This is a genomic window from Oligoflexia bacterium, from assembly GCA_035326705.1.
Classification (GTDB): domain Bacteria; phylum Bdellovibrionota_G; class JALEGL01; order JALEGL01; family JALEGL01; genus JALEGL01.
On the sequence record DAOLES010000005.1, the window covers coordinates 57,672 to 115,342 of the forward strand.

The 57,671-nt window shown below is 35.6% G+C and carries 60 protein-coding genes and 1 tRNA gene (2 of these 61 cut by a window edge); 30 read left to right on the forward strand and 31 right to left on the reverse strand.

The window, feature by feature from the left end:
- The 5 genes from PKC21_08175 to PKC21_08195 all read right to left on the reverse strand — a co-directional run.
- Positions 1-323, reverse strand: partial view of a mechanosensitive ion channel gene (locus PKC21_08175; protein HMR25315.1) — the 5' portion only. Its footprint begins 517 nt before the window's first position; only the first 323 of its 840 coding nucleotides appear in the window; its start codon is at positions 321-323; its stop codon lies off the left edge, out of view.
- Positions 324-374: 51 nt separating this feature from the next.
- Entirely contained in the window at positions 375-1,556 is a 1,182-nt protein-coding gene (locus PKC21_08180) for a hypothetical protein (GenBank protein HMR25316.1), read from the reverse strand.
- A 13-nt stretch (positions 1,557-1,569) separates the two neighbouring features.
- Complete coding sequence (gene ispG / locus PKC21_08185) at positions 1,570-3,546, reverse strand: (E)-4-hydroxy-3-methylbut-2-enyl-diphosphate synthase (GenBank protein ID HMR25317.1); 1,977 nt, start codon at positions 3,544-3,546, stop codon at positions 1,570-1,572.
- A gap of 147 nt (positions 3,547-3,693) precedes the next feature.
- Positions 3,694-4,344 carry a hypothetical protein gene (locus PKC21_08190; GenBank protein ID HMR25318.1) on the reverse strand — a complete coding sequence of 217 codons (651 nt, stop codon included), beginning with the start codon at positions 4,342-4,344 and terminating at the stop codon, positions 3,694-3,696.
- Positions 4,345-4,389: 45 nt separating this feature from the next.
- Entirely contained in the window at positions 4,390-5,937 is a 1,548-nt protein-coding gene (locus tag PKC21_08195; protein HMR25319.1) for a YifB family Mg chelatase-like AAA ATPase, read from the reverse strand.
- 161 nt (positions 5,938-6,098) lie between these two features.
- Here PKC21_08195 and PKC21_08200 point away from each other — a divergent pair, with 161 nt between their 5' ends.
- On the forward strand, positions 6,099-6,542 hold the full coding sequence (locus PKC21_08200; GenBank protein ID HMR25320.1) for a LapA family protein: 444 nt from the start codon (positions 6,099-6,101) through the stop codon (positions 6,540-6,542).
- Positions 6,542-7,474 (forward strand): hypothetical protein, encoded by a 933-nt coding sequence (locus tag PKC21_08205; protein HMR25321.1) that lies wholly within the window; start codon positions 6,542-6,544, stop codon positions 7,472-7,474. The genes PKC21_08200 and PKC21_08205 overlap by 1 nt, the downstream gene beginning before the upstream one ends.
- Before the next feature lie 22 nt (positions 7,475-7,496).
- Here PKC21_08205 and PKC21_08210 read toward each other — a convergent pair whose 3' ends face one another.
- The 3 genes from PKC21_08210 to tatA are packed head-to-tail and all read right to left on the reverse strand — an operon-like array spanning position 7,497 to position 9,283.
- On the reverse strand, positions 7,497-8,051 hold the full coding sequence (locus tag PKC21_08210) for a type II CAAX endopeptidase family protein (GenBank protein ID HMR25322.1): 555 nt from the start codon (positions 8,049-8,051) through the stop codon (positions 7,497-7,499).
- A gap of 47 nt (positions 8,052-8,098) precedes the next feature.
- Complete coding sequence (locus tag PKC21_08215; protein ID HMR25323.1) at positions 8,099-9,079, reverse strand: lysylphosphatidylglycerol synthase transmembrane domain-containing protein; 981 nt, start codon at positions 9,077-9,079, stop codon at positions 8,099-8,101.
- Between the two features lie 21 nt (positions 9,080-9,100).
- Entirely contained in the window at positions 9,101-9,283 is a 183-nt protein-coding gene (gene tatA, locus PKC21_08220; GenBank protein HMR25324.1) for a twin-arginine translocase TatA/TatE family subunit, read from the reverse strand.
- Positions 9,284-9,462: 179 nt separating this feature from the next.
- Here tatA and PKC21_08225 point away from each other — a divergent pair, with 179 nt between their 5' ends.
- Positions 9,463-10,575: an AMIN domain-containing protein gene (locus tag PKC21_08225; protein ID HMR25325.1), complete on the forward strand. Its 1,113-nt coding sequence runs from the start codon at positions 9,463-9,465 to the stop codon at positions 10,573-10,575.
- Positions 10,576-10,593: 18 nt separating this feature from the next.
- On the opposite strand, the gene PKC21_08230 is transcribed toward PKC21_08225, so the two are convergent.
- Both PKC21_08230 and PKC21_08235 read right to left on the reverse strand, forming a co-directional pair.
- Positions 10,594-11,562, reverse strand: a complete 969-nt coding sequence (locus tag PKC21_08230) for an NAD-dependent epimerase/dehydratase family protein (GenBank protein ID HMR25326.1) — start codon at positions 11,560-11,562, stop codon at positions 10,594-10,596.
- Positions 11,559-12,008 carry a MaoC/PaaZ C-terminal domain-containing protein gene (locus PKC21_08235; protein HMR25327.1) on the reverse strand — a complete coding sequence of 150 codons (450 nt, stop codon included), beginning with the start codon at positions 12,006-12,008 and terminating at the stop codon, positions 11,559-11,561. The genes PKC21_08230 and PKC21_08235 overlap by 4 nt, the downstream gene beginning before the upstream one ends.
- Positions 12,009-12,118: 110 nt before the next feature.
- Between PKC21_08235 and PKC21_08240 the strand changes: the two genes are divergently transcribed.
- Positions 12,119-12,715, forward strand: a complete 597-nt coding sequence (locus PKC21_08240; protein ID HMR25328.1) for a hypothetical protein — start codon at positions 12,119-12,121, stop codon at positions 12,713-12,715.
- Between the two features lie 3 nt (positions 12,716-12,718).
- Complete coding sequence (asnS, locus tag PKC21_08245; protein ID HMR25329.1) at positions 12,719-14,020, forward strand: asparagine--tRNA ligase; 1,302 nt, start codon at positions 12,719-12,721, stop codon at positions 14,018-14,020.
- Here asnS and PKC21_08250 read toward each other — a convergent pair.
- Entirely contained in the window at positions 14,017-15,267 is a 1,251-nt protein-coding gene (locus tag PKC21_08250; protein ID HMR25330.1) for a PLP-dependent aspartate aminotransferase family protein, read from the reverse strand. The genes asnS and PKC21_08250 overlap by 4 nt on opposite strands.
- 257 nt (positions 15,268-15,524) lie before the next feature.
- Between PKC21_08250 and PKC21_08255 the strand changes: the two genes are divergently transcribed.
- Complete coding sequence (locus tag PKC21_08255; GenBank protein ID HMR25331.1) at positions 15,525-15,899, forward strand: VOC family protein; 375 nt, start codon at positions 15,525-15,527, stop codon at positions 15,897-15,899.
- A gap of 54 nt (positions 15,900-15,953) precedes the next feature.
- On the opposite strand, the gene PKC21_08260 is transcribed toward PKC21_08255, so the two are convergent.
- Complete coding sequence (locus PKC21_08260; GenBank protein ID HMR25332.1) at positions 15,954-16,649, reverse strand: vWA domain-containing protein; 696 nt, start codon at positions 16,647-16,649, stop codon at positions 15,954-15,956.
- A 107-nt stretch (positions 16,650-16,756) separates the two neighbouring features.
- On the opposite strand from PKC21_08260, the gene PKC21_08265 reads away from it, so the two are divergent.
- Both PKC21_08265 and PKC21_08270 read left to right on the forward strand, forming a co-directional pair.
- Entirely contained in the window at positions 16,757-17,170 is a 414-nt protein-coding gene (locus PKC21_08265) for a rhodanese-like domain-containing protein (protein HMR25333.1), read from the forward strand.
- Positions 17,171-17,173: 3 nt separating this feature from the next.
- Positions 17,174-17,983: a sterol desaturase family protein gene (locus tag PKC21_08270; protein HMR25334.1), complete on the forward strand. Its 810-nt coding sequence runs from the start codon at positions 17,174-17,176 to the stop codon at positions 17,981-17,983.
- Between the two features lie 11 nt (positions 17,984-17,994).
- Here PKC21_08270 and PKC21_08275 read toward each other — a convergent pair whose 3' ends face one another.
- Both PKC21_08275 and PKC21_08280 read right to left on the reverse strand, forming a co-directional pair.
- Positions 17,995-18,999 carry a cation diffusion facilitator family transporter gene (locus tag PKC21_08275; GenBank protein HMR25335.1) on the reverse strand — a complete coding sequence of 335 codons (1,005 nt, stop codon included), beginning with the start codon at positions 18,997-18,999 and terminating at the stop codon, positions 17,995-17,997.
- A gap of 233 nt (positions 19,000-19,232) precedes the next feature.
- Positions 19,233-20,192: a hypothetical protein gene (locus PKC21_08280; protein HMR25336.1), complete on the reverse strand. Its 960-nt coding sequence runs from the start codon at positions 20,190-20,192 to the stop codon at positions 19,233-19,235.
- A gap of 251 nt (positions 20,193-20,443) precedes the next feature.
- On the opposite strand from PKC21_08280, the gene PKC21_08285 reads away from it, so the two are divergent.
- A complete protein-coding gene (locus PKC21_08285) occupies positions 20,444-20,866 on the forward strand; it encodes an OsmC family protein (protein ID HMR25337.1) in 423 nt (140 codons plus the stop codon).
- 57 nt (positions 20,867-20,923) lie between these two features.
- Here PKC21_08285 and PKC21_08290 read toward each other — a convergent pair whose 3' ends face one another.
- Positions 20,924-21,682: a DUF4412 domain-containing protein gene (locus PKC21_08290; GenBank protein HMR25338.1), complete on the reverse strand. Its 759-nt coding sequence runs from the start codon at positions 21,680-21,682 to the stop codon at positions 20,924-20,926.
- Between the two features lie 282 nt (positions 21,683-21,964).
- On the opposite strand from PKC21_08290, the gene PKC21_08295 reads away from it, so the two are divergent.
- The 3 genes from PKC21_08295 to PKC21_08305 all read left to right on the forward strand — a co-directional run bounded on the left by PKC21_08295 (position 21,965) and on the right by PKC21_08305 (position 23,830).
- Positions 21,965-22,669: a hypothetical protein gene (locus tag PKC21_08295; protein HMR25339.1), complete on the forward strand. Its 705-nt coding sequence runs from the start codon at positions 21,965-21,967 to the stop codon at positions 22,667-22,669.
- Between the two features lie 72 nt (positions 22,670-22,741).
- Positions 22,742-23,245 carry an isochorismatase family cysteine hydrolase gene (locus tag PKC21_08300; protein ID HMR25340.1) on the forward strand — a complete coding sequence of 168 codons (504 nt, stop codon included), beginning with the start codon at positions 22,742-22,744 and terminating at the stop codon, positions 23,243-23,245.
- A 108-nt stretch (positions 23,246-23,353) separates the two neighbouring features.
- Complete coding sequence (locus PKC21_08305) at positions 23,354-23,830, forward strand: hypothetical protein (protein ID HMR25341.1); 477 nt, start codon at positions 23,354-23,356, stop codon at positions 23,828-23,830.
- A gap of 29 nt (positions 23,831-23,859) precedes the next feature.
- On the opposite strand, the gene PKC21_08310 is transcribed toward PKC21_08305, so the two are convergent.
- Both PKC21_08310 and PKC21_08315 read right to left on the reverse strand, forming a co-directional pair.
- Complete coding sequence (locus tag PKC21_08310; protein HMR25342.1) at positions 23,860-24,543, reverse strand: DUF4412 domain-containing protein; 684 nt, start codon at positions 24,541-24,543, stop codon at positions 23,860-23,862.
- Between the two features lie 55 nt (positions 24,544-24,598).
- A complete protein-coding gene (locus PKC21_08315; protein HMR25343.1) occupies positions 24,599-24,775 on the reverse strand; it encodes a DUF1328 domain-containing protein in 177 nt (58 codons plus the stop codon).
- A gap of 322 nt (positions 24,776-25,097) precedes the next feature.
- Here PKC21_08315 and PKC21_08320 point away from each other — a divergent pair, with 322 nt between their 5' ends.
- The 3 genes from PKC21_08320 (at position 25,098) to PKC21_08330 (ending at position 28,169) form a co-directional block, all read left to right on the forward strand.
- Entirely contained in the window at positions 25,098-27,014 is a 1,917-nt protein-coding gene (locus PKC21_08320) for an oligopeptide transporter, OPT family (protein ID HMR25344.1), read from the forward strand.
- Between the two features lie 191 nt (positions 27,015-27,205).
- The gene (locus PKC21_08325) at positions 27,206-27,817 is read left to right on the forward strand and encodes a hypothetical protein (GenBank protein HMR25345.1); all 612 of its coding nucleotides are present in this window, start codon (positions 27,206-27,208) and stop codon (positions 27,815-27,817) included.
- Positions 27,818-28,034: 217 nt separating this feature from the next.
- Entirely contained in the window at positions 28,035-28,169 is a 135-nt protein-coding gene (locus tag PKC21_08330) for a hypothetical protein (GenBank protein ID HMR25346.1), read from the forward strand.
- 35 nt (positions 28,170-28,204) lie between these two features.
- Here PKC21_08330 and PKC21_08335 read toward each other — a convergent pair whose 3' ends face one another.
- From PKC21_08335 to PKC21_08350, 4 genes are all read right to left on the reverse strand, one after another.
- Positions 28,205-28,846 (reverse strand): hypothetical protein, encoded by a 642-nt coding sequence (locus PKC21_08335; GenBank protein ID HMR25347.1) that lies wholly within the window; start codon positions 28,844-28,846, stop codon positions 28,205-28,207.
- Between the two features lie 332 nt (positions 28,847-29,178).
- Positions 29,179-29,841, reverse strand: a complete 663-nt coding sequence (locus PKC21_08340) for a hypothetical protein (GenBank protein HMR25348.1) — start codon at positions 29,839-29,841, stop codon at positions 29,179-29,181.
- Between the two features lie 82 nt (positions 29,842-29,923).
- Positions 29,924-30,547, reverse strand: coding sequence for a glutathione S-transferase family protein (locus PKC21_08345; GenBank protein ID HMR25349.1), 624 nt, complete (start codon positions 30,545-30,547; stop codon positions 29,924-29,926).
- A 129-nt stretch (positions 30,548-30,676) separates the two neighbouring features.
- On the reverse strand, positions 30,677-31,660 hold the full coding sequence (locus PKC21_08350) for a hypothetical protein (GenBank protein HMR25350.1): 984 nt from the start codon (positions 31,658-31,660) through the stop codon (positions 30,677-30,679).
- Between the two features lie 493 nt (positions 31,661-32,153).
- Here PKC21_08350 and PKC21_08355 point away from each other — a divergent pair, with 493 nt between their 5' ends.
- The 5 genes from PKC21_08355 (at position 32,154) to PKC21_08375 (ending at position 37,194) form a co-directional block, all read left to right on the forward strand.
- On the forward strand, positions 32,154-33,263 hold the full coding sequence (locus PKC21_08355; protein ID HMR25351.1) for a hypothetical protein: 1,110 nt from the start codon (positions 32,154-32,156) through the stop codon (positions 33,261-33,263).
- The gene (locus PKC21_08360) at positions 33,260-34,870 is read left to right on the forward strand and encodes a hypothetical protein (GenBank protein HMR25352.1); all 1,611 of its coding nucleotides are present in this window, start codon (positions 33,260-33,262) and stop codon (positions 34,868-34,870) included. Before PKC21_08355 ends, PKC21_08360 begins: the two co-directional genes overlap by 4 nt.
- Positions 34,871-35,131: 261 nt before the next feature.
- A complete protein-coding gene (locus PKC21_08365; protein ID HMR25353.1) occupies positions 35,132-35,551 on the forward strand; it encodes a VOC family protein in 420 nt (139 codons plus the stop codon).
- Between the two features lie 214 nt (positions 35,552-35,765).
- On the forward strand, positions 35,766-36,434 hold the full coding sequence (locus PKC21_08370) for a type IV toxin-antitoxin system AbiEi family antitoxin (protein HMR25354.1): 669 nt from the start codon (positions 35,766-35,768) through the stop codon (positions 36,432-36,434).
- A complete protein-coding gene (locus PKC21_08375; GenBank protein HMR25355.1) occupies positions 36,427-37,194 on the forward strand; it encodes a GSU2403 family nucleotidyltransferase fold protein in 768 nt (255 codons plus the stop codon). Before PKC21_08370 ends, PKC21_08375 begins: the two co-directional genes overlap by 8 nt.
- A gap of 297 nt (positions 37,195-37,491) precedes the next feature.
- On the opposite strand, the gene PKC21_08380 is transcribed toward PKC21_08375, so the two are convergent.
- The 3 genes from PKC21_08380 to PKC21_08390 form a co-directional block, all read right to left on the reverse strand.
- Positions 37,492-38,631 (reverse strand): hypothetical protein, encoded by a 1,140-nt coding sequence (locus PKC21_08380; protein ID HMR25356.1) that lies wholly within the window; start codon positions 38,629-38,631, stop codon positions 37,492-37,494.
- 167 nt (positions 38,632-38,798) lie between these two features.
- Complete coding sequence (locus tag PKC21_08385; GenBank protein HMR25357.1) at positions 38,799-40,259, reverse strand: AAA family ATPase; 1,461 nt, start codon at positions 40,257-40,259, stop codon at positions 38,799-38,801.
- A 9-nt stretch (positions 40,260-40,268) separates the two neighbouring features.
- Positions 40,269-41,288: a DNA cytosine methyltransferase gene (locus PKC21_08390; GenBank protein ID HMR25358.1), complete on the reverse strand. Its 1,020-nt coding sequence runs from the start codon at positions 41,286-41,288 to the stop codon at positions 40,269-40,271.
- Between the two features lie 728 nt (positions 41,289-42,016).
- On the opposite strand from PKC21_08390, the gene PKC21_08395 reads away from it, so the two are divergent.
- The 4 genes from PKC21_08395 to PKC21_08410 all read left to right on the forward strand — a co-directional run bounded on the left by PKC21_08395 (position 42,017) and on the right by PKC21_08410 (position 47,007).
- Positions 42,017-44,773 carry an N-6 DNA methylase gene (locus PKC21_08395; GenBank protein HMR25359.1) on the forward strand — a complete coding sequence of 919 codons (2,757 nt, stop codon included), beginning with the start codon at positions 42,017-42,019 and terminating at the stop codon, positions 44,771-44,773.
- Positions 44,774-44,954: 181 nt separating this feature from the next.
- On the forward strand, positions 44,955-45,764 hold the full coding sequence (locus PKC21_08400) for a hypothetical protein (GenBank protein ID HMR25360.1): 810 nt from the start codon (positions 44,955-44,957) through the stop codon (positions 45,762-45,764).
- Between the two features lie 45 nt (positions 45,765-45,809).
- The gene (locus PKC21_08405) at positions 45,810-46,028 is read left to right on the forward strand and encodes a helix-turn-helix domain-containing protein (GenBank protein HMR25361.1); all 219 of its coding nucleotides are present in this window, start codon (positions 45,810-45,812) and stop codon (positions 46,026-46,028) included.
- A gap of 553 nt (positions 46,029-46,581) precedes the next feature.
- On the forward strand, positions 46,582-47,007 hold the full coding sequence (locus PKC21_08410) for a helix-turn-helix domain-containing protein (protein ID HMR25362.1): 426 nt from the start codon (positions 46,582-46,584) through the stop codon (positions 47,005-47,007).
- Here the strand turns inward: PKC21_08410 and PKC21_08415 are convergent, their stop codons facing one another.
- Together PKC21_08415 and PKC21_08420 are read right to left on the reverse strand one after the other, a co-directional pair.
- Complete coding sequence (locus PKC21_08415) at positions 47,008-47,964, reverse strand: TIGR02391 family protein (GenBank protein ID HMR25363.1); 957 nt, start codon at positions 47,962-47,964, stop codon at positions 47,008-47,010.
- 20 nt (positions 47,965-47,984) lie between these two features.
- Positions 47,985-48,647 carry a hypothetical protein gene (locus PKC21_08420; protein HMR25364.1) on the reverse strand — a complete coding sequence of 221 codons (663 nt, stop codon included), beginning with the start codon at positions 48,645-48,647 and terminating at the stop codon, positions 47,985-47,987.
- 92 nt (positions 48,648-48,739) lie between these two features.
- On the opposite strand from PKC21_08420, the gene PKC21_08425 reads away from it, so the two are divergent.
- Entirely contained in the window at positions 48,740-48,970 is a 231-nt protein-coding gene (locus PKC21_08425; protein ID HMR25365.1) for a helix-turn-helix transcriptional regulator, read from the forward strand.
- Positions 48,971-48,980: 10 nt separating this feature from the next.
- Here PKC21_08425 and PKC21_08430 read toward each other — a convergent pair whose 3' ends face one another.
- The 4 genes from PKC21_08430 to PKC21_08445 form a co-directional block, all read right to left on the reverse strand.
- Positions 48,981-49,394: a DUF4231 domain-containing protein gene (locus PKC21_08430; GenBank protein ID HMR25366.1), complete on the reverse strand. Its 414-nt coding sequence runs from the start codon at positions 49,392-49,394 to the stop codon at positions 48,981-48,983.
- A gap of 3 nt (positions 49,395-49,397) precedes the next feature.
- Positions 49,398-49,784, reverse strand: a complete 387-nt coding sequence (locus PKC21_08435) for a TIR domain-containing protein (protein ID HMR25367.1) — start codon at positions 49,782-49,784, stop codon at positions 49,398-49,400.
- 52 nt (positions 49,785-49,836) lie between these two features.
- Positions 49,837-50,916: a tyrosine-type recombinase/integrase gene (locus PKC21_08440; protein HMR25368.1), complete on the reverse strand. Its 1,080-nt coding sequence runs from the start codon at positions 50,914-50,916 to the stop codon at positions 49,837-49,839.
- A 183-nt stretch (positions 50,917-51,099) separates the two neighbouring features.
- Positions 51,100-51,176 (reverse strand) — tRNA-Met (locus PKC21_08445).
- A gap of 151 nt (positions 51,177-51,327) precedes the next feature.
- Here PKC21_08445 and murJ point away from each other — a divergent pair.
- Together murJ and PKC21_08455 are read left to right on the forward strand one after the other, a co-directional pair.
- Complete coding sequence (murJ, locus tag PKC21_08450) at positions 51,328-52,884, forward strand: murein biosynthesis integral membrane protein MurJ (GenBank protein HMR25369.1); 1,557 nt, start codon at positions 51,328-51,330, stop codon at positions 52,882-52,884.
- A gap of 45 nt (positions 52,885-52,929) precedes the next feature.
- Complete coding sequence (locus PKC21_08455) at positions 52,930-53,739, forward strand: prepilin-type N-terminal cleavage/methylation domain-containing protein (protein HMR25370.1); 810 nt, start codon at positions 52,930-52,932, stop codon at positions 53,737-53,739.
- 4 nt (positions 53,740-53,743) lie between these two features.
- Here the strand turns inward: PKC21_08455 and PKC21_08460 are convergent, their stop codons facing one another.
- The gene (locus PKC21_08460) at positions 53,744-54,184 is read right to left on the reverse strand and encodes a DUF721 domain-containing protein (protein ID HMR25371.1); all 441 of its coding nucleotides are present in this window, start codon (positions 54,182-54,184) and stop codon (positions 53,744-53,746) included.
- 86 nt (positions 54,185-54,270) lie between these two features.
- Between PKC21_08460 and PKC21_08465 the strand changes: the two genes are divergently transcribed.
- The 3 genes from PKC21_08465 to miaA all read left to right on the forward strand — a co-directional run.
- A complete protein-coding gene (locus tag PKC21_08465) occupies positions 54,271-55,347 on the forward strand; it encodes a GGDEF domain-containing protein (GenBank protein ID HMR25372.1) in 1,077 nt (358 codons plus the stop codon).
- Positions 55,348-55,501: 154 nt separating this feature from the next.
- Positions 55,502-57,322, forward strand: coding sequence for a DNA mismatch repair endonuclease MutL (gene mutL, locus PKC21_08470; protein HMR25373.1), 1,821 nt, complete (start codon positions 55,502-55,504; stop codon positions 57,320-57,322).
- A protein-coding gene (gene miaA, locus PKC21_08475) for a tRNA (adenosine(37)-N6)-dimethylallyltransferase MiaA (GenBank protein HMR25374.1) crosses the window boundary here: on the forward strand, positions 57,319-57,671 show its beginning. The gene runs 550 nt beyond the window's last position; the window shows 353 of its 903 coding nt (coding positions 1-353); the start codon lies at positions 57,319-57,321; its stop codon lies off the right edge, out of view. Before mutL ends, miaA begins: the two co-directional genes overlap by 4 nt.

Consider the following 57,671-nt stretch of genomic DNA (forward strand, 5'->3'; position numbering starts at 1 on the left):
GCCAAACCTATAGCTAAACCAGCCGCCCCCAACATGGCCGCAATACTGGTGGTTTTGATACCAAAAACATTTAAACACGATAATAAGACCAAACCCAAAACCAAGTAACGAAACATGTTAGCAACAAACTTGGTGATGGTTAGATCAACCGCTGTACGCCCAAGAACTTTTTTAATTGCATTTCTAGCCCATAGCGATAGCATCCAGCCAATAAAAAGCAACCCAATGGCTAAAAGTATTTTTACACCATACTTTATGCTTAACTCAAGCATCCATTCTTTATTGGCTTCTACACTGTCTAACGATAGTTTTGAAAAATCCATGTTATACTGACTAACATTTGCTCAATCTGCTGGCAAGTTTATGACCGTCAGTTAATCTTTGACAGCTTTAATAAATTTCTGCATAAAAAAGCCGTCCGTTCCTTCTGTATCTGGTCTGAAATAAATAGGCTCTCCTTGCATAATAAAATGCGAATGTTTTAATAAAAAATCACTGCATACTTTTTCATTTTCATTTTTATTCAACGAGCACGTAATGTAATATAAACTGCCCTTATCTTTTACATATTGACTGTACCTGCTTAAAATTTTTTTTTGTAATTTAGGAAAAGATTCAACCCATGTTGGGGTCATAGTCCATTTGGCCATAGGGTTGCGCCGTAAAGTCCCTAAGCCAGAACATGGTGAGTCTACAAGCACGTGATCAAACATTTTTTGCCCAACAATGGGTCTGGGATCATCTTGCCCAACCCACTGAGTTTGAATGTTCTTAACGCCCAAACGCCTGGCTCTTTGCTTAAGCTTTTCTAAAACACGACTGTCACTATCTGTGGCTAAGATTTCTCCACTATTTTCTAATAATGCCGCCATAGCAAAACTTTTTCCGCCTGTACGGGCACAAGCATCCAATACTTTAGCATGCTCTGGTAAATCCATTTTTAATACACACAACTGACTGGCTTCATCTTGTGGTTCTAACCAACCATTTTTGTAAGCCCTGTGATGTTTGATATTGGTTCTTTGTTCTAGTTCAATTGCCCATGGTGAGTATGCACTGGGCTTAGCGCTAATGTTTTCAGCTTTTAAAAACTCTAAGACTGAATCTCTATCTGTCTTTAAGGTATTCACTCTAAACACTGCTTTGGCTGGCTCATTCATGGCTAAAGCCAAATCTATACTGGGTTCAAAACCAAATTGTGACACCCAAAGCTGCAAAAGCCATGTTGGAAAAGATACTTCAATAGCAACTTTATCTAATGGTTGCTTAGACCAATGCACATAATCAAATGTGCTTTTCATATTATTGATCTCCGTGAGTTTTTTTTGTATCTGTTCCCAGTCCATTTTACTAGGCGCAATATCGCCCCAAAGTTTCCGACGCCAGCGTATACAATTAAAAAATAAATTACTAAGATATCGGCGCTCACCCGAATGAAGCTGGCGTGAGGAGAGAATATTTTTCTTTGCCAAAGAAAAACTGAGCCCAGGATTAGAAAAAGACTGTACCACTGCCTGTTTAAGCAGGCTCCATCCTTGTTCCGAAACCTTTTGCATACCCATACGTCGTCTACGCTCTGGGTTCTATCCATTTATCATGGGCTTTAATCAGCGCAATCAATTCTTCATCGGCTTTTGCACTGGGAATACTTCTTTTTACGCACTCTTTACCCACGTATAAATTGATGTGCCCTGGACCTGAGCCTACGTAACCAAAATCAGCATCCGCCATTTCTCCTGGTCCATTAACAATACAGCCCATAATAGCAATTTTTAAACCTTTGAGATGCCCTGTTTTACTGCGTATTCTTGCCGTGGTTTCTTGCAAATCAAACAAGGTTCTTCCACACGATGGACAGGCAATATAATCGGTTTTGGTCATCCGCAAACGTGAAGCCTGTAAAACCAAATAACATAAGTCCCTATTAAACTGTGCGCCAAAGACGCTTTCTACTTCAACCGAATCTCCTAACCCTTCACACAATAAGGCGCCCAATTCTACAGCTGCTTTAAGCTGGGTTGCTTCCTTGTTGAGTTTTTCTTCTCCAACATAGACCAAGTGTAGGGGTAACTGCACGCTGTGCTTGTCCATCCATACTTTTAATTTTCTAACAATGGCAATTAAACTGTGACCTCTTACTTCAAAACCAACCTTGTGCTTTGCAAAAAACTCAAGATCGATACTGGCCAGTTGATCAACATCACTGAGCCACTCAAATCGCAACCACAATAATTTATTATCCATCATTGGCATTAATTTATCTGCATACTGTTTTTCTGCCCAGACAGGACTAACCATCACACTTAGTTCATCATAGTCTTCTGGCTGGATACCCAGCTTTTGCATTTGTAAACTTTGAATGCGTACACACCTAGAAACCTTTGCCTCCAGACAACTATGCATTATTTTATGCTGATTATTTTTATCGTTGGTGGTCTCCAGTTTAAACACAACTTTTTCAATAGGGTAATCTTCATCTTTCAATAGTTCTACGTCACTTGCTTGCAGTTGACCTACAGCTGTTCGCACCAATTGTTTGTGCCCATAGCTGATCTTATCTAAATCATAATTTTCGCTGGCATGACGATGGTATTGATACATATCCCAGCTGGGAATGATATTATCCATCTTATCTGCTTCTCTTTCTTGCATGGCTGTTGCAACGGGACGCTCATACAATGCCAATAAAGCTTTAGCAACTGGGATTTCATGCTCTGGATCTTCCGTCAATGATACCCTAATGGTATCGCCTAAACCATCAGCCAATAAACTGCCAATACCCATGGCGGACTTGATTCGGCCATCCTCTCCATCTCCAGCTTCAGTCACACCCAAATGTAAAGGATAATGCATGTCATGTTGCTGCATGTGACTAACCAAAAGTCTATACGCCTGAATCATCACCATTGGATTAGACGCTTTCATGGATAGCACAATGTTATGAAAGTTTTCACTCTTGGCAATACGTAAAAATTCCATGGCAGACTCCACCATGCCTAAAGGTGTGTCTCCATAACGACTCATGATTCTATCGGACAAAGAACCATGGTTGGTGCCAATGCGCAAAGCCACACCATTTTCTTTGGCTTTATTCAATAAGGGTAAAAAGGTATCATAAATTCTATCCAACTCTTCTTGATAGGCAGCATCAGTATATTCAACCATATTAAAAGCTTTTTTATCAGCAAAATTACCTGGGTTGATTCTCACTTTTTCATAAAGTTCACAGGCTCTTAAGGCTACTTTGGGTTGAAAATGAACATCCGCCACCAAAGGCACATGCAAATTGCGTTTTTGCATTTCTTTACGAATTTCAACTGTATTTTCTAACTCGGTTAAGTTGGGGGTTGTAATGCGGACAATTTGACAGCCCACATCGATCAGACGAGCAATTTGATCCACCGTGGCTTGCGTATCTTTGGTGGGAGTAGTGGTCATAGATTGAACAACAATTTTATGTTGTCCACCAATTCTAATATCCCCTACGGATACTTCATGGGTTTTACGACGATAAGCATGTAAAAAATTGTTGGTGTATGCTAGCATGCTACACTTATCTATAAATTTATGCCTTTCGTCAAGGCCACAAAATAATAAATCTAAAGGTCATTGGATATACAATAAAGTAAGAAAAATAAAGAAGATGTTTGGGTTCTCCCTGTCGTAAAACAGGGAGCATACCCAAAAATAAGATTAATAATTTAAAACTAAATTGATTGTTTCCACTGAAGAAGGGCCTGATTGTTGTCTAGGTAAATTACCAATCACAGGCTCATCGGTGATCACATCCCAAAAATTTTCTGTTACTTTAATGTCAACGTTAAGTTGATAATAAAGCTCATCCACTGCACCACTTGCTCTACTTAAGGCTCTGTAATCACTGAACAACAAGGTATATTGAATTGTTTGACTGCATTGATCATAGTTACCACAGCTGTCTTGATCCAATCGCTTATAAACTTGTTTAGAGAATTTTCTTTTGGTTACCAATTCTCGTTGTTCTTGTTCAGGAATTACTTCATTGTTCCAACCTGAAACAGGGACAGAAGCAAGTTCACCTGAAATACCTTCACAGTTAGAGAAAACCAAAGAATAATACGGCTTGTTGTTTTTTTCAGCTGTAATTGTACAACCACCATCAACATCAGCAACTGGGCTATAAAAATATGGCATTAACTGGTTATCCACCGTACCAATTTCACTAACAATTGTTTGCTCTTCAGTCAATGCTGGTCCTGGCTTTGGATAAGGGATATCATCTCCATAGATGCCTTGAGCCATAATTTGACTGCTGATTAATAATACTACTACTGTCGTTGTTTTTTTAAGTGTTTCCATCATCATGCATCATGAACTATGCAATAAAATGCATTGTGTCAAATACTTTTTTCACTCTATCTTTGGCCAATGCTGATAGCTGTAAGCCTCATAAACATGCTTAAGCTCTACTGTCTTACTTTGTTCATAATCAGCAATACTCCGGGCTACTCTTAGCATTTTTTCTACCCTTCTAAAGGACAGGAGGTTTTTCTGAGTCCAGTTTTCTATTTGCTGATCTACCACCAAAGAAACCGGATTTTTTTGCCAAAACAGTTTGCTGTTAACTCTGGCGTTGCTTTGTTTTTGACTGCTTAAATAACGTTTTGCTTGTTGTTTTCTGGCTTGAAGTATCTTGTTACACACAGATTGATCGTCTTCAAACTGCTTTTGGTCCTGTTTAACACTACTCCAGGAAATCTTTGGGATATAGATGACCATGTCAATGCGTTCACGTATGGGTTTAGATAGTTTATCCATGTATTTTTGAATCTCTCTATAGCTGCATTGGCAATAGTTTTTGTTTTCTCCTCGTCCACCACAAGGGCATAAATTACTGGTTCCTACCAACATAAACTCTGAAGGTAAGGTAAAGTGCCCTTCACTTCTAACCACAGAAATTTCATGGTTTTCCAAGGCTTCACGCAAACTCTCTAAAATATCTCTGCGAAACTCGGTAATTTCATCCAAACAAAGTATGCCTTTGTGAGCACGCGTAAACTCTCCCATACTAAAAGGCCGCCCTCCACCAACCATACCTGCTAAAGACGAGGTATGATGTGGCATCTGAAAAGGTCTACTGGCATCGTATTGTTGCGCATATTGTTTTGAAAGACTTTTAATTTTAACAATCTCTTTTTGCTCTTGTGTATTGGGAGCTGGATAAATTGCATTGAGTCTTTTGGCCATAAAACTTTTTCCCACTCCAGGCGGCCCCAACAACAAAACATTGTGCTCACCAGCCACAGCAATTTGCAAGGCTCTTTTTACTTTATATTGTCCTTTGATGTCATGCCAAGAATAAGTTTTACTTGTTTTGAGCGCAACGGTTTTTAAGCTTTGTCCTTGTTTATTCCCAGCCATAACTTCTATCAATTCTTGTAAGGACTGGATACCAACTATAGACAAATCATCTTTAAAATAGGATAAAGGTGTTTGATTTTCAGACGCTAAAAACAATTTTTTGTAGCCTTGTTCCGCCGCAAACAAACTCGCAGCCATTGCTCCTTGAACAGGCAAAATCTCCCCCTTCAGTGACAATTCACCCAGAAATAGACTGTTTTCTATCTCTTCTTTATTTATTTTTCCTAAAGCAGATAAAATGGCCACAGCTATAGCCAAGTCTAACAGTGTGCCTTCTTTTTTAATGGCCGCCGGCATTAAGTTTACAATAATACTGTAATCAGAACAGTTGATGCCCAGCTGAGCCAAAGCTGCACTAACCCTACTTTTACCTTCCAAAACAGCATTTTGTGCTAAACCAATGATATTAAACTTAGGCATGCCGCGTTTAACTTCTACTTCTATAGACACCGTAAATGCTTGCAAAGCTTGAAATCCCAGAGAAAAAACACGTTCTTTCGTGTTATCCCCCGTTAAATCTATGGTTTTTTTAGTCATAGAGAAAAGCTAAGCATGTTTTAGGCCAACCTGTACCAATTGGTTTTTATTAGAAGTAACTTGTTTGATTTAATCTTAGAATCATAAATAAAATGACTATTCATGGGTAGAATAAAAAAGATTTTACAATTTTCCTGATAGGACGTACATTATTTGCAGTTATGAAAAGTATTGGGCGTTTATTACAATTATTGTTGGTGTTTGCAGTTGTTACTGTTTTTTTCTTTTTCTTTTGGGAAAATTCGCAAGCCATTCAAATTCAGTTTTTGCATTGGATGTCTCCTGAACACCCCTTGGCAACTTCTTTGCTTTTGGCATTTTGTGCAGGTTTTGCTTTGGCCAGTATTTACTTTATTGTTGAAGTCTTCCGTAGCAAAACCAAACTGAGACAAAAACAAAAAGAAATCCAGCGTTTACAAAAAGAAGTGGATGCTTTACGCAACAACCCTTTGCAAAAAAAATTAAATAACTCTACTGAAATATCCAGATCTTGGGTCAATGACTTAGAACAGTCTTCTGCATCTATTCAAACAGAATCGCCAAAAAAAAATGACTCTCAAGACTTAGAGCAAACCCATATTGACTCTAAGCCAACAACTTTATAATGATGTTAGAAACCTTACGTTCTGTTGCCCAGTCTATATTTTCAAGAAATCCATTAGGCCAAGATCATCACTATTTTTATGATGATATGATAGAATATTTTGATGCAAAAATTAAAGCAAACAGAAATGATATTAAAGCTTATTTAATTTTAGGAAAATTGTTCCGCTTGAAAGGTCAGGCTGAAAGAGCTTTTAAACTACACGCTAATTTACTATCGCACCCTCAGTTAAACAAACGTGATTTACCTCAACTTTATCTTGAAATTGGTTTTGATGCGCTTCATGCTAAACTAGATGACTATGGTGTTGAACATTTTGAAAAAGCCTTACTCAATAGACAAACAGCTCCACTTGCACATTATGGTTTGTTTAAAGCTTACGCTCTACAAGACAATAAAGAAAAAACAAGAAAGCACCTTGAAACTTTAGTCAACCAAAACCACGCCCCAAAAAATATCCTGGTTAACCTTTATCAAAAACATTTAGATGATCTTAAAGACAAGTCCGCAGCCAATAGTTATTTAAACCTAAGTGAAAAAGCTTTAGCTCTTGACCCACAAAATAACGCCATACAATTACATTATGCTCAAGCATTACATAAAAATAAATATGACAATGAAGCTTTAGATTATATTAACACGGTTATTGCAGAATCTTCTTATATCAGTGATTTTCTCAAGCTGACTGAAGATATTTTTTATGCACAAAACAAATACAGTGAGCTTGAATATCAGCTTGCAAATTGGCTTAAAAAGTCTGACCATCCAGAAATTCATATTTTAATGGCAAAGTTACTACAAAAAAAACACAAGTTAGAACAAGCCAAACATCATTTACAAGCTGCATTTAAGCTTAACCCTAAAAATCCAAATATTTTTCTAACTGCTTTAAGCTGTAACTTTAATGCGCAAGATTTTAAAGATCTATCTTAAAAATAAGTCTTAACAGAAGAAATTATTTTTTTTGTATAAAACACAAATTAACAAAATTAATTAAAAAATGAACCCCAATGGGTATAAAAATGTTTTCAAAGCTAATGTACAAGCTACCCAAAACAAAACCCATGACTGTTGCAAAAACAGTCCAAGGCAAAAACCTTTTACTGGGCCCAGAATGTAACAAGCCAAACATCAATGATGCAGGTAACAAGCCAAGATAATATTGAATTAAGCCTCTAAAAAAATACTCCTCACACACCGCAGAAAAAGCCGCTATAAAAAAAATATCCTGCAAAGACAATTTTCCTAAAATTTCTTGAAACAGTTGTTCAAGATTGTAAAACAGTTTAGAAAACTTACTCAAAATTTGTGATGCTACAATAACCATGCTTGCAAGCAAAACACAAAAGACAACATCACTACTCCAATGTAAAATTACGTCTTCATGATAGTTTTGATAAGAAATAATTTTGTATTTTTGATCAACAAACCAAACAATTAAAAAAAGAACAAAATAAATAACCCCCATGGGTAATAACTGTATTCCTTCTTTATGTTCTCTGTCTTCCATATATATTACACCAAACTATTTATGAACATATCCTAATACTAAGTTGTTTAGCTTCTTGTTAAGTTTTTTATTTCTTTGATTTTAATAGACATATACCAACTTCCCCATAAACCTGACAAGATAATATAACAGCCATTGATAAGGTATAAACTACTTGCATAGGCAATGGCATGATTGACATCAATTAAAAAAATAGCCAAACTGATTTGAATAAAAAAGTGAAACGTTCCTATAAAACCTGGTGGGCCCGGAATCATCAAACCTAAACTCAATAAACCCAGAACACTCATGGCAGCAAAAAACCCTAATGGGAATTGATAGGCTTTAAACATTAACCAATACCCTCCTACAGCTGAAACCCAAATTAAAACTGAATAAAAAAATACAATCAAACTTTTTTTTGATGACAAAACAATTGCTAATGCTTTTAAAATATGTTGTCCGTAGCGATTCCAAAAAAAATATTTAGTTAATTTATGTTGTTTTTTTTGTATAACCCAAGTTGCCAACAATAAAAACATACTTAAACCCAAAAATAATAATAAACCATTATTAAGATAAAAAGCTATTTTTGCTGATTGCTCAGAACTTAAGATTAAGCCCTGCTTTAAACTCATTTCAACGCCAAGAAAAAATAGACCACAAACAACAATTCCATCCCATATTCTTTCAATAAAAACATAGGTTACTGTTTTAGAAATGGGTGTTGCGTATTTTTTTTTTAGTAAGCCTGGACGAACCAATTCACCTAAACGAAAGGGGAGAATAAAAATTCCTAAAAATCCTATGCTATGAATTGCATAAACATCTAATACGGGCACATCATTTAAATCTTCTTGCAAGTATTTCCAACGTAATGTTCTCAATATGTGCGTCAGAAAAAAACACAAAAAAACGGCAACTTGCAACCCTAAAGAAGTATTTTGATAGGCTTTTAAGCTTTGCTCATAATCAACATTTTTAAAGGCCAAATAAAACGCAATCAGTCCAATAAAAACTACAAAAAAAGTTTTAAAAAAAATTTTCACTCGTACAAAAGAAAGAAAACATTATGACTTGGGCTCATCTGAGTTTTTAAGCCGTTCTTGATCATCGTTATCTTCTTCCTTCATGCTTTTTTTAAAACTCTGAATCCCCTTACCTAAACCTTCAAAAAGCTCTGGAATTTTGCGCCCACCAAAAAGCAACAAAACTACGCCCAACACTACGAGTAACTCTGTCATTCCAAACATGGGCGCATTCTAGCATGCTTTATCAGAAAGTAAACAAGTATAGAGCAATACCAAGGATAAATTTACCAAGGGAAATTCTGATGTCTTTTGCATAATAATGACTTTGTTTAGCCTTCTTTCTATACGTAACTTGAGTTATCTAGGTATTTTAGATACTATTTCAGTTCATAATTTTTACTATGGCCATTCAATTAAAAATATCACACCCCCTTAAAAACATTAAAGTTCTTAAAATTGCTATTAAAATTAACTCAAAAGGATTGATGGTCGCTGCATCCCCTCAATTTTCTTTAGGTGATGAACTAATTTTAAACTTTGAACAAGGTTTAAAGTTAAGTGGAAAAATTTTTAAATTTAGTCAAAACCCTCAAGGTCAAAAAGGTATGATTATTCAGTTCATTGAACTTTCGGCACAAAATAAAAAAGATATCCAAGAACTTCTTGCTCAAGAAAAAAAGTTGGCATCTTCTGACCACAAATCCATGACGCAAAATTCGGAAGAGCAAGAGACTCAGGCCATGCTTGGCGAAAAAACTATTATTACTGATTTAAATTCATTAGATCATCTTGCTCTACAAAGTCCTGATCAAAATCCTAACTTTGTTGCCTCTACTTTTGATGAAGAAAATTTTAAAAGCTCATCCTCCAATGATTTAGCCCAAAAAACCCGGATAGAAATGCATTTGCCAAAAATAGCTCAGGATAGAAAAAAAACCCGTAGAAAAAAATACTTGGGAATCATTGCTATACTTTTAGCAGCAACAACACTCAAACTCGGAGTTGATAAAAAGTTTAAGCAGTTATGGGAAAAAAGTAAAAGCTTACAAGACAAAATACCAGAAGTTATCAGTGTTCAAGACGTTAAAAAGAAACAAAACACAGCTCCAAAAAAAAATATTCCCAATAAACCTCGTCAAAAAAGAAGAAGCTCTAAAACACAAGCGCCCACTTCATCCAAAAATTCAACTTCGGCAAGACGCTTAACCCAACTTAATTATATTAAAACAGCTGCATTTTATAAAATTTCAATTTCTGCAACTGAAAAACTTAACAATCCCAATGTTGTTCGTTTATCCAACCCAAGTCGTATACGCATTGATTTTGTTAATACCCAAAAAGGTAAAACTCGTTCATTGATTAAAGTTAGCGATAACGTCATCAACACCATTGACACTCAACAGGTTAACACAACCACCCGTATAGTTATTAACCTTAATCAAAGCCGCTATCCACGCTATGATATCAAAACTTATGATCGTTTTGCTGACATTTTTATCTATACTGTCAATTAATGATTAATGATGAGTTTTTTAAGCCAATTTTTTTCTATACCACTCAATGGTCCTATTAAGCCCTGTTTCCAGATCAAACTTTGGCTGGAACTGTAAAAGTTCTTTAGCCTTATTGATATCAGGAATACGCAGTTCAACATCTTGCTGATCCCATGTTTTAAACTTTATATCTGAATCTGATTCAGATAAGCGTATAATTTCTTTGGCTAAACCATAAATGGTTAAAGTATTCTGCGGGTTGCCTATATTAAATGCTTCGCCCACCGCTTTGTCTACTGTTAAACAGAGCAAGATTCCATCAATAATATCATCAATGTAACACCAAGACCTGATCTGATCACCATCATTATGAATTTCTAGATCTTGCTTATGTAAAGCACGCGTTATAAAACGATGAATAGCCCCTTCTCCAACTTGATTGGGTCCAAAAATATTAAACGGCCGGACTGAACAAGTTGGAAGTCCATACTGGCGCCAATAATTGTGCGCTAGGTGTTCCGTAGCCAACTTACTTACAGCATAGGTCCACCGGGCTTCACCAACAGCACCTAAGCTTGTAGCATTGCCTTCTGTTACTTTATAGGCATAAGTTCCAAAAACTTCACTGGTAGAAAAATCTATAACTCTCTCTATTGAGTTTTGCTTTTTGCTGGCTTCCAAAATATTGTAAGTGCCTAATAAGGCAATGGTCATGGTTTCAACTGGTTTTTTTAAAACCGTATCAACACCGGCAATTGAAGCTAAATGAATCACATGCGTTTTATCTTTACATGCAGCTTCAACATCACTTTGCACGCAAACATCACCTTTAATAATACTTACATTTGGGTGTTCAGCTAACTGTGTATTTTTTAGTGCATCACGAGAAAAATTATCTAAGATAGTCACATGATTATTTTCACATAATAATTGAACCAAATGTGAGCCTATGAACCCTGCTCCACCCGTAATTAAAATTTTTTTATTTTCCAAGTGCTTGCTGCTCATTCTGGTTTTTTCCCTACCATTAAGGTCCAAATGCCTTGTTGGGTAACTTTTTCATCTTGATTGACCAGCTTACGCTCTATCTTAACGATTCCAGCACCTCTGCGTCCAAGATCTTTAAGTTTAATAATTTTACTTTCACTATGTACGGTGTCTCCAATAAATATAGGTTTAGCAAATTTCCATTCTAAATTTGCAAAGGCCACTATGGCCCACGGGGCTTCTGTTGTTTGTAAACCAGATGAAATAGACAATCCTAATAAACCATGGGCTATTCTTTGGCCAAATTCTGTTGATTTGGCAAATTCTGCATCTGTATGAATTCTATTAAAATCACCACTCAAACCAGCAAAATTAACAATATCGGCTTCTGTAATTGTTCTATTGGCGGATCGCCACTGATAGCCAAGTTCTAAAGCATCAAAATAAGTGTATTCTTCTCCACGCATTGTACGTCCTTTTTTAATCAAAATTAAATCAGAAACACTAAACTAATAAGATGTTCAAATTTAAGCAAGTTTTTGCACTCTTTATAAGTTCAAGGTATATCAGCTAACGCATGATCAAATTACTGAATATCAGCTGGATAGGTTGTTTGACTTTATGTGTGCTCCTTTTACAAGGCTGCGAACATAAAGTTAATATTTTGGGCCAATATTCTAGTGACTACCACAAAAATTTACGTCACCAAACCCGCAGCAAAGGCGCATATACTATTGAGAAAGTTCGTTTTGAAACACAAGTCGTATTTTTAAATGAAGCCTTACGACGAGCTTATGTCAATGAGTTTGCCAATAAATATCGTCTCAGTGAAGAAGAGAAACAACAACTTTTACAAGAACAGCTGGCTGAAAATGAGGAGAACTATACCTTTTTGGTTTTTCATTTTTCAAACAATCATAAATTATCCAAAATAGAAAAAAATGCTCATAACTGGAAAGTGCGGATGGTCCAATCTGATGGAAGCTTAGCAACACCCAAACGTATTCAGGATTTGCAAGGCGATGCATTGATGCTAAGCTATTTTTATCCACAGATTACACCATGGTCTCGCAACTATCGGGTTCATTTTCCAAAACAAGATGAATCCATGGAACAACTAACACTAAACTTGGATAGTGTTGAAGCCAACCTATCGTTTCACTGGAAAAATTAAATCATGAGTACAATTGCCTCCCCTAGAATAGCTGATATTGGCCAATGTGTTAATCAAACTGTATGTTTAAAAGGTTGGCTGTACAATAGACGCAGCAGTAAAAATGTTCACTTCTTAGAATTGCGTGATGGCAGTGCTATCATCCAATGTGTGATTGGTAAAAATGATGTCTCGCCTGAGTTATTTGAAGCTGCTGCTAACTTAAGCCAAGAAACATCTTTAATGATTACTGGGACAGTCCGTGAAGATTCACGTTCAGATCTAGGTTATGAAATTGGTGTTACTGATTACACGGTTGTTGGTGAAGCCACCGACTACCCCATTACACCTAAAGAACATGGTGTGGCTTTTTTAATGGAAAACCGACATTTATGGCTACGCTCCAAACGACAAAATGCCATTTTAAAAATAAGACATGAGTTGGTTAATGCCATCCGTGATTTTTTCAATCAAGAAGATTTTACTTTAATTGATGCGCCAATTTTTACCCCTTCAGCCTGTGAAGGAACCACCAATCTTTTTGAAACCACTTATTTTGATAGGCAAGCTTATTTGACCCAAAGTGGCCAGCTTTATATGGAAGCTGGTGCCATGGCTTTTGGTAAGGTGTATTGCTTTGGTCCTACCTTTAGAGCAGAAAAATCCAAGACACGTAGACACTTGACTGAGTTTTGGATGGTAGAGCCAGAAGTGGCTTACAATACACTTTACGACAATATGGATTTGGCAGAAAAATTTTTAAAATACATTGTGGGTCGAGTTTTAGAAAACCGTAAACTAGAACTTAAAGTCTTAGAAAGAGACATCAGCGCCTTAGAAAAAATTCAAAAACCCTTTCCACGCATCCACTACAATGACGCCATTAAAAAGCTACAAGAATTAGGCAGTGACATTGTTTGGGGAGATGACTTTGGTGCAGATGATGAAACCATGCTGACCAAAGAATTTGATACACCCATCATGGTTCATCATTACCCGGCAGAGATCAAAGCCTTTTATATGAAAAAAGATCCAGAAAACAGTAAACTATCTTTATCTGTAGATGTCCTTGCGCCTGAAGGTTATGGTGAAATCATTGGCGGTGGTGAACGTGAAGACAATTTAGAGGTTTTAGAAAAAGCCATTGCAGCGCACGATTTACCCAAAGAACATTTTGAATGGTTCTTAGACTTACGTCGTTATGGTACCGTTCCGCATGCTGGTTTTGGCCTAGGTTTAGAACGAGCAGTGGCTTGGGTCTGTGGCTTACACCATGTTAGAGAAACCATCCCATTTCCAAGATTGATGGATCGAATCAAACCTTAAATGGGGTCACTCTTGTCTAAAGCCTGTTGAATATCTTTTTGAATATCTCTCCAATCTTCAATACCTACGGATATTCTAACCAAACCTTGATCAATATCATTTTCTTTTAAAACCTCTTCACTCATTTCACTGTGCGTTGTACTGGCTGGGTGACAAGCCAAAGATTCCATGCCGCCCAAGCTGACAGCATTTTTGATAATCTTTAGATGTCTTAAGAAATTAAAGGCTTGGCTTTTACCGCCTTTTAGAACCAATGAAAACAAGGCACCCGGCTGTCCACACTGATCTTCCCATAAGGTTTCTTGTTTGGAATCCGTAAAATAACCCGGATAATACACCTGCTTTATTGCTGGATGTTGATGAATGGCTTTAACAATGCGCTGTGCATTTTTACTTTGTTTTTCCATTCGCAGTTGCACTGTGGGCAAGCGACTATCCAAAATCCAACACTCATCCGCTTGCATGATATTGCCTAATAAAGCTCTATACCCGCGCAAGGCATTTAAATGTTCAATACTTTTTCCTAAAATAACTCCCCCTAACATGTCACTAAAACCAGCCAAGTATTTGGTGGCTGAGTAAACCACCAAGTCTGCGCCCAATTTAATGGGATGCTGATACGTAGGCCCCATTAGAGTATTATCAACAACCAGCAAAGGTTGCTTTGGATGTTCTTTACAGGCTTGTGCTATTTGCTTTAAATCTAACAAACATAAGTTAGGATTAGATGGGGTTTCTACAAAAACCATAGCAATGGTTTTATTGTTTTTAATTGTGGTCAATACTTGGTTTAGACTTTTTGCCGGAGCCTCTATACCTTGAATATTTAGAGGCTGTAACACTTCTTTAATAAGATGGTAGGTTCCGCCATAAAGTGGCGTGGTATAAACAAATGCTTCTCCGGGTTTATTGAGAGCCAGCAGCAATGTTGAAATGGCTGCCATACCTGAGTTAAAAACCACAGCATCTTTGGATTTCGGTTCTAATGGCGTTAAATGCTGTTCTAAAATTTCTGCATTGGGATGCGACAAACGTGAATAGATAAGCTCTGGTATTTCACCGGCTTCTTTTTCTTTCTTATTCAAGGCTATAGCAAAGGCGTTTTCTGCTGCTTCTGGTGAAGAAAAAACAAAGGTAGAGCTTCTAAATACTGCCGGTCGGGCTGAACCAACTGATAAAGATGGGTCAAAACCTTCTGTAATCACTGAGGTTTTTGGATATAAGGTTGATTTTCTTTTTTTTGCCATAACAATGACACGCTATCACTCTCAAACCCCTCTCATCAACAAAATCATAAAACGCATCAAAAAGAAACCGTATCTTGTTGTTTATAGTTGCTATCCCTTGTGTATGTACTCAAAGTTATTGAATAATTTTGATCTATTCCAAAAGGTAGCCGGTACCTTTTAGCAGTGTTTTGAATGATATAAAATTTGATCTATTTTTTTTTGCACTTTATAGTTTGCAAGTAAACATACAAAACTTTAGCTTAAGGAGGCTACCTATGTCTAAAACTACAAACCCTGTCAACTGGTTTGAAATTCCAGCAACAAATATTGAACGTGCTAAAACGTTTTATGAGAATGTTTTTGGAACAAACTTAGATATCAGTGAAATGGGCCCATATAAAATGGCATTTTTCCCTTGGGATCACCAAGCTGCTGGCTGTCCTGGTGCTTTGGTCATGGGTGAAAATTACACTCCTTCTCATCAAGGCAGTACGGTTTATTTTTCTGTAGATAATATTGATGAATGCTTGGCTAAGGTTAAAACTGCCAATGGTAAAGTTTTACAAGAAAAAACCAGCATTGGTGAACATGGTGCTATTGCTCACTTTGAAGATACAGAGGGCAATCGTGTCTCATTGCACAGCAAATAATTTTAGTTTCCAATAAGTAAAATGTTAAAAAACACTCTTTGCATGCGTCAAACCTTAAGCTTTAAAACAGCGTAATGTTTCTTTAAAGATTAAGGTTTGCAACTCACCCAAACTCTCTTTGTACTTATCAGAAAGATGCAATAAATTTTTTTTGTTTTCAATGGGTAGGTTTATTAATGACGGTTGTTGCTTTTGCATGGACCGATGATCTGGTTCATATTCATTGAAGTACGTCGGTTGGTTAGTTTGTATAGGAACAGGAACTGCCACCACCCCAATACCTGTAGTATTAAGATAAGCTCTTTCTAAAATCATGGCATTTCTATCATCAAACATCCCATCCGATACAACAATAATAATTTTATGACGTCCTTCTGAATTTTCAAGCAAAAGCTCCGCTTCATTTAATGCCGGTGTAATAAATGTTTGACTTTGCTCATCTTCTTCATACAAATCGGTAAACCAAGATGAATTCCAATTTTCTCTGATTTCAGATGAAGAACTAGAAAAATCATATAAGGTATTAACCGTTTGTCCAAAACCTAAAACCGCCACTCTACTTCCATCAGGTTTCTGACTAATGCATGTATCCTGAGCAATGGTTTTTGCAATATTAATAGACTTTTGGATGTAGGCAATGCTACCAGAAACATCCACCAATATGACAATATCTGCTCTTTGCTGGGCTATCGCACCAGAAGCAAGACAAAAGACTAAACCTAAAACTAGTTTTTTAATTTCCCCAAACATGCTTTTTACTAACATGGATAAAATATACAAATCAAGAGCAAAATAAACGACTAAAAGTAACCTATAATCCATGGATTTATAATACAAAACACGTTAAGTAAAAAAACATGTCCCTTCAGCTACCACAAAGCAAAATACTTCTCGTTTTAGTTACATTGTTTAGTGGTGCTTTTTTATTATTGCTTTTATGGTTAAAACAACCCTTTTCACCAAAAATACAAACTGTTTCCAAACAAGAGATAAAAAACCTCTTAGCTCAAGAAAAAACAAACAACAGCCCAATCTTGATTGACTTAAGAACAGACTGGGAAATAAAAAAAACCGGGAAAATTCCCGGTGCAATCCACATCAATTATTTTTCTTTTAACTTTTCTGAAAAACTTAAAGCATTGGATCCAAATAAAAGTTATATTGTTTATTGTTGGGTTGGGGTTCGTTCAAATAAAGCTGCTCAAAAAATGCATTCTATGGGTTTAGATGTCATTGACTATCATGGTGGTATGAAAGACTGGCTAAAATAACTCATGTCTAACATAATTTTTAAACCAGAATATATACGGCTTTTTATTTTTTTACTGGGCTTGATTGTTTTTTCCAGTCTAGAATTTTTCTTTCCTTACCGTTTAAGAAGCTTAAAACGCCGTGAACGTTGGCCAGCTAATATATTGATGGCACTATCCGCTAATTTTCTTATAAAATTACTTCTTCCAACTGGGCTTATCTTTTTTTCTTTGTATGCCGCTGAGCATAAAATAGGGTTTTTTAATAATACAAAAATTAACCCAATCGTTCAGCTGTTTTTTTCATTGCTGATTTTGGATTTTGGAATTTATGTTCAGCATATTGTATTCCATAAAGTTCCTCTATTTTGGCGCTTTCATAAAGTTCACCATGCAGATATAGACTTGGATGCGAGCAGCGCTTTGCGCTTTCACCCTCTAGAAATTATTGTTTCATTACTTTACAAAGGTATAATTGTTATTGCCTTGGGTATTTCTGTTCAAGCCGTTTTAATCTTTGAAATTCTTTTAAATTTTATGGCCATGTTTAATCATGCCAATATTCATATTCCTAAAAAAATAGAGCGTTTGTTACGTTTTTTTATTGTTACTCCACAAATGCATATTGTTCATCACTCTATTGATAGAAAACAATCTGATACCAATTATGGTTTTAATTTATCGATTTGGGATAAACTATTTAAAACGTATCAAGCTCAATTTAAAAATGACACTAGCATCGGACTATCATATTATAGAAAAGCGTCTGAGCACCGATTTATCAAAATTTTATTTCTTCCTTTTAAACACCTTAAACAAGCCTATGATGATTAATATTGCAGCCTCTAATTTACCTCTAAATCAATATACTTTAAATCTGGAACTTCATGTTGAATTTGTTTTTCTATACGATCAATTTCATCGCCTAAAGTTTCTATCACATGATCACCATACTCTAATAAAAACTGCCTTAGGTCACCTTCTGTTGCTAAATTCTGAATCAACTTATCAAAATCATGGTGACTCATGTACTTTTGGGCAATTTTTTCACCATCAAACTCAACTTCTGCTTTAAACAATAAATCTTGCGCACCAATGATGGCTGTTTTAATGTCATAGATCTGATCTATCACAGGTTCTGCTTTTAAAATTTCTAAAATTTTTTTTCTACTCACTTCAGGTATAGCCTGACCAATCAACAAGCCTCTTGTTCGGTAGGTGATAAATGTTGCTACCCCACCAAGCAAAAGCCCAATCAGAATCGTTGCAACGCTGTCCCAAAAAGGATTGTGCGTATAGTAACTAAACCCAAGACCAAGGGCAGCAATTAAAACCCCTAAAACTGCGGCACCATCTTCTAAAATTACTGCAACACCCGTTGGATCAGTACCCCCTTTAAAATAAGAAATAAAACTTTGTTGCTTTTTTTTAGCTTCGTTACTGACTGCTTTAAGCGCTATCAACAAAGTTGCTCCTTCAACAATGAATGCAAAGGCTAAGACAACAAACGCTAAGGTATAATCTTCAATTTCATGCGGATCAAATAGACCATGAACTCCATGGTACACCGTCACTCCACAACCCAAAAAGAAAATACCTACTGCTGATATAAGGGCCCATATGTAACGCTCTCTAACATAACCATAAGGATGCCTCACATCTGCCTTGCGTTGTGATTTCTGTATACCCAATGCCAATAAACATTGATTGCTCACATCCGCAAAAGAGTGAATGCCTTCAGACAACATTGAGCTTGATCCGGTAAAAAAAAAGGCAATAAATTTTGCCACCATTACAATACTATTTCCAATAATTGCGCTGTATACAGCGACTTTTGATCCACTGGCCATAAACAAGGAATATATAGTGATTGATGTATAGGTCAAGCAGTGAGAAATAAATACACGACTAATATGTTTTAAGATGATCTTAAACAATTGTCAGGTCAAGACTTTAACAAGGTTTTTACTCCTATTTATTCTATTAAGAACTAGGATACTCTCCATTCAAACAGATATGAAAAAGTCTGTTCCCATCAAGAATATTTGGCAGAATAATACTATTTAATTGTATAGCTAATCTCTTAGATTAATTTTTTTCTCAATCTCATACCTTGCTTGTATTGAAAAAGAAACAAGATCAATAATACAAGTAAAAAATGGCTATTGCTGGATTGACAACGATTATTTTTAGAACTTTGAGGCATACTACATTCACTGGAGCCCGGCATTGCAACTGTACCATCAGGGCAATGCTGACAATCCGTAGATCCCAGCATATCGGTAAAAGTATTTTCTGGGCAAAGTTGACATGAATTGGATTGAGTAAACTCTGTAAATGTTCCTACTGGGCAATCTTCACAGCCAGGAGAGCCCGTATTCTCGGTAAAGGTTCCCACCTGACAGATTGTGCAATCTGTTCTGCCAATGACAAAACTTGAAGATGTTCCTTCTTGACATTCTGTGCAAGCATTAGCAGCAAAAGCATCAGAAAAGGTCCCGGCAGCACACACTCTACAAAAACCATCTCCTGCTTGAGCATAAGTCCCAGGACCACAATTGTCACACCCCATACCAGACTCATATTGTCCATCAAGACAGCTTGAAGAGTTTAATGCATCCACACAAACATTGGCTCCGGCCAAACTTACTTTTCCAGGTTCACATTCAAAACAAACCATAGCTTCTGAATTGGGCTGAAACTCATTTTCTGGACAAATCGTACAGGTGATACTCCCTGTTATGGGTGCATAACTTCCCGGAGAACAGCTTTGACATGAAGTTTGTCCATAATCAGGTTGAAATTGACCAATTTCACATTCTATACATTCTGCTTGGCCTTCATCTGGATTGAATCTTCCAGGCGGACAAGATGTACAGGCAGTTGATCCTTCTTCTGCAGCAAAACTTCCTGCTGGGCAATTGGCACAAGGCTCTTGTCCATCAAAGCTATAGGTTCCCGGGGAACAGGGCATAGCAAAAACGCTTGCGCTCAAGCTCATTAAAAAAAATACAAAAATAAAGATATGTTTCAGTGTATGCATTAGACACATCATAAACCATGATGCTGATCCTTGAAAGAAAACAATTGTACTGATTTTTTTATTTTATCTATCTCAAAAACAATAGGTATAATATTTTATTAACAACTCAATCCTGTTCATTTGGTTTAATGAAACCCTATTGCATACAACTTTTAATGTTGTACTTAAGTTAGATGAAATTATTCAAAACTATGGTAGTCTTGTTCAGAAAAAATTTAAATTATTTAAATTAAAGGAGATCAATCATGGTTATTCATAAAAATGGTTCTGCCGTTTGGACGGGCGGTTTAAAAAATGGCAAAGGAACAGTATCTACACAAAGTGGCGCTTTAAACAATCAACCCTATGGTTTTAATACCCGGTTTGAAGGTGCTGCAGGAACCAACCCAGAGGAGCTCATTGGGGCTGCTCACGCAGGGTGTTTTAGCATGGCATTGGCCAAAATCATTGAAGAAGCTGGCTTGAGTGCAGAAAAAATAGAGACCTCTGCTAAGGTGACTTTAGAAAAATTAGAGGATGGCTTTAACATTACCAAAGTACATTTGAATTTGAATGCTCAAGTTCCAGGTGCAGATGAAAATACTGTTAAAGAATTGGCACAAAAAGCAAAAGTAGGTTGCCCAGTTTCCAAGCTGCTTAATGCTGAGATCACACTAGAAACAACTGTTGCTTAATACAAAAAAAACTGTGGGGCAGTTAGAAAACTCAAACAAACTGCCCCATACTACAAATTACTGGTTTTGATATTTTTTCTTCATTTCTTCTGCCATTTTTTTCATTTCTTCTATTTTTTTGGCATCCATTCCACCGTTTTTCATGGCATCCATCATTGATTTTTTCATACCTTCCATATCTTGATCTGCAACTGGAACAGTGTTCATCTTTTTATAATCTTTGGGTAAAGTAAACATGGATGATTTTATATTTTCTTCTTTGAGTGAAACCACTGTAACTTGGGTTTCAAGCTTGTTACCTTTTTTAGATTCAAACTCTAATGGGAAGCCTTTTATATCTTTAGGCAATATTGAGCGTTTTTTATTGGTGTAAAACGCCGCCATCATGGGTTTGTATTTTTTGTACAAACTATCACTTAAACAAACATTTTCAATCTGAGTTTGGCTTTTCTTTTCATAAACCTGACAGCTATGCCCTGCGATGGTTTTTTTATCTTTTGTGGGTTTAAAATCATCGCTGTTTTTATGATGGACTGCTTCATTGACTGTATGTTCCATATAAGATTTCTTTTCAGGAAATAACGTATAGTTTACATTATTTTTAGCATCACTTAAATGAATCATATTACCCATGGGCATGTTTTTAAAATTCATTTCCACCCTTGTCATTCCATTTTGATAAAAGGCTTGCATGCTACCACTCATATTGTGATTTTCTTGGTTAACCTTAAGTTCATAGTTAATCACTACGCCTTTTGCATACACAGAAAACAATAAGCCAGATAATAGTAAAATAAAATACATGGAACGCATCATAAAAATCTCCTTTAATATTTAATTAGTGATAACCTTTTAACGGCTTTAAGCCTGAAATTCAACTATATACGCTGACCTATACAATTTATTGCCCCTGCAAAGCTGTGTTAAAATCACCCATTATCGTTATATACACTTAAACAAACTGCGAAACTTTTTACGCAATTAATTCATAAAATGGGACATTTAACACCGTTTTACAATCCTTAAATCTTGTAAAAGCCTTAATATACAAGCTTTTTATAGCTTGTACTTGGCATTATAATTGCTGTTTATGCTCACATGCAACGACACAATGATACACGCGGCCATGCTGCTATAAAAACAATTGGGATCTTGGGGCTGGTCCTTGCAAACTACTTCAATATAATATTTGCTCAATCTAACACAGACCATTCATTTAATTATATTGGAGCTCAGCATAACATGCTATCCAATCAAGTGAGTTGGAAGCAAGTTCGTGAAAGTACATCAGGACCTTTACTTGACTTAAAGTATATCTATAAAGATGGTGATGGTCATGAAGAAATACTTGAATTAAGAGACCATCCTGCTTTTAATTACTTTTCTCATCCAGAAAAATTCATTCCTGAAGCCAGACGCATGATGGATCATATCTATTTATTATTGGATAATGTGTATGCACCAGAAAAACGAGTCTATCATTCAGAAGACAGAACCTTGGTTAGAAAAAAACTTTACGATCACCTTGGCATGCTCAATCATTTTTTTACATTAAGCTGCAATCAATTAAAAGATGATCCTGAAACTTATTTGGCTAAATTCCGTGAGAAATACAATGAAGAGAAACCTTCTTTTTTTGGTTATATTGGGGGTGTTGTAGGTTTTAGTGAAGCATGGGAAGACCATGGTTTAAATATAATGGAAGCCCGCATCAGACAATGCAATGAAGGGTATGGCAATATTGCACAGATATACAGAACACTGAGTGAAATTTTACACTATCAACTGAACAATAATGGTTGATAAATAGCTGTTTTATACAAACTGTATTTTGTTCTTTGCTTGACTTTAAATCATAAAAGAACTTAACTCTTCATGATGAAATTGGCTTTTTTAATCATTGACATGCAAAAAGAGTTTAACACCAGCTCTGAAACTGAATACTTAATGCAAGAAGCTTCTGAGTATATTGTATGGACGCATCGTTTATTTAAACACAACCATTGGCCAACCATTGTCATTCAAGATGCAGACATGCCAGATGGCAAAAATAATCCAGGCTACGCCATGATTGATGCGCTGTCTTCTATTGAAGCCGATGCTTATGTTTCCAAACTTTTACCCAATTCTTTTTGGGAAACTGAACTCAATACAATTTTAAAAGGTTACAATGTGGACTCGGTATTGTTGTCTGGATTCAATGCTGCTTATTGCGTGACCGCAACCTATTTTGGTGCACTTGAACGTGGATGGCAACCTTCTATTCTTAAAAATGGCATTGCCAGTCATAAAGAGCGTTATGTTCTTCAAGCTCAAGAACTATTTGATTGTTTAAGTTACAATCAAATAGCAGCTTTTATAAAAAGTAGCTCTCCCTAGTATGCTTTATTGATTATAGACATGCAAAATTTCTATTTTTCATACTGAACAAGATACTTAAAATACCTTTTATAAGTTCATGTTTTGATGTAAATTATTTAAATAATAATGTACTATTTATCAAAACAAAGAAATAAAAATGTTGTATTGGCTTATGAAAAATATATGGGCTATATTGAAAGTCAGCAAGATTTATTCTCAAAAAACATTTTAAAGCTTATTCAATCTGATTGGTATTATAACCCAAATGAACCAAAGTGTCCGCATGATGCTTGGCTGGAAAACTTATTCATATCTGAAAAATCTTATGGAGACAGAAATGAAAAGAGTGCGACCTCAATTTCTATAACCCTCCTTAATGCCTATCATAATGCAACAATTACATTCGAATATGAAAATGTGATTTCTTATAATTTGAGTTTTTTAAAAAATAAACATGCCCGACAAGATTGGTTGTATGATGAATTTAGAGTCTCTGAAAATAAAAAAATCCTACATGAAATTGAGTGGTCTGGATTTAAAACTTTATCTACATGGACTATTGAAGCAGAAGACATACATTATAAATTTGATGAAATAAAGTAGTTCTTAAGTAAAAAAATATCTCTTAAACGCTAAGATAAATTAATTTTTTTAGTGTTGTTGTCCGATATCTTCTTTTTTATACTCTCAACTTTTTTGTATGTTTTGGGTAAATCAAACATCTTAGGTTGAATATTTTTTTCCTTTAAATCTTGAAGCTTTAGCTTTGACAGAGTTTTTCCATCAACTGTTGCTTGATATTCAAGTGGAAAGCCTTCAATGTCTTTTAAATAATAAGACTGTTTTTGCCCAAGCTGTTTAAAACTATCCATAAACTTTTGATACTTCTTATACAGCTCTTCACTGACACACACGGTTTCAACATAATCTTTTTTTATTTTACCAAACACCTCACATGAAAATCCGGCAATGGTTTTGGTTTCATTGCTAGGCTTGTATTTTTTTTCATGAGATTTTGTTTTTAGTTTTGGGTATTTAAATTGTACATAGGTTTTGCTGTTTTCAAATAACATGTAACTTTTTTTATTTTTAGCATCAACAATATGAACAATTTTTTCTAAATCCTCTTGACCATTATTTAAAGCAATCTCCATTCTCATTTTTTCATCATCATAAAAAGTAGTAATTTCACCAAAAAGAGTGCTTGTTTCATCTACTGCCAGCAAAGCATAGCTTGCGTAAACTCCTTTTGCATAAACTAATTTTGCACTTACCATAAATGTAAACAATACTAATGAAGATAAAAATTTTAACATACCGTTTCTCCGTTATTCTAATAACCTAAAGGATTAGATAATTAATGTTAACAACTTATGAAATTATTTTTTTTGTTGCTTTGTAAGCCAACACTGAAAATGTAATAAATAAGATGAGAAAAACAAAGAAAAGAAACTTGGCAATTCCTGCTGATGCAGCAGCAATACCGGTAAAACCAAATAATGCTGCAATCAAAGATACAATAAAGAAAAAAATAGCCAATTTCAACATAAGTCACTCCTTGTTATTTTTTTTAAAATTAGCTTTAAAAGTAAAGTTTGCCTACTAACTTTAGTAAGCAATCTATTTGTATTTTTACGTTGTTTTTAACAATAGGCTGTTTTAATACTTAATAGTAAAGTACTTACCCATGAAAAAAATACATAAAAACCCACTTAAAAAATAGAAGATGCAGTAGATACAACGATTTACCAAAATTAAAAAAACTTTTAAAAAAATCAATATTAGAATTTAAAAACCCCATAATACATGTGAATTTATTCTTTCTTTTTCCTTTGCCTCAGGATTAAATTTTGGATAGGTGTTGAAATATATGAATAAAGATTTTAAACCCCATATACCCGCGCAACAAAATCCACCTGAATTTACAGTTAAAGCTGTTTTGGTTGGTTGTGTAGCCGGGTGTCTTTTTGGTGCTGCCAATGCTTACCTCGGTCTGCGTGTTGGCTTAACCATCAGCACCTCTATCCCTATTGCCGTTATTGCCGTCTTGGCTTTTTTTGCCTTACCTCCTTTTGGTAAGCTGGCTTCCATTTTAGAAACCAACATTGCCCAAACTGTTGGTTCAGCCTCATCGTCTCTGGCTTCTGGTCTTATTTTTACCGTACCAGCTTTATTTCTTTGGCAACAAAATCCAACGCTTGGGCAAATTGTCTTGGTGTCTGTCAGTGGGGGAATCTTAGGTATTTTATTTATGATTCCATTGCGTCGGACGCTGATTCGTGATGAGCATGAAACCTTACCTTATCCAGAAGGCACTGCCTGTGCTAAAGTAATGATAGCCGCTGAAAAAGGGGGCAATCATGCGATGCCTGTTTTTAAGGGTATTTTAATTGGTGGCTTTTTAAAATTTGTTTTATCTTGGGCTAAGGTCATTAAGGATGATTTTCATATCAACTTACCGTTTATCCCCAAAGCTCAGTTTGGTTTGGAGTTTAGCCCCGCACTTTTGGGTGTGGGTTTTATTTTAGGTTTGCGCATTGCCACTGTCATGGTTGCAGGATCTGCCTTGGCTTGGTTTGTAATTATCCCAGCAATTGCCATTTGGGGGCAAAATCAAACCGCTCCTCTTTATCCTGAAACAATAGCACTGATTACAGATATGTCCCCTGGTCAGATTTGGACCCGCTATGTACGCTACATTGGTGCTGGCGCCGTGGCTTTTGGTGGCTTACTCTCTCTGTTAAAAACCTTACCCACTATTTTTTCAAGTTTTCGCCAGGGCATTGCTGACTTTAAAAACCGAGTTCCAAAACCAGATGAAACCCAGATTTCTAGACATGAAAGAGACCTAAGCCTAAAAACTTCCCTCATTATTATGGCTATAATTATTGCTTTGCTGATCATTGCCCCCACCGGATTGACTTATTTACCTGGTTTTGGCGCAAAAATAGTCAGTGTAATTTTGGCTGTGGTTTTTGCGTTCTTTTTTGTCACTGTATCCAGTAGAATTGTGGGTATGGTAGGCGTTTCATCTAACCCAACCTCAGGCATGACCATAGCCACCCTAATTGCAACCTGTGGTATATTTTACATGCTCAATTGGATGGGCAGTTTGGCCATGGCCCAAGCTTTAATTATTGGCACCTTGGTGGCAACCGCAGCTTCCATTGCTGGAGATACTTCACAAGATTTAAAAAGTGGTTTTTTGCTAGGATCAACGCCCAAGTTTCAACAAATAGGTGAAATTTTAGGTGTGGTCACCTCAGTGACCTTTGTCTGTTTTTCTTTGTACGCCCTGGCCAAAACCTATGGTTTTGGTACACAAGAACTCCCTGCACCCCAAGCCATGCTCATGAAAGTGGTAATTGAAGGGATTTTATCAACTGAACACTCTTTGCCATGGTCACTGGTAGCTATAGGTGCTGGGATTGCTGCCATTGCAGCTTTGTTTAGATTACCCGTCTTAGCGTTTGCAGTGGGAGTTTACTTGCCATTGTCTTCCATGTTTCCTATTTTTATGGGCGGATTGATTCGCTACTGGGTTGAAAAGCGTAAATCCAGTGAAAATGGTATTTTACTTTGCTCAGGTTTTGTCGGCGGCGAAGGTTTATTTGGTGTAGGTATTGCTTTTTATGCGCTACTGACCAGCTCCAAACCACAAGGCTGGGGCAGTCAATGGGCAGGAGCTTTAGAATCATGGCTCCCACTCATCTGTATGCTTGCATTAAGCTTTTTTGTTGGGTATTTTTCTGTTAAAGGCAAACAAAACAACAATTCAAACGCATAGATAGTATGAAACGTCTGTTTCTTCTTAATTGATTTAATAATTTTTTATTATTAGGAGCCTACCGTGTGTTTAAAAAACACACGATGTAGTGTTCCGTATTTTTATTACCAATAGTGTTTGTGTATCACTACAAAACCGACTTTTTTTTCAAATAGCTTGCCATTTTAAAATATTTACTCAAAAATAAAGCCATGAAAAAATATATACTTTACCTAAACACATTAATCATAACCCTATTTTTAAGCGCTTGCGGTAATTCTAAATCAGAATTTCCCTCAACCACCAGCTTAAACTCTGATCAACAGGATGCCATTGCACAATTATTAATTGTAGCCAGTGTCTTCCCTACAGAAAACTACCTTCCTATTGGTTTACAAGAACCTGTTGACGAAACAATTGATTGTGACGTGAGTGGTACTTTTTCTGCCAAAGGTAACGTTGATTTTGAAGAAGATGAACAGAATCAAGAGTTTAATGGAACATTTACTTTAAATGAAGTTGTCTTCACTGATTGTGTTACCACTACTGCAAACGATGAAGAAATAACCATTAATGGTAGCCTTGAAGTGGTAACAGACCTTGTATTGGACAATTTCAATGATGGAGAGGACGGCATTTTAACTGGAAGCTTTGACTCTACTTATGAAGGTTCTCTTGAAGTCAGTGGTGATGAACTAGAAGATGGAACTTGTGGTATTAATATGGAAGGAAAATCACTTTTAGCAGAGTTTTTCATTGTTGGTGAATTATCTGGCAATTTATGCGGCAGCAATTACGATAAAGTTGTTCCTTTGATTTTTTAATTAAAAACACTATTTTATAATCTTGGGAGATGCACACGATATATTTTGACAGGTAATTTTGTAACAAAACATTGTGTGTCCCACAACAATATATTTTATTGATTGAACTAGATTTTCTCAATAGCAAGTTTTAGATAAAAATAACAAGTATATTACTCAAGGGGCGTTTGTTCCGTGTGATGAAAACTCTAATCCCCTTGTTATTGATCTTACCATTATGATCCCTTTACAAAAAAATAATCCAGCTAAAGTTGATATAAAATTGGGGAGATTAATAGAAATTAATGGTGAAGAACATGGTATAAAAGCTGATCCTATTATTTTGAGCTCTAAAGATATGATCGCTTTTTAAATCTTAGCAAACTAACCAAGAACGTTGTATTTTATCTATTGATTTGCCCATTGTGCTTGCTCACAATAGTAGTCTGGATTTTGTTTTAAAAAAAATTCTAACCTCTCTTTTAAATCTTTTGGTGTTGAAAAAAGTTCTTCCTCTAGTGAAATGTTTAGCTCTTCTTGTAAAAACTCTAAAACACTGTGTGTACAGTTATGACTAAAACCATTGAATTTTTCTGACTTGTTCTTAAAGTCTACTACACATAAATTGTATGCAGATTCTTTTAATGTAAAAGACGTAACCGCAACTTCTTGTTCAACATAATAGTTCATGTTGTGTTCATAACTGGTAAATTTACCCTCTTCAGTGATAATTGAACCCCCGCCATATTTTGGAAAAAAGCTGATGTAATCTTGATTGCCATTTTCATATTTTAAAAGTAAAGCAGAATGCCCCATGATAGAACGCTCGTAATTGGAACCAGGCGCATGATCAAAATTTCTGTGTGCAGCAACCGTATTCACAGAACCTTTTTCACCTTTATAAATCAAGGCTCCTTTGGACCATGTAATTAAGTGTCCACAGGCCTTAGACAAGCCTTTTTGTACGATAAGATCTTCACGTTTTACATAGTGCGTTTGCGCCAACAACGTACAAGATAATGTCAATACCCCTACAGTAAACCATTTCATGAAGGTAGGATAACACAAACATCGGCATCTATAGTTTTTATAATTTTAATTTTTTTATTAAAATTATTTATAGTTTGTTGCTCAATGAACAGGCGTTCAGATGTGGAACTCATGCTATATTCTTAATTTAGATGTATCTAATCAAATAGAGAAATACATTGTATAACGCAACTGATCAATCATGTCTGGAATAAACACATAATATTTCTTCAAACTACAATGCAAAATAATGTTTTTAATACGGTTACAAACAGTTTAAAAAATACAGTGAGTGAAACTTACTTGGTTATCTAAATCATCTACCGCATCTACCAAAAATAACCCATTGATTTTTAAATCACTGACTCGCGTTCTAAAGATGAATATGTTGGATGACCTTGTTTGATAAATAATTCAAGCAATTTAAGGCGTGCGTCGTTGTCCCCAGATGCTAAAAAATCTAACTCTTTGCGTGTTAAGAGTTTTACATTAACAATACTGATCGTCTCATTTGGAAGTTTAAGAGACCTTGGGACTTCTCCCTGCAAGCCAACAAACACACCCACTCGACCTTCTGAGTTTTTAAACTGTTCAGGAACCTTAACATCGTGCAATTCACTGCTGATATACTCAAAATGTTTAATTTTGTTTATTAGATTTCCTTCCATAGCGGCCCATTGACTGGCTTGAAAAATCAAATCAAACTGCCAACTTTTTATACTGTCAAACTCATCAGGTGATTCAATAAAAAACTCTAAACCAAACCCGTTAAAGGCTGAGACTTTTGGATTGGTATCCATATCTTCATAGGGGTCACTGAGCCCGTCACTAGCAAGAATTGTAGTTTTTTCTCTTTTAATGATTCGCCAACTTTGGCGAAAGCTAGGCCACTGTGGTCCACCTTGAAAACTTGGATTAATAATAGGTGTTAAAAAGTCTTGTTCTAGCTCACCCACTTTATTCCAAAACTCACCTCTTAGATTGATTGCTTGATTCAAACTCTCTTCATGATTCATATCTATAATATAGTATGTTGCGGTTGATTGATTTACAAATGTTTTTTAAAGTTAAAATAAAAAATATGTCACAGGAATCCACTTAATTCATATCTGCATTGGGCTGCCATTTGATATCAATATGATTTGCTTGCGACTGAACCTTACCTATCCAGGCACAAATATTTGCATAAGGCTCTAAATCAAAACCTCCTTGCTCAGCAACATGCGTATAGGCAAATAAAGCAATATCAGCAATTGTCAAACGATTGGCTACAAAGTAAGACTGTGTTTCCAAATGCCTATCCATCAGTTTTAATGCTCTTTTACCTTTTTCTTTTAGTTTAGGTAATTCTTCATAGCGCTCATGCCCCTGAGGCAAATGCCGCATGATATAACGTGATACAGCAATATAGGGCTCATGTTCATACTGCTCAAAAAATAACCACTCCATAATTTTTCCTTGCTCGTATGTATCGTCAGAAAAGTACGTTGTGTTTTGCGCAAGGTAATACAAAATTGCATTGGATTCAGCTAGACGCTTGCCATTATCTAACTCTATGACAGGAATTTTACCGTTGGCATTGATCTTAAGATACTCTTTTGATTTTGTTTCGCCACCATCAATGTCAACCCCATACCACTGATAAGGTTTTTTTAAATGCGATAACAATAGTCTTATTTTATAGCCATTGCCCGAGTCCATGTAGTCATACAATTTGAGCATCCTTCAAACGCTATGCAAACTAAGAACAAAATGCAAGAAAATGTATTAAAAAACAAGGTCTAGCTTTTACTAGATCATAAAACTAAGAGAAATTTGTTGCATCTCTAATAAAAATGTATCAGATACTCTTTATAGCTTAGGAGCAAGCACCATATACCATAAATCTTCTGGATGATTCATTTCAAAATTTTTATTCAATACCTCATAGTTGCTTAAATTTTTGTTATCTTCCATATTAATCACCCACACTGGAACCAAGGTCAAATGCTTTGAAGTATTTAATGTAAGAGCTCTTGATATGTACTCTCTATAAAGATTATTTTGAACTGAAAAGTCGTACAGGGAATGCACCTCTTTAAAATTCTTACCTTCTAAAAAGTGAATATGCTCTTTATGTGCATCCGATGTTTTAAATGTTTTTAATTCTGCATCATTTTTTTTTGATAAAACTAAAATATTTTTAGAAAGTGCGTTGTATTGTTCTGAGGTTGATTCAAGCTGGGTTAACATGTAAACATAAATTGATGCTAAAAAGTCATCTATTGTGCTTTTAGGAATAATACTTTCATAAAAACTTTTTTCATAAGACACATCAATTGCATCTGCATGCTCTGCTTCATCAAATACAACTCCTTTTTCAAAATGAATTTGTTGCAGACTGGTATCTGCTTGGTGCAAAAAAAACACAAAACTTTGTTCCACACCAGCTCCAAGTCGAGCTCCAGGGAGACTCAAAAATCTGCCCGCTACCCTACCACCAGAGCTTTGCATATTAAGTGGAAACTGTACAATAGGATATTTTATATTTTCTAAATTTAAAATATCATCTGTTGTATTATCTTCAGCCAGTTTAAGCGTGGAAAGAATGATTCTATCTCCTGCTTTTTCCAAGCATAATTGTGAAGAAGATTGTAAAATATCATCCTCTAAAGATCTTACAAGATGGTGACACCCCATGGGTATAAGCAACGATTTAACATAAGCTTTTTTAGAATAATTAGGATCTTGAAAACGAAGTTGCTTAGGCTTGATATGGTTCTGACCAAAACCATAAAATGAAACAGATAAAACCAATGCAGTACATGCACGCTTACAAAAACTTAATTGAACCATGTAAACACTCCCTTTCTCTGGAAACTATCTATAAAAATGCTGCAATGCAAGTTAAAATATGAGATCGACTTTGTTTTCTTAATTTAAAAAAATCAAAGGGTGAATTATGTACTTTTTATAAAAAGTATTGATTTATATTAGAAATAAACAGTGTACCCTAAAATTTTCCAAGTTTATGGAAAAAACCCACGCAATTAAAATAATACTATTAACACAGTGTTTCACTGATTTTTATGAATTTTTAAACACGATCAGATCTAATGTAAATCTCTATAAATTCGCCAATTTTTTGTTCATTATTGTAATCATCTTTGCGCATACAAATTTGACCCAATTCATTGTTAATTTCAAAGACAGCACAAGTAACTTCTGTCGCATCATCAAAAAACTAAAAAAGAGAAAAGCTGCCTAACCCAATAAGTTGCTCCTAAAAATCCTAAAATAACTAATTATTTTTTTTGCCAAATCATGTTTTAATCTGTATCTGAGGCCGATGTATAGGCTAATTATCGCTGCTATGGCGATCGCTTCACTTATTTTTGCCCAAGATATTTATGTCATTAAACACAATGATTATTTATCCTGCTTATCTGAGTATTATTTTGGTAGGCCAGTTTACGGTGACAATGGATCATTAAGCAAATTAAAAGCACTTAATCCACAGCTAGAAAATGCTAATACAATTACAGTGGGCCAAATACTCAACGTTCCTAAAATTAATCCTGATATTACACAAAATACTGTTCAAAGCAGAAATTACAATCAACAGTGTTTGAGTTTTCAACACAATATTAAAAAAAATACAGATCAAACACTGGCAAAAAGTTCATCCGAGATAACAAAAGATCAAAATATTGAACAAGATAACCTTGCATTAGAAGAACAAAATGGCTCTCAGAATCAGCAAGCCTTTGCACAAGAAGTGCCAGAAAATATAACTACAAAAAATGATTTAAATAACCGCTATCAAGTAGTGCAAACAGTCTATCAAAATTTAATTCACTCCATGGATCAAAGCAATGCTAGCATTTCTAATAAAGTATCAGAAGAAAATTTTGCTCTTGCAACGCATTATCAACATTTATTTTGGAACACGCTTTGGTCTGGGATAAATTTTTCACTGGATTCTCAGCATTATGAGTTGGAATTTGGCAGCAACGGTTTTCAAAATTTTTCTCCCTATTTATGGGGAGTGGCCTGGATTAATGACTATCAATTTAAAACTGTATCAATAGGTTTAAATGTTGATTACAAGCAGGAGCCTTTTATTGTTAGAGTCAACAGTTCCGATATAGGTATAGAAAAAGTTCATGTGTTTTTATCGGTTTTAGAAGCACAAAAGCGTTGGAATCTTAACAAAGACTGGTTAATTTTATCAACGGGTCAATTAATTTATCCTTTCTACAGTAGGTCATCCCTTAATCCACAAGGAAAACTGTCTTACTTGGGAGAGCTTGCTGTATTTAGAGAAAAAGCTTTTGGATCTTTAGGTTTAGGTTTAGGTGTTTTTTATGAATACAAGGCCTATGATACCGACCTTAACCAACAAAAAGAAAAACAAGCTGGAATTAATTTACATTTTAGAGGTTTACAATGGTTATGAGAAGTAAAATAAGAAAGATACTTTGTGTTCTGCTCATAGCAAGCATGCATTTTAACTGCAATGGCAATGTTTTTACAGATTTAGAATATTCGCAGTCCAATGAAATCTTCAACGATGGATCTGGTATCAATGACCAAACACCCCCGGGAGTACCAACAAATCTAACGTGGGCTTCTGACGATACAATCATTGAAGATGTCAGTGGGAGTGGAAGCAGTATTCAACTGCTGTTTACACCCCCAAACGACAATGACTTGCTTAGAATTGAATATGTTGTTTCAGGTCAATCAATCATGGTGGCACCCAGCAGTGGTTGGACGCCAACAGATTCATTTTCTAATCAAAGTATTACCTATCAAGCAGCGCAAGAGTGCAGTTCTGCTATGGATAGCTATAAAGTTTGGCTTAGAGCTGTAGACAACAATAATAATATATCTGATGCTGTAGTATCGGATATTTTTTTACAAGACACCCTTGCCCCGCAGGTGGGGACAATAAACTTAGCCATGAATGCAAAAAAAAATCAAAGCCCAACCGCTATATGGAACTTACCCTACGACGCATGTTCAAATGTTGCTTCGCTTGAATTATCCATTGGTACTGGCACCAATCAGTCTCCACCCAACCATAGTCAAAGTGGAGAAGTTGCCGATACAGTAATGTTTACAAATATTGTAAGCTCAAGCACCAGTTATCAAGCGGTTTCTAATGTTCCGCCTTTTACAACATTTTCTTTAATGCTTGAAACCAATTACTATGTATCATTGCGCGTGCAAGATGACTTAGGTAATACTGCCATTTACACTAGCAGTGCCTGGCAACTACCGGGTGGCCCTCTTGCACTGTCACAAGTGACGCCTCAGTTTTGGTTAGATGGCAAAGATCTAGCAACATTAAAGCAAGACACTGGCTGCAACGTAGATGTGACATCCAATGGGGATGCCATCAATTGTTGGATTAATAAAGGAACGGATGGAAATAATTTTATTAAGGTTTCCGGTGAAGCTGAATTCAAAAGTAATGCTCCTCAGGGCGCTATCTTTGATGGTGATATTTTTGTTGCGCAAAATGTTTTTTCTGGAATGCTCGATGACGTTTTAATTGTACTTGTGCAAACAGAAAATAATTCTACCAGTTCATTTGATATGAACTTAAACTATCCTTTTCAAGGTTCTTCAACGGGCTCACCCACATCTCGTTATAGCATACACGCACCATGGAGTGATAGAAAGATTTATTGGGATACGGGTGGATGCTGTGGATCTTCAGTCAGGCTCAACACTTCTTCTCCTACCGTCAATGTCGGTGAAACCTATGCCCTAGGGTTTTTAAACTCTTTTGCTCAAAACAGCAAACAAATCGTGGTCAATGGAGATGTCAGTGCAAGCACAACAAATGTTAATGCAGGTTTTGCGGCAAACTTTGGTTTAGGAAATGGGGTAAAAAACACCTATCACGAAATCATTTTTTACACACCTGCACCATCTTTTTCTGAAAGGCAAGATATAGAAGGATACATTGCATGTAAATGGGATATTCGCAATCAGCTTCCAGGCAGTCACCCCTATTTTAATAGCAATCCTACAAGTAATGATGGCTGTCCTTAGTAAAAAAATCTTCATTCAAAAGCGGGTGGAATATAAAATTTCGACTTACTGTTACTATTAATCCATAAGTCAATATGAATTTTGTCGCTTCTATTTAGTGAATGGGTGCGCCGTTAGTTTAAGGGAGTGAGATTTTTTGGAGTTCTCAAAAAACAACTGGGTACTTTTTTACGATTACAGTTCAGTCAACTGTCCCTGTTACTCTAAACGTGACAAAAAAAGCATGAATTTTTAATCAAAATCGGTTAGACAGCAGGTATGATCAAGTTTCTGCACAGCATGATTCGGGTGTCTAATCTAGAAGAATCTTTAGCATTTTATGTAGATGGCTTGGGATTAAAAGAAGTTCGTCGGAAAGAAGTACCGCAAGGTAAATTTACCTTAGTGTTCCTTAAAGCCCCTGACAGTGATGCAGAAATTGAACTCACCTACAATTGGGATAGCAATGAAGACTATGGCAACGCCAGAAATTTTGGCCATTTGGCTTTCTCAGTGGAAAACATCTATGAAACCTGTGTATCCCTGCAAGAGAAAGGCATTGATATTTTGAGACCCCCCAGAGATGGTCACATGGCTTTCATCAAGTCACCGGACAATATATCTATTGAACTGTTACAAAAAGGCGATCCTCTACCACCCCAAGAACCCTGGGCCAGCATGGAAAACGTCGGTACATGGTAAGTTTTTTAACGTGTAGCAGCTAGCTTAATTTAAGGACAGCCTTTTTTTCGGTAACTGCCACGTTTTAAAGAAAGAATCAACCAACAAAAAACAATTCAAATCTCTGAATCCATACTTAAAACAATTAAGATCTAGTCGTGTGTCTCTGGAATTCCTGAATATTCATTATTTTACAAAGTACATTATATAGTGTACTTTAATAAATAGTGTACTTATGAATATATTTGCAGACAAAGCTAGTTTGGTTCTTAGACATCTTCTCCGATACCCAGAGAAGCCTTGGGTTATTTCTGAGATTGTGGAAAGTCTTGGGTTAAGCCAGGGTTTGGTTGCCAAAGTGATCCTGGAGCTAAGACAGCAAGGGTTTCTTAAAGGTGAAGCTCGGGGGCCTAAAGCTTCTTCCAAACTTCGTCACGCCGAAGAACTTCTTGATCAGTGGACCAAACAGTACCAATTTAACAAAAATCATACGATGGCTTTTTATAGTTCTGACAAAAATATTTTAAAAATCCTTAAAAATACTTTGAGCCCATCAAAATCTGTTTCTTATGCCCTCACCTTACATACCGGTGCAAACTTCATGACCCACTATGTTCGTGATCAAAATGTGTATGCCTATTTACCTGCAGAGAATTTTGATAATCAAGTTGAAGAGCTACGAAAACAGCTTAACCTCCTTGAACTTAAACAAGGCGGGAATGTTTTTTTCATTAAACCTTGGTATAGAAATTCTATCTTTTACAATGCACAAAAAATTAAAGGTTATTCAGTTGTGTCAAATTTACAGCTTTACTTAGACTTATTTAATTATCCCGACCGAGGAAATGAACAAGCTTTGCAACTTAAACGCGTCTTAAAAGAAAAAGGAGTGCCACTTGCCTGATGCTTCTTTTCTTCTTTTGCTTCAAACCCTGAAAGATTTAAAACCATTCTTATCTCATTTGGTTTTGGTGGGTGGATGGGTACCCTATATTTATTCCCAATATGTTTGGAAGCTGAGTCATATACCTAGAGGTACAGCGGACATCGATTTTGGATTAAAAGACATTACCTACAAAGGAAAAAGTACCATTGCTCATAAACTGAAGCAAAAGCAATATGGAGAACATCACATAAATATGGGTAAACTACGTCCATATATTCCAGTTGCAAAACACGGGGATGAACGAGCCGATGTTGAATTCATTACATCTGCTAATCCCGAAACATTTAAAAGCTTGGTTGGCAAAGATATCAAAATCAACCAAATCGAAAATTTTGATCTCCTCCTTGAAAAGCCTTTACGAATGCCCATAGAGGGCTTGAATATCCAGATCCCTCGCCCGTCTATATTTATTTTCCATAAACTGCTTACATTTGTCGAGCGTCAAGGCCAGTTTAAACGAGAGAAAGACCTTTATTATGCTTATTTCATGTTGCTATTTCATTCGGACAATGAACAAGTCAGCCAAGAAATTAAACAGCTCATTCTGAAAAAGCCGCAGGGAAAAACGGTAGAGAAGAATATTAAAAACTATTTTGATGACGAATTTGACCAAGGGCCTCGTATTATTGGGCAACAAATCAAGGCTACTTCCATTCAAACCTTTGTTAAAGACGTCCAGCAAGATTCTTTTGAGCGCTTGCGAAAGCTTTTACCTTAATCTAAAAACTTATCTAATCATGGGACACACTGTGTATTCTTAATAAAAACGAGTTACCTAAATTAGTACACAGTGTGTCCCTGGATTGGCTCAATTCCCTAAAGTAACCGGGTACTTTTTTCCACTAACACAATTTATTCGGTAGCTGTCCCTGGAACTGCCAAGCCAAGAACCCTGGGCGAGCATGGAAAATTCCGGATCATGGTAAACGTTTGATCATCGTTTTTTACAATGGAATTTGGTGCCAGGCGTATTTTTGCAATATACCACATTACAAAAATACGCCTGGCACCTAGACTATTTAGAATTATTTGCTAGCCAATTATCGAGTCGCTGGCTTTCACTGGTCTTAAAGGTGTAATCTTCACCTCTCAAAAAATCCCGCAAAAAGTCTTCGTCGCAAGCTTCTAAATCTCCGGTTGAAGCTGAAAAAACGTAGGTTTGATCCTTTAACTTAGTTTCACTAATAAGTTTAGCTAGAGGTTTAGTATGTAATGATCCTGTCCAAATAAGCAAAGATTTGTTTGGGTAGTCTAGAGCCAACTTTTGTATGTTTGAAAAAATAAAATGTTCCCTCATCTCGAACTCCACTTTAATTGTCTCGTCGGATTTGCTACTCTTTTCATTGAACAAATTAACTGGATCCAAAAATTCTAACGTTGATGTAAAATTAAGCGCTTTTAAAGCCGGAATATTGTTACTCTCTAAGTTATACTTAGCCTCAGAAGCATTTTTAATGTGAGTTGTATAAAAAGAAGTTACCACCTTTTCATTCAATGTTTTTAGTTCCTCGAAATAAGTAAGTGCATAGGCTTTAAATTCGTTTGCATCTGTGAGTTCATATATTTTTTCAATGAACTCCATATCCTCTGATCGCGGACTTTGTGGGCTACTTTTTAATCGCTCTATGAGGTCCGAAGAAATAACTCTAAATTCATCTGTTGAGTCATTATTTAAAATTTTTTCTACAATATTGACGATTTCGGGATGGTTTGGACTTTTTGTAAGAAATGTTGATGCAAAGTCCCAAATACGAAATAAATCAATTCGGCTATAGAACGGGCTCGAAATTTGTTCTAAACCTAGATCAAGCTGGATTGACATATGCTTTAAATATAGAAGGTATTCAATTAAAATATGATCTTCGATATGACGAAGTGTTTCTGTTTCAGCCGAAAGGACTACGCCTTCAAACCCCAAAATAATTTCCGAATCCTTTTCATTCTTTGAGCTTGAGGAGTTATAGAAACTTTTTAGTTTATGATGCAGGTCTGGACAGCCTGCGGCAGAATGAATGCCCAAGCTTTGGTTTGTATGGCTGGTACCCCAAAGTACTATTTTTCTTTCAATTGTCTGAGCTTTGGTTTGGCTAAAAGGTTGCTCACATAACACAGCAATAAAAATATTACATAATACTATTAGCTTAAGTTGTTTCATTTTTCCCTTATTGTGATAATTTTATGCATGGGCTATCATGAACACCATGGTGTGTCAACCACCTACTCAGGATATTTTGACGCACTATTAGCACTACTTAAGACTTTAAAACTCCACTCCTATGTTTCTTAATCATGGGACACACTATGTATTCTTATAAGAACTATTTACTTAAACCAGGAATACACCCTATACTCCCCAAAATAACCGAGTACTTTTTTCACAAGAATTTTTTCATCTTCAGGAATTTCTTCCTTTTTAAAATCTCCATCAAATAGGAAAATACTATTTCTCACTTTTCCGCTAGACATCATTGCTGCAAAAGAAACCATACTAGATGTGCCGCCTGGATATATTTCAATAGATATCCTATCTCTCTTACTATCATTTAGTAACTTTTTTTGAACATAAGTTACTATATATTTTGATAAACTATCCTCCACATATATGTACAGTTTTTCTTTATCTTGATAAGTGTACCCTAAATGAAAAGAGCTTTCAGACGCAACCGCAGAGTTAATAATTTGAATTTTATTATCTAAACCTGGGTTAGATATCAACAGCTTAATTGCACAGTCAGGAAGACCTGTTGCAAAATATGGTGAGTGGGTTGATAATATTACCTGTAATTTTTTTTCTGTAATTTTTTTTAAAATATATTTTTGCAATTTTATTTGTGCACCAATATGTAACGATGTTTCTGGTTCATCTAATAAAATCAAAGCTCTATTTTTTGCATTTTCGATTGCGTAAATTAACCGAATAACGCTTGCCTCACCACTACCTGCAAATGCCTCTGAATATTTTTCATCATTTAAATCTTTGTTGATATAAATTGAAAAACCACCCAAATTATAAAAATCATGTTCTATATAAGTTATATCGGAATATTTAATATCGAGGATATCAGAAGCCACCTGCAACTCTTCTATAGAAAAATTATAATGTTCAGAAATTTTTTCTTTTCCATAGTAAGTTTTACTTTTAAGCTTCTTATCTAAAGCATTTTTTAATAACTTTGAACGTTTAAACAAATACCTTCTTTGCTTAGGGCGACTCCCACCTCCTTTTGAATCGAAATAAAATGCTCTGTCAAATGCACTAATTTCGGATCTAAAGTCTAAATATATTACTTTCTTTTTTATCGCATTCCACCTAGTTTTTGATCTTCCAGGGGGAATCGGATCACCTTCTTTTATTTCTTGTATAGGTTTCATACCGAAGTCAACCAATGGTCTAGTTGGCTCCCAATAACTGGAATCGATTAATTTATATTTTGGAGATTGTTTTTTTATCCTTGACTTTGCCACTTCCACTTCTTGACCAGCTTCATCACTAATATATTTATACCAATATACAGATCTTTGTTTGATTAAATCTACATAAGACTCAAACCAATACTCTCCAGTTGAGTTACCCTCTGGACAACCATATAACGCGTGAAGAATTGAACTTTTATTTGTTCCATTTTTGCCAATTAATAAAGTTAAAGGAAATTCAAATATTAATTCCGATTCAGGAACTAAGTTTTTATAAGAACAAAATTTAATAAATGAAATATAGGGATTATACTCTTTGCCTTTTTGGAACCTATTTTTTATTTCTTCAATTTCATCAAAAGAATTCATAAAAACCTATTAAATAATAAAACATTCTGAAATTCTTTCCGCCATCCTAGGAGGCACTGCATTTCCAACTTGCCTAGCACACGATGTAATACTTCCAGAAAAAATAAAATTATCAGGAAAAGTTTGTAGCCTCGCAGCTTCGCGGACACTAATAGCCCTGTTTTGTTCTGGATGTCCAAATCGTCCATTAGAGTAGCTCGTACACTTAGTTGTTAAAGTAGCTGCTAATGCATCCCATTTCATTCTTCCATATACATCTGTATGACCAGAGTAATTTTTATGACAACCATTTTTTAAATGCTCTGGCCAATCTCTTCTATCTCCACCTTCTGGAGTTAATATAATTCTTTGAATATTTTCTTTTGATAATTTAGAAGATACATGATTTGGTATTTGTTCATGTGTTTCTCCCGCTTCAATTGGAGGCAAATCTTGAATGAACTCGCGTGTAGTATATTGCCTATGTTTATAATGATTCACTATTGTTTGAAGCGATCTGAGCCTATAAGGTTTTAAACACCCAATAAGAATAAATCTCTTTCTTTTTTGAGGAACACCTAACTCTGATGCATAAATATTACCTATTTCAAATTTATATCCAAGTTCTTCTAACTGAAAAGTAAATTTTTTAAATATACCATTTGACCTACTTATATTCTGTATCCCTGGAACGTTTTCAAGAAAAATATACTCCGGCTTCCAAAAAGAAATAAATCTCAGGAACTCCAGTAGAAGTGACTTTCTACTATCATTTTTTTGAGTATGTTTTTTTTGATTACTGAAAGGTTGGCAAGGCGCACAACCGCTAAAAAGCAGTGGCCCCGTTGACCTCTCAATAATAATTTTAAGCTCTTCTTCTTTAAAATTTCTAATATTTTCTTGAATAAATATAGCTTTGGGAAAATTATTTTTATATGTTTGAGCTGAATCTCTATCAAAATCAAGAGCACCAATTATTTTAAAGCCGACATTTTCAAAGCCTAAACTTGTTCCCCCGCATCCACTAAAAAAATCAACTACGTTCAACATATATTTAATAAATAATAGCCCATACCACATTTTATGTAAACGTTAGTTTTCCATCAACAGATCCTTTTTTGTTGCCGACCGCAAAGGGTGAAAAAATAAAAATTCTGGGGACAGTCGACTAAACTACTACTGCTGCTATACTTGTTAGCGGGAGCTGGATTTGGCCGATGCCTTTGGCATCGGCATAAGTTACACTAGATCTTTGCTGCGCCTACGGCTTGCTCATCACAAGTGTAGCTTTAAACCAACGAAAGGCTTATTTTAATAACTAAAAACTTTTCTGAAATTTTGGTTTTGGTAGTTAGTAGTAGCTAAATTTGAACCCAGTCAAAACCGGGTGAATGGTTTGGGCTTGGCCCAAACCCAGCCCGCACATGCACATTCATCCAGTTGGAAGCCCATGCATAAAGACCTTCGGCCATGTTGCCGTTAGGCAATATAAAAAAACAGAGAGCCCGAAGGGCGAATAACCGTAATTTGCATGATTGATTTTATGGAAAATGATCGGAATTGGTAGCGGGAGCCGGATTTGAACCGACGACCTTCGGGTTATGAGTACGTTTCTCTAATCTTGCCATACTCTATGTACTTGAATAGATTATACTTTTCATCTTGTCAAGCTGACCATTCTTGTATAATTTGACTCATGAGTGACGCGATAATGACGCAAAAAATGAACTGAAAAACATGAAAAGTAAACCCAATTAATAAGACATAAGTTGATAGAGATGAGTATTTTAAGCTGGAACCAAATCAGAGCCAACGCTGCACAATTTTCAGATTCTTGGAAAGACGCGCACTATGAAAAAGGTGACACACAAACCTTTTATAATGAGTTTTTTGAGGTGTTCGGGCACCGCCGACGCAATGTTGCCTTATATGAAAAAAAAGTTGATATGGTGGGACGCTCTCATGGTTTCATTGATCTTTTTTGGCCAGGCATGCTGATTGTTGAGCAAAAATCCGCGGGTCGTAATTTAGACTCCGCTAGCACTCAAGTGGATGACTATATTCTTGCATTAAGTGAACGTGAAAGACCTCGATACCGCCTTATCAGTGATTTCCAAAACTTTGTTTTTACTGACCTAGCGACGCGACAAATTTACACTTTCAAATTGGATGAACTTAAAAATAACATTAAACTTTTTGATTTTATTGCAGGTAGAAGGCAGCAAATTTACAAAGATCAAGATCCAGTAAACATTGATGCCTCTGATAAAATGAGCTCTCTACATAAAGTTTTAGAGGACTCTGGTTATGGTGGCACCGACCTTGAGCGATTGCTTGTTCGCATCATGTTTTGTTTATTTGCAGACGACACTGGCATATTTGAGCAAGACTCGTTGCTAAACTATATTCGTGACCGTACCCATACTGATGGCAGTGATCTTGGCAGCAAACTAATTGAACTATTTCAAGTTTTGGATACTCCAAAAGAAAAGCGTCAAAAAATGCTAGATGAAGACTTAGCTAGCTTTCCATACGTAAACGGAAAACTATTTAATGGCTCTATCCGTACACCTTCATTTAACAACTCCATGCGAGATGTTCTATTAGACTGCTGTTACTTTAACTGGACAGAGGTTTCACCGGCATTATTTGGATCTTTATTTCAAACTGTCATCCTACCTGAAAAACAACGCCAAAGCGGCGCACATTATACAAGCGAGAAAAACATACTAAAAACCATTCAACCTTTATTTATGGAAGAACTGCAAGAGGAATTTAGTAGGTTAAAAAACCTAGGAGGGACACAACGTAGAAGTAAAATAGAACAATTTCACATCTCTTTAAGTAAATTGACGTTTTTAGACCCTGCGTGCGGATGTGGGAATTTTTTGATCTTAGCTTATCGCGAGTTACGTTTATTAGAGCTAGACATATTAGACGAGCTATATCCGAGAGACAATAATGGCGATAGGCAAAATTTTTTAGATGTAGATCATTTATCTTTAATTAATGTAGATCAGTTTTATGGCATCGAAATAAGTGAATTTCCTGTTTATATTGCCCAAACTGCGATGTGGTTAATTGATCACCAAATGAATATGAAACTAGGTGACATGTTTGGGCAAGCCTTTGCCCGTTTACCACTGCAAAAAACTGCAAACATTTATCACGGCAATGCCCTCACAGTAGATTGGAATGAAGTAATTCCGGCATCAAAATGCTCTTACATTTTTGGTAATCCACCGTTTATTGGAAAAGCATATCGCAATAATGAACAACAAAGTGAGATGAAAAAAATTTTCAAAAGCACAAAAGGAACATTAGATTTAGATTACGTAGTATGTTGGTTTTATATTGCAGCACATTATATTCAAAAAAAAAGTTGTCAAGTTGCTTTTGTTTCTACAAATTCAATTTGTCAAGGTGAGCAAGTACCAATCTTTTGGGCTTTAATGATGGAAGAACTCAATATACACATTAATTTTGCTCATCGAACCTTTAAATGGATAATTGATGCTCAAAAAGCAAAAGGTATGAATGTTGCTTCTGTTTATGTAGTTATTGTTGGATTTTCAACTATAAATAAAAGTAGAAAGAAAATTTTTGATTATGAAACAATTTCTTCTGACCCCCACGAACTAAATGTAAAGAAAATTAACCCCTATTTATTAAATGCTGATACCTTTTTTATAAAAAACAGAAAAAACCATTTCCAAAAAAATTGCGTACCGCAGTTATCATTTGGGAGTATGCCTAATGATGGAGGTTTTTTAATTTTAAACGATAATGAAGCGCGTAGTTTTATACAAAAAGAACCTAAATCTAAAAACTTCATTAAACCTTTTCTTGGTTCTAGAGAGTTTATTAATAATCTTCCCAGGTATTGTTTATGGTTAAAAAACTGTAGCCCATCAAACCTTAAGTCAATGCCTATAGTAATTGAGAGAGTTGAGGCAGTACGTAAACAAAGATTAAAAAGCACTCGACCACCAACAAATAAATTAGCTCAATTCCCATGGTTATTTGGCGAGATAAGACAGCCAAATCAACGTTACATCGCTATTCCAGAAGTCTCATCTCAAAGCAGGGACTATATTCCAATTGGTTTTTTGGATAAAGACACTATAGCAAGTAATAAACTTTATACTATCTCTAACGGCAACTTATATCATTTCGGGATAGTCACATCTAAAATGCATATGATTTGGATGAAAACTGTTGGCGGCCGATTAAAAAACGATTATCAGTATTCTAATGGTATTGTGTACAATAATTTTTCTTGGCCAGAAGCGACCGACATGCAAAAAGAGGCCATTGCTAAAAAAGCTCAAGCTATCTTAGATGCTAGAAGCAATCACAAAGAGTCATCACTGGCTGATTTATATAATCCAAATCTCATGCCTGTTGACTTGAGAAAAGCTCACAATGCCTTAGATAAAGAAGTGGACAAAACTTATCGCAAAGAACCATTTAACAGTGAACTTGAGCGCATACAGTTTCTATTTGAGCGTTATCAAAAACTGACTCAACTTTAACTATTGAATAACTTAAAGCACATTGTATATTTATAGCCCTACCCTGAAAATAAACTCTAAGAAATTATATAGAGCGTACTTATTGTGAAATAGATAATAACTTGATTTTTCAATCACCAAAGAAAAGACACTCTGCATTATAACGCTTGATTAACCTTATTGTGTTTGATAACAGACTATAATGTCATTAAGTAATGAAAGCACAATAATTCGTAAACTCACCGTTGATTACCATATAGTTTCTAAATACCACGCTTCTTGCCACGGAATTATTGGACCATTAAATACCCATCAAATTAAACTCATTTCAGAAGCGAGAAAAACACTAACTGATAGGAAAAAGATTATATTCAACGATGATAGTATAAGATCGACGTGCTTTGAAGGTTACAGTGAGCAAAAGTATCTGTTTTTACTTTGCCCTGGTGTACAGACTTTTGTTGATCGAACAGACCTTAACAGTTATTCAATTTTTAAACTTATAATTCAGTTTTGCTCTACAAAAGCAGATTTAAACTTCCGATCTAGAGTAAAACCAAAAACTTTAGACCATTTGGATCGATTTGAAGCCGATCTCAAAGAGTTAGAAGAGTATCATTATAACATTAAAAATAAGATGGAGGTGATTAATCAACTAAAAAACACTCTTCATGGCATTAATAATAATTTAAAAACTCGTGGAAGAGGTCCAAATTGGGGAGAGGAAAAGTGGCTATTTCAAGAACTATCTGCGATACCTCTCCTATATAAAAATAATAAATCTAAACTAAAAACTAAAGAAATTGCTTTGATAATGGTTGCATATGGTCTTTGGCTTCCTTCAAGTGAAAACTACTCTTTAAAAGACATTATAGAAAGCCAAAAAGACAACATTTATAATGCAACCAAAAGAAGATCAAAAGCAATAGCTTCAGTAGTCAATGAATCTATCCATCCATACATTTGGGAAGCACATAAAATTTATCGTACTCAAATAACTAAAAACTCTTAGTTCAAGTCCATTTTAATCGCACTATAAGATTGATAACACATAATCATGATTGAAAATTCAGATTATGATCATCAAGATAACCAACAAGTTAACTACTTTGATTACGAAAAACTTAGTCAATTTTTGAGTGTCAAAAAATCAACATTATATGCATGGGTTTCACGTAATGAAATTCCATTCATACGTATAAGCAGTAGATGCGTTAGGTTTGATTTTAATCAAATTAAAGCATGGCTAAAAAACAAACAAAAGTCCTGTAACTAAATTTTCAATTCTGTAAACCTACTTATTTTATCCTTGGGAAAGGTATAATGAGTAGGTTTACGGTTCACTTGCCACAAAAGTGACGCTACTTTCCAAGTCATAGCGATAAATGGCTGGACTGATATAATTAACTGCGACTAGGTTAAAGATTTATCAGTAATTTGGGTTTTCTGCCTGACTTGTGGTGACGGATAAAACTGTATCAATCCCCTATCTACTAAACAAGTTGTTTTTGACCCAAATACCCAAAATAGTGTTTCTATGAAGATAATTAGGTAAAAATCTAGGATTAATAGTCCGAGGTGTGCTTTTACAGTTTACTTCAACTTAATCGGCAGTTTAGAACGTGGGGTTAGCCGTCCACAGGACTTTTTACTTAATGTTGTTGTAAACACACAGCATTGCTCAATGATGTCTTTTTATTCGAGCATTTGTTTGTTAGTTTTTTACGCTTTTTTTAGGTTTTGTAACAACTACTGTTAAAAATTTTTAAATAATTAGCCGTAAAGAAAAGGGGGGAGTTGTATCTAAAATTAAATATATAGAGGAAAAAATGAGAAAAAAATACCCTAATAAAATAAAGTATCATGCCATGCAATTGTGGGCAGATGGCTTTACCTATTCACAAATAACTAAAATTGTTGGTATTTCCAGTTGGAGAACTGTTGAAAACTGGAAAAAAGCAAAAACCCCATGTTGTTGGGACAAGTATACCGAAGAAGTACGTAAAAAGCGCGTTGATGAAATTAAAAATGAATCCTTTGATTGTTATAAAAAAACAATAACAAAGCAGCACAAAGTACTTAATAAACTACTCAATCAATCCTACGATGAGCTACTTCAGCGATTAGAGAACGATGAAATTAATACTGATGATGTAATCAAGCTATTCATTTGGTCTATAAAAGCTCAGAGAAGCCTTTATTTAGACCCTCAGGAAGCTCTTGAATTATTTAAAAAAGAAATCAAAGTATTATAATCAGCTGTTTTTTTTTGGTGTTTGAAACTGCTCTAATAGTGCCAAAGTGTAGTCAATAAAACCACAAATATGAAGCGCTTGCCTATCAGAAACTTGCAACAAATTATGATGGCTATCATTTCTAATCATAGCAAACAAACCAGATAGCAAATCACGAATACCCTCGTTTTGCTCGTCTTTTTTTATTGGTATTAATTTTGGTTTTTGGTTTGAAAAAACATTGTTTATTAGCTTTATACCGCTTAGATTAGAATTGCTTGGAAGCTTAGCCTTCTCCTTAATTCTATTTTCTAAAACGGTAGCGGATTCTCTTATTACAGTATCAAATAGATCTTCTCCATGAGTGTTTTTTTCTTCGATTCTGAGTTTAAAGATCCCCTCGCATCTTTTCTTTAACTCCTGATCGGTAATCTCCATCAGTCCCATGTATGGGGCAAAAGTTTGGTTTAAATCTTCAGTTATATTTTGCTTTTCAAGCGTAAATTTTTTCTGTGCTACGTCACTTGCTTTTGTTAAATCAATCAAATAGCTGGGAACTTTAAGACTATTTAAAAGCCCACTTTCTGCTAAATCACGTTTTGTTTGAATAACTTGATCAATCTTTTCTACAGTTGCTTTTAATAATTCAGGATTAGCTTGAATAAGCTCAATTTTTTTCCTTTCTAACTCTCTTATTTGTGCATAAGCACCTGCTTTTATAATTCTCAATGACCAAAAGCTAATACCACGTGCAAAATCATCTTCATCTTGTTTTTTTTTATAATACTCAATTATTCTTTCAACATGTTCATGTAACTCTGATTTATTTTCTATTTCAAAAGACTTTAATACCTCTTGATCATTATCCAGTCTTTGTTTAATTAACTCCAGGCCCGGCAGAAATAAATCGATAATACTTTTTCTTAAAATAACGTGTGGAACTGTTTCATCATCATGAGGTTGTTTTTTATCTTTCATGCTATTTAAAGTACTATGAATTAAAAACTTTTACCAAGATACTTAATTTTATTGTCTGCTCCAAGCTTATTTGCCTCATTTAAAGCTTTGTTTTTATCATTTTCATTTGGTGAAATAAACCAGCACCATCCCCCATAGACTATTCCAGTTATATAGCATGCAATTTTATCGCTTTTTGCAATCGGTGTTGTAAACTCAATGATTTCTGTCAAATCTTGTGAGTAGTAAATAGCATAGGCTTTATTTTCTGACGATTTAAAAGCTATTCTATACTTTACTAACTCTTTAGGGTTAACAAGCTTAGAAGTAATCAACTCATCATCTGAGTAAAAAGAAACCTCTGCTACTGTGTTCGGTGCTATGGGTTGATCTGGAGACTGCATTGCAGAATGAATTTTTTTAGTTGTACCTGATACCAATCTATAAGATTGCCCTTCAAACTCTGCTACTGAGTCACTAAATGAAACATAAACTACATCACTTGATCTATTTTTAATCCAAAAATGATTTAGCCTTGTTATATCTTGTGAGATTTCAATTGACTCAGGGATTATATTTTTTGGTCTAATGTCATTTTCTGGCCTATGGATTACTCCTTTCCATCTGTAAGTGCTACAACTTGTTGTAGTTAAAACTAATAAAACTATAACTAACTGGTTTTTTAAAATTTGTAATTTTTGCATAAAAGAGCTCCTAAACTAATAAACGACCCTTCTTTAATTATACCTTCTTATAGGAAGAGAATCAAAACATCTTATCCCTATTATTGAAAATAATGAAAAAGGCAGAATTTTTAAAAAAACTGGGAAAGCACATAGCAAAAATAAGAAAATCAAAAGGTTACAGTCAGGATAGGTTATACTTAGAAGCTGGGTTTTCACGAGGAACTGTCTCAAAAATTGAAAATGGACTAGTAAACCCTCAGATTTTTACATTGTATAAAATTGCAAAGACTATTAACGTTTCTGTTTCAACTTTGATAAGTTTCTCTGAAAAAGACTTATAGTAGCTAATAACTATTTTTCATTATTTGTTTTACTAATCCATTGCGTATGCTCTCTCGAAACAAGCATTTCAACTCTCTCAGCAAGTTGTTTTTGTGTATCACTATCTCCGTACGGACCAGCTTTTGCTAAAAATAGATACTTTTCTTTTCTAAGAGCTTCACAAGTGGCACGATACATTATCCAATTATGTTGATCTTGATTGAGGGATGTCCAAGCTTCCAAGAAAGAAATTAAAACTCCTAATACTCCAATAACTAAAAGATCAGCTTTTATACCAGCTAACAATGGAATTAAACTCGAAAAAATTATGATAAAAACTTTAGACAGCTTAAATCGTTTTTGATGAGCTTGGCTTTTTTTATCATACCATTCAATTTGCTCCTCTAACCTGCACAGTGTTACATTTTCTGAATGATCTTTCATTTTTTAACCTATTAACTTTTCTATACTCCATGGGTCCCAAGAATAAAACTTACTATTCTTAGGAAACTTAGTAGGAAGTTTAGCAGATTCTACTCCTTTTAGCGCCATTCCAATTACCTTCTTTTCTAATTCAATAGCTTTTTCAATCTCCCAGTTTACCCACTGACTCTTGTACGTATCATTACCTATTAGTACAATAACAGCAGAAGACCTTTTAATTTTATCTATGATTTTTATTTTTAAGTATATTGAGTCCGTACTATTAATTGGTTTTTTTATAGATTCATCATAAAACTCTAAGGGAAATTTCGGACTTTTTGCAAGTAACCTTAAACCATTTACTTGACTTTCATCTTCATACATAAAACTCAAAAAAACCCTTTTTTTCATTGCTAACCTAATTTTATCAAACAAAAGTACTTATAGCCCGTTAAAATTATGTTTATTTCTTATTTAAACTTATAACGGGATTTTTACTCTTATGTATACTTTTTCCAAACCTATCGTAATCTCCATCAAATGCTTTTACATCCAAATGAGCGTATCTTTCCGTCATTTTAACAGTCGAATGACCTAAAAGATCCTTTAATTTGTATATGTCACCCCCCTTCATCATCCAATGACTTGCGAAAGTATGTCTTAAATCATGAAATCTAATTCTTTCTAAACCAGCTCTTCTTATGCAACGTTGAAAAGTTTCTTGAAAAATACGTGATGACTCAATTAACATGTTTCCATAGGCGTTTGGGAATACTAAAGGAAGAGGATTTTGTAGTTTCCACTCTTTTAAAATGGACTGTAAGCAGTTCAAAATAAGTACATGTCTTGTTTTACCTGATTTAGTTGTTGTACTATAACTCTTTGATATATGGATTTTTGGATTTATCCCTATTAATTCAACATCTTGCCACTTTAATGCAGCAAGCTCACCTGCTCTCATTCCCGTATATACAGCTGTTGCATAAAGAACATATGGTACAGGAGTATTTTCTTGCTTAGCAGATCGTAAGAGCCTATCAATTTCGTTTTGTGTTTTTAAATACAAGAATGACTTCTGAGCTATTTTAAGTTTCTTAATTTTAGGCTTGTCATCAATCCACTTTAAGTCAATGGCCATGTTCAGCATTGCAATCAGAAGTGTTAAATGGTTGTTTACTGTTTTTGCGCTTGCCTTATTTAAAGTAATGCTTGTAAACCTATCTACTATGGTTAACGTTATTTGAGAAAGTGTTAATGTTCCAAAAAAAGGCATAAGATGTGCATTAAGGATACTTTGGTCATCTTTTGGATTTTTCTTTTTAGACGCTCTATGCATCATCCAATAATCGGCCAATTCCACAAAAGTACGTTCCATTTTTGGTCGAACATACAAGCCAGCTTTGATTTGGTCCACTTCAAGCTGATTCTTAAGTAATGCTTTGCGTGCGGTATCATAATTTTTAAAGGATTGCCCTCGCCTTTTACCATTTTCATCCACCCAGCGGATGTGCCACTTATTATTTCGTTTAATTGGTTTTGCCATGTCTTGCCTCACTAGTTACAACTTATTTGGCAAGATAAGAATGGACGTAAATGACCTATTTTAATACTATTATGTCCATGTTCCAGATACTACGAATGACGCAATACTGACGCAAGCATTTATAGTGCTATGAACGCCGAAAGGTATTTTTGCTACAACTGTTTGAATTAATTATTAGAAATTTGGTAGCGGGAGCCGGATTTGAACCGACGACCTTCGGGTTATGAGCCCGACGAGCTACCAGACTGCTCCATCCCGCATCATTGAATGAGTAAGGCTTATACCATGCTTTTTTGTCCTGTCAACTTATGCCCAAACTTATTTTATGTATCAAAAGGTAGGCCGTACCTTTTGATACATATTTATTTTTTATAGCCAGTTATCTGCATCTATGGCACACTTTGGCCTTCTATGAGCATGCAAAAAAACGCCAGTAAAATCAGTGCGGCTACGTTTTTAAGCCGTATTTTGGGCCTGGTGCGTGAGCAAATTTTTGCGGCTGTCTTGGGAGCGGGCTATTTTGCTGATGCCTTTATTTTTGCTTTTAGAATCCCTAATTTATTTAGAGATCTGTTTGCTGAAGGGGCTTTATCACAAGCCTTTGTGCCCACCATTGCCAAATTTAAGGAAAAACAAAGCCAGCCAGCAACGCTTGCTTTTTTTCAAAGCATGCTGGCCATGCTTATTTTGATTGTGGGTTTTTTGGTGGTTTTGGGCATGTTCTTGGCGCCAGTATTTGTAGACTATATTGCTCCCGGCTTTGCCGACATCCCTGGTAAAAGGGATTTGACCATTCATTTGACCAGAATTTTATTCCCTTTTCTTTTATTTGTCTCGTGTTCCGCTTTGTTCATGAGTGTGCTTAATGTGTATCAGGAATTTTTACGCCCAGCTTTGGCGCCCGCCGTGTTTAATCTGTGCTCTATTGGTGTGGGTGTGTGGGTGTATTTTGCTGATTTCTCTAATCAAACTGCCGTCTATGCCTGGGCTATAGCCACCACCTTGGCTGGTCTTGCGCAAGCCAGCATTCAAGTGCCCAAACTCTGGCGTTATGGTTATAGATTAATCCCTAAATTTAAAGGGGTATTTGCCCATCCTGGGGTAAAAACCGTGCTATGGTTGATGCTGCCGGCCATCATTGCCAATGCCGGTACCCAGGTCAATGTTTTGGTCAATACGTCCTTGGCTTCACTCTTAGAAGAAGGCAGTATTTCTTGGTTGAACTATGCTTTTAGATTGATGCAGTTACCTATTGGTGTCTTTGGCGTGGCCATCTCTGTGGTGACCTTGAGTCAAGTGTCCACGTTGATTGCACAGAATAAAGTAGAGGATTATAAAAAAAATGTCAGTACAGCTTTGAGCTTTACCTTACTGCTGACTCTACCCAGTACCATTGGCTTGCTGTTTTTGGGGCAACCCATCATTGCCATGATTTACCAGCGCGGTTTGTTTACACTCTATGACACACAAAACACCTTTACCGCTTTGTATTTTTACAGTTTTGGATTGCCCTTTTATGCTGGCGTCAAAGTCTTGGCCCCTATCTTTTTTGCTTTTGATAAATCTAAAATTCCCACCTATGCCAGCTTGACTGGAATTGGTGTAAATATTGTCTTTAACCTAATGTATTATAAAACTTTGGGGCATGGCGGTTTAGCTTTGGGCACCTCCTTGGCCATGTTGGTTAATTTTTTAATTTTGTTGATTACTTTACATATTCAAGAGGGCATTTTTGTTTGGTCATCCATTGTTAAATCTTCTACTAAAATCTTTACGGCCAGTGCTGTTTTAGCAACTTTGTGCATGTATGTTTGGCCCTGGTTGAATGCTTATGCTGTAATTCCCAGTTTTATCCGCTTATTACTGTTTATTGCTTGCGCTGGCAGTATTTATTTTGTTTTTTTAATGGTTCTTAAAACAGAAGAGGTTTATGCTCTTCAACAAAAACTCAAAAAGCTTTTGCCTTAATTTTTGTATGGTAATCATTCACCGTATCTTTTATAATAAAAGAACATGCCCTATTTTTTTAATTCTAAGCTTAGAGCATTTACCTTGCTTGAACTGATGATCTCTATTGTTATTGTCGGTAGCCTTGCTGCTGCAGCTGTTCCAAGTTTTCAAAAATATTTGCACCGTTCTAAAATGGCTGAAGGCTATTTATTTATAAGAAAAATGCATGATACCGCCGTGGTTGATGGATCTATCGCCTATGAAACTGCTGTTAGTACTGACAGTGGCCAAGCCGTTACTTGCCTAAAACAGTACCCCTTTGGTCAACTGCGTTCTTATATGTTGGGACAATATGGTTGGATTGCTGCTCCACCGTCTGGGAAAAAAGAAAAAATATATTTCCGTCAAAATGGTTATTATAATCCTGTTACTTACTACGCTCTTTCAGCAGATAACATTGTTTGTGTTATCAATAATACTGCCTACCCTAAACCTGAACGCTACGGTTTTGCCGTTGAAAATGTTGACCCAAGTGCACAGTATACCCAAACCGTTAACCCAACCTACTTTGCTGTTTCTATTTATCCTGATTATTCCCTGGCACAAAATTTAATTGCTGAAGGAAAAAATGCAGCTTACTATGATGTACCCACTCAACGACACATGAGCACGGCCATTTTGGTTTATGCTGACCTAGATGGAGATTATGAGGCTGAATACGATGAAGATGAAGAAGAATATTCCTCTGCTCTCTTGGGTAGCTCAGGAGGGTCAGATAAAGTGTCTTATCTGATGCGGGGGATTTATTATGATACTGTGACCGGAGAGATTGTTTCTACTGAAGGAATTTACAGTCTTAATTTTGGTGAGTAAATCCCTATTTTTTTTGAACCATCTGACCAATACTTGTAAGAATTTCTTCTAAACTCCTATTAGAATTAATTTTTTTCTTTTTTTGCGGTGAACTTTGTTCCGCAGGCTTATGAAAAGGCTCAGATACAAAGCGGATATCTTCATAATGCAAGCCTAGTTTATCAGCAATGGCTTGCAATAAAACCGGTTTCATCATGTTAAATTGCTGGCCCCAGGCTTGATTTTCAACCGCAATAATCAGACATGTTTTTTTAATGCGAACCGGTAAACTGCGTTTGGCCATCATTTCTCCCACCAAACTGGGCCATTTTTTTTGCAGTTTGTAGACACTGAGCATAGGACGCTTAGAAAACAAGGGGTGTTTGGCAAATATGTCCTGCACAGGCTCTAAAACCGATGTTTTGCGTTCTTGTAAAGATTGTTGCTTTTTAAAGTGTTTTTTCATTGTATATTTTACTGTATATCGATACTATTATACATAGGACTGACGTTTTTTTAACCCCCAAAAAAGTACTTGCATAAACTAAATACATGAAAACTTGCCCTTTTTGTAGTCATAGCATCGACGAATCCAATCAATTGGTTCAGTACTATCTTAGCCACGAACAGTTGTTAGAGTCCATTAATCTAAAACATCCACAGTGGAATTCCTCTGATGGAGCTTGTTTATCCTGTTTAGAACGCTTTTATCAAGAGTTTTCCGCACAAAAAAACTTGGCGGCTGGCCCTGAGGAGCCCACCATTGTTGCTACATCTATTAGTATGGTGGATAAGCAAAACTCTAAGTTTCAGGAAGCTTGCCTGATCATGATTCATGGGCCCAATTTTGGTAAACAATACCATATTCATGAAGAAGGTTTGACCATTGGCCGCAGTGAAAAAGTTCAGGTTCAGGTCTTTGGTGAAAATGTCTCGCGCAAACATGCCAGAATCGTCAAAGAAAAGGATAGTTTTATTATTGAAGACTTAAACTCCACCAACGGCACCTTTATCAACACCCGTAAAGTGACCCGTCAAGCACTTGAAGATGGTGATTTGATTTTGGTGGGTAATAATATTTTAAAATTCATTTATGGGAGCAATACCGAAACCCAATATTATGAAGAAATGTACCGTTTGGCCACCAAAGATGGTTTAACCCAAGCCTACAACAAAGTGTTTTTTTTGGAAAAACTCAATGAAGAGTTTAGACGTTCGCAGCGTTACAAACGTGATTTATCCTTAATTATGTTTGATTTAGACCATTTTAGCATCATCAATAACCAACACGGTCATGTTACCGGTGACTCTGTATTAAAAATTATTGCTAAAAATATCTTGGCCAATATTAGAAAAGAAGACATTTTTGGCCGCTATGGTGGTGAAGAATTTGCCTTACTTTTGCCAGAAATTGATTGCGCCGGGGCTTTGACCCTTGCAGAAAAAATACGGCGCATGATTGAGAGCATTCCTTTTAAAATCAAAGACACTCATATCAATATTACCTTAAGTGCAGGCATTGCCAGTGTAGATATGGATATGAAAACCAGCAAAGACCTCATTGAAAAAGCCGATAAAGCCCTTTACGATGCCAAACACCATGGCCGCAATACGGTTAAAGTGGCTTAATTGACCATTTAATTGTTTTAAATGGCTTATTCTTGCTCCAAGTCCAAGATAAATCATTACCCTCTCTTAAAAATGCAATGTATTGCGTTTTATATTCCCTGTTAATCAGCTAAGGCCAGTTGACAAAAATTGCCGGCCCCGATAACAAACCTTGGTGCCTAAAACTATTCAAATATTACCCAATCATGTTGTCCAACAAATTGCTGCTGGTGAAGTGGTTGAGCGTCCAGCCTCAATTATCAAAGAACTTTTAGAAAACTCCATTGATGCTGGAGCCACTGCCATTGATATTGTAATCCGCCAGGGAGGCATAGACGGCATTGAAATAACAGACAATGGCCATGGCATTGACAAAGATCAACTCCAATTGGCCTTAACTGCTCATGCCACTTCTAAGTTAAGTGAAGAAAGTGACTTACACCATATCCAAACCCGAGGTTTTAGAGGTGAAGCCTTGGCCAGTATTGCGGCTATTTCTCACTTAAATTTACACAGTAAACCTCAAGAGCAAGAGCATGGTTTTATGATTGCTTCAAAAGGTGGAGAACTTAGCCAAATACAACCCAGTGCTCTTCCCAATGGTACAAAAATCAATATTGCTCACCTCTTTTACAATACCCCTGCCAGAAAAAAGTTTTTAAAAAGTCCAAACAGTGAAAAAAACCATATCATTGCTCAAATTAAAAAAATTGCCTTGGTTGAATATGGCATAAGCTTTAAAATTTTTATTGCTGATCAAGGTCAACAAAAGCTGCTTTATCATTGGCCTGCCCAGGACAATTGGTTACAACGTATTGAAACCATTTTCCCTGGTGATGTTAAAGATAAACTTTTACCCGTGCATAACCATCAGCATCAACATCTTTCAATTCAAGGTTATATTTCTAACCGGCACCTAAGTTTTTCACGCAGCAGTGAAATTTATTTTTATGTTAACCATAGACCGGTGAGTGACAAAACTTTACAAGCGGCCTTAATGGAAGGTTATCGTACGGCAATGATGGAAAAGCGCTATCCCATGGCCATTGTCAAAATAGACATTGACCCACAATGGGTGGATGTGAACATTCATCCCCGTAAGAATGAAGTTCGTTTTTCTAATCCCCAACAAATCTTTCAAGAGCTGGCCTTTGTTATCAAACAAAGTTTGAATCAACAAAAAACTTCTGATGCTCAATTAACCGCAACATCTTTCTTTAACAATACAGTCTCTCAACAAAACTTTGTTCCAGCGTATGCAAGCCAACAAAAATCAGTTCCTGGCTCAACCAGCTCTTATGGTTTATCTTCTCCAGTGGGTGCAAATTTTTCACAACCCTTTATTTCTTCATTTGCAGAACCAAGTTTACCTTATACCGCCGATGTTTTAGAAAATCCCAATGCTTATTTTTCTCAATTTAATTTTATTGGTCATATTGACCATACTTATTTATTATGTAGCAATCATCAGAAACTCATTATTGTTGATCAGCATGCTGCGCATGAACGTATTTTATTTGATCAATATAAACAGCAGTTTTCAAAAGCTTCACATTTACAAAAAGGTCAGCAGTTGTTAAACCCGATCAACCTCAACTTTTCTCCCGAAAAAACAGAAGTTTTAACTGAAAACTTGGAAACTTTTTGCCAATTGGGCTTTGATTTAGAAGCTTTTGGTCCACAGAGTTTTATTTTAAGAAGTACCCCTTCTTTTTTAATCAAACAAGATGCAAAAGTTTACATTGAAAACGTATGCAATGATTTATTAAGCAACCATCAAACAACCCAAGGTTTGGAAGATCCAATTGACCATATTTGCAGTTCTATGGCTTGTCATAGTGCGGTTAGAGCACATGATATTTTAAGCCCTAAAGAAGTAGATTATTTATTAAGAAGTATGGATGGTGTTGACTTGGCTTCATATTGTCCACATGGTCGTCCCACTTACATAGAGTATCAGGTTTCTGATTTTGAAAAACTATTTAAACGGGTATGACTACAGCGCAAAAACCTATTTTAGCTTTGGTTGGACCAACAGCTTCAGGTAAATCTGATATTGCTTTTGGCTTGGCTCAAAAGTATCCTTTGGAGTTGGTCAACATAGACAGCTTACAAATTTACAAACATATGGATATTGGCACTGCCAAACCCACCCAAACTGAACTTGCTTCTTGTAAACATCATTTGTTTAATATTTTAAACCCGGACCAAAACATCACCGCCCTAGGTTATGCACAGCAAGCCAAAACAATTATTACTGATATTCATCAGCGCCAATTCATTCCCCTTTTGGTTGGTGGTTCTGGTTTTTATTTACAGGCTTTAAGCAATAACAAAACCTTTAA

Excerpts from the sequence above, each read along its gene's own strand:
- PKC21_08440 (HMR25368.1), bottom strand. The coding sequence starts at position 50,916 with ATGGCAAAACCAATTAAACGAAATAATAAGTGGCACATCCGCTGGGTG.
- PKC21_08260 (HMR25332.1), bottom strand. The coding sequence starts at position 16,649 with ATGTTTGGGGAAATTAAAAAACTAGTTTTAGGTTTAGTCTTTTGTCTT.
- PKC21_08330 (HMR25346.1), top strand. The coding sequence starts at position 28,035 with ATGATCCCTTTACAAAAAAATAATCCAGCTAAAGTTGATATAAAATTG.
- PKC21_08425 (HMR25365.1), top strand. The coding sequence starts at position 48,740 with ATGAAAAAGGCAGAATTTTTAAAAAAACTGGGAAAGCACATAGCAAAA.
- PKC21_08420 (HMR25364.1), bottom strand. The coding sequence starts at position 48,647 with ATGCAAAAATTACAAATTTTAAAAAACCAGTTAGTTATAGTTTTATTA.
- PKC21_08355 (HMR25351.1), top strand. The coding sequence starts at position 32,154 with ATGTATAGGCTAATTATCGCTGCTATGGCGATCGCTTCACTTATTTTT.
- PKC21_08180 (HMR25316.1), bottom strand. The coding sequence starts at position 1,556 with ATGCAAAAGGTTTCGGAACAAGGATGGAGCCTGCTTAAACAGGCAGTG.
- PKC21_08410 (HMR25362.1), top strand. The coding sequence starts at position 46,582 with ATGAGAAAAAAATACCCTAATAAAATAAAGTATCATGCCATGCAATTG.
- PKC21_08335 (HMR25347.1), bottom strand. The coding sequence starts at position 28,846 with ATGAAATGGTTTACTGTAGGGGTATTGACATTATCTTGTACGTTGTTG.
- PKC21_08210 (HMR25322.1), bottom strand. The coding sequence starts at position 8,051 with ATGGAAGACAGAGAACATAAAGAAGGAATACAGTTATTACCCATGGGG.
- PKC21_08310 (HMR25342.1), bottom strand. The coding sequence starts at position 24,543 with ATGTTAAAATTTTTATCTTCATTAGTATTGTTTACATTTATGGTAAGT.
- ispG (HMR25317.1), bottom strand. The coding sequence starts at position 3,546 with ATGCTAGCATACACCAACAATTTTTTACATGCTTATCGTCGTAAAACC.
- PKC21_08385 (HMR25357.1), bottom strand. The coding sequence starts at position 40,259 with ATGAATTCTTTTGATGAAATTGAAGAAATAAAAAATAGGTTCCAAAAA.
- tatA (HMR25324.1), bottom strand. The coding sequence starts at position 9,283 with ATGTTTGGAATGACAGAGTTACTCGTAGTGTTGGGCGTAGTTTTGTTG.
- PKC21_08360 (HMR25352.1), top strand. The coding sequence starts at position 33,260 with ATGAGAAGTAAAATAAGAAAGATACTTTGTGTTCTGCTCATAGCAAGC.
- PKC21_08240 (HMR25328.1), top strand. The coding sequence starts at position 12,119 with ATGATCAAATTACTGAATATCAGCTGGATAGGTTGTTTGACTTTATGT.
- PKC21_08465 (HMR25372.1), top strand. The coding sequence starts at position 54,271 with ATGAAAACTTGCCCTTTTTGTAGTCATAGCATCGACGAATCCAATCAA.
- murJ (HMR25369.1), top strand. The coding sequence starts at position 51,328 with ATGAGCATGCAAAAAAACGCCAGTAAAATCAGTGCGGCTACGTTTTTA.
- PKC21_08300 (HMR25340.1), top strand. The coding sequence starts at position 22,742 with ATGATGAAATTGGCTTTTTTAATCATTGACATGCAAAAAGAGTTTAAC.
- PKC21_08270 (HMR25334.1), top strand. The coding sequence starts at position 17,174 with ATGTCTAACATAATTTTTAAACCAGAATATATACGGCTTTTTATTTTT.
- PKC21_08305 (HMR25341.1), top strand. The coding sequence starts at position 23,354 with ATGTACTATTTATCAAAACAAAGAAATAAAAATGTTGTATTGGCTTAT.
- PKC21_08205 (HMR25321.1), top strand. The coding sequence starts at position 6,542 with ATGATGTTAGAAACCTTACGTTCTGTTGCCCAGTCTATATTTTCAAGA.
- PKC21_08340 (HMR25348.1), bottom strand. The coding sequence starts at position 29,841 with ATGAATCATGAAGAGAGTTTGAATCAAGCAATCAATCTAAGAGGTGAG.
- PKC21_08225 (HMR25325.1), top strand. The coding sequence starts at position 9,463 with ATGGCCATTCAATTAAAAATATCACACCCCCTTAAAAACATTAAAGTT.
- PKC21_08380 (HMR25356.1), bottom strand. The coding sequence starts at position 38,631 with ATGAAACAACTTAAGCTAATAGTATTATGTAATATTTTTATTGCTGTG.
- PKC21_08390 (HMR25358.1), bottom strand. The coding sequence starts at position 41,288 with ATGTTGAACGTAGTTGATTTTTTTAGTGGATGCGGGGGAACAAGTTTA.
- PKC21_08430 (HMR25366.1), bottom strand. The coding sequence starts at position 49,394 with ATGAAAGATCATTCAGAAAATGTAACACTGTGCAGGTTAGAGGAGCAA.
- PKC21_08370 (HMR25354.1), top strand. The coding sequence starts at position 35,766 with ATGAATATATTTGCAGACAAAGCTAGTTTGGTTCTTAGACATCTTCTC.
- PKC21_08345 (HMR25349.1), bottom strand. The coding sequence starts at position 30,547 with ATGCTCAAATTGTATGACTACATGGACTCGGGCAATGGCTATAAAATA.
- PKC21_08190 (HMR25318.1), bottom strand. The coding sequence starts at position 4,344 with ATGATGATGGAAACACTTAAAAAAACAACGACAGTAGTAGTATTATTA.
- PKC21_08400 (HMR25360.1), top strand. The coding sequence starts at position 44,955 with ATGTCATTAAGTAATGAAAGCACAATAATTCGTAAACTCACCGTTGAT.
- PKC21_08350 (HMR25350.1), bottom strand. The coding sequence starts at position 31,660 with ATGGTTCAATTAAGTTTTTGTAAGCGTGCATGTACTGCATTGGTTTTA.
- PKC21_08320 (HMR25344.1), top strand. The coding sequence starts at position 25,098 with ATGAATAAAGATTTTAAACCCCATATACCCGCGCAACAAAATCCACCT.
- PKC21_08235 (HMR25327.1), bottom strand. The coding sequence starts at position 12,008 with ATGCGTGGAGAAGAATACACTTATTTTGATGCTTTAGAACTTGGCTAT.
- PKC21_08295 (HMR25339.1), top strand. The coding sequence starts at position 21,965 with ATGCAACGACACAATGATACACGCGGCCATGCTGCTATAAAAACAATT.
- PKC21_08405 (HMR25361.1), top strand. The coding sequence starts at position 45,810 with ATGATTGAAAATTCAGATTATGATCATCAAGATAACCAACAAGTTAAC.
- PKC21_08200 (HMR25320.1), top strand. The coding sequence starts at position 6,099 with ATGAAAAGTATTGGGCGTTTATTACAATTATTGTTGGTGTTTGCAGTT.
- PKC21_08315 (HMR25343.1), bottom strand. The coding sequence starts at position 24,775 with ATGTTGAAATTGGCTATTTTTTTCTTTATTGTATCTTTGATTGCAGCA.
- PKC21_08195 (HMR25319.1), bottom strand. The coding sequence starts at position 5,937 with ATGACTAAAAAAACCATAGATTTAACGGGGGATAACACGAAAGAACGT.
- PKC21_08325 (HMR25345.1), top strand. The coding sequence starts at position 27,206 with ATGAAAAAATATATACTTTACCTAAACACATTAATCATAACCCTATTT.
- PKC21_08280 (HMR25336.1), bottom strand. The coding sequence starts at position 20,192 with ATGCATACACTGAAACATATCTTTATTTTTGTATTTTTTTTAATGAGC.
- PKC21_08395 (HMR25359.1), top strand. The coding sequence starts at position 42,017 with ATGAGTATTTTAAGCTGGAACCAAATCAGAGCCAACGCTGCACAATTT.
- asnS (HMR25329.1), top strand. The coding sequence starts at position 12,719 with ATGAGTACAATTGCCTCCCCTAGAATAGCTGATATTGGCCAATGTGTT.
- PKC21_08255 (HMR25331.1), top strand. The coding sequence starts at position 15,525 with ATGTCTAAAACTACAAACCCTGTCAACTGGTTTGAAATTCCAGCAACA.
- PKC21_08275 (HMR25335.1), bottom strand. The coding sequence starts at position 18,999 with ATGGCCAGTGGATCAAAAGTCGCTGTATACAGCGCAATTATTGGAAAT.
- PKC21_08415 (HMR25363.1), bottom strand. The coding sequence starts at position 47,964 with ATGAAAGATAAAAAACAACCTCATGATGATGAAACAGTTCCACACGTT.
- PKC21_08455 (HMR25370.1), top strand. The coding sequence starts at position 52,930 with ATGCCCTATTTTTTTAATTCTAAGCTTAGAGCATTTACCTTGCTTGAA.
- PKC21_08230 (HMR25326.1), bottom strand. The coding sequence starts at position 11,562 with ATGAGCAGCAAGCACTTGGAAAATAAAAAAATTTTAATTACGGGTGGA.
- PKC21_08435 (HMR25367.1), bottom strand. The coding sequence starts at position 49,784 with ATGAAAAAAAGGGTTTTTTTGAGTTTTATGTATGAAGATGAAAGTCAA.
- PKC21_08460 (HMR25371.1), bottom strand. The coding sequence starts at position 54,184 with ATGAAAAAACACTTTAAAAAGCAACAATCTTTACAAGAACGCAAAACA.
- PKC21_08265 (HMR25333.1), top strand. The coding sequence starts at position 16,757 with ATGTCCCTTCAGCTACCACAAAGCAAAATACTTCTCGTTTTAGTTACA.
- PKC21_08250 (HMR25330.1), bottom strand. The coding sequence starts at position 15,267 with ATGGCAAAAAAAAGAAAATCAACCTTATATCCAAAAACCTCAGTGATT.
- PKC21_08290 (HMR25338.1), bottom strand. The coding sequence starts at position 21,682 with ATGATGCGTTCCATGTATTTTATTTTACTATTATCTGGCTTATTGTTT.